We start from the raw sequence: 56372 nt of genomic DNA, 5'->3' as shown, positions 1-56372 counted from the left end.
TCAATGCCTTCAGCCTGTCTTCGGGCGCGGTGTACCAGCTCGACCCGATCTGGTCGCTGGCGGCCAACCTCAGCTACACCGAGCGCGCGCCGACCTTCTACGAGCTGTACGCCAATGGTGCCCATGTCGCCACCGGCGCATTCGAAGTCGGCGACGCGAGCCTGAACAAGGAAAAGGCCATTTCCAGCGATCTGGCCCTGCGCTTCGACAATGGCACCCACAAGGGCAGCGTCGGCGTGTTCTACAGTCACTTCCGTAACTACATCGGCCTGATCGGCACCGGCAACCTGCGTGAAGGCCATGACCATGACGAGGATGATCACGACCACGATCATGACCATGACGGGCTGCCCGAGTACCGTTACGAGGGTGTCCGTGCGCGCTTCTATGGCATCGAGGCACAGGATCGCTGGAAGTTGCTGGAGAACCGCTATGGCAGCTTCGCGCTGGAGTTGTCCGGCGACTACACCCGGGCCAAGAACCTCGACAGCGGCGAGCCATTGCCACGCATTGCCCCGCTGCGGCTGAACAGCGGGCTGGTCTGGGAACTGGACCGCTGGCAGGCACGGGTCGATGTGCAACATGCCGCATCACAGCATCGCAAGCCTGAGAACGAAACCAGCACCGATGGCTACACCACCCTCGGGGCCAGCGTCGGCTACCGCTTCGACATCGGCCAGAGCCAGTGGCTGGCCTTCGTGCGCGGTGAGAACCTGACCGACCAGACCGTGCGCTACGCGAGTTCGATCCTGCGGGCTATCGCACCAGCGCCGGGGCGTAGTGTGGAAGTCGGGTTGCGCACCACTTTCTGAAGTCGCTGGGGCTGCTTTGCAGCCCTTTCGCGACACAAGGCCGCTCCCACAAGTTATGCACCGCAGTTACCGGCAGCGCCGTCCCTGTGGGAGCGGCCTTGTGTCGCGAAAGGGGCGCAAAGCGCCCCCAGTTATTCCAAGACTGTTACTGGATCGGCAACAATCAAGTGCGACAATTTGTCTTTTTTTCTTACAACTTCCCCTATATCCTCCCGGCCGCAAGCTGAATCGCTTCATCCAGCATTCCCTATTGCCATATACATCGAAGAGCACGCTTTTCGGTGCGCTTGCCGTTTGCTCAATAATCAAAAAGACAGCGCTATCTCATGTTCCAACTGCCCAAAACCCGCTACACCGGCTTTGCCCTCATCGCTTTCACCGCCGCCCTGCCAGGCACGGCCAGCGCCAGCGAACCCTTCGCCAAGGACTCCCCGTGGATGTTCGGCGACTGGGGCGGCACCCGCAGCGAGCTGCTGGACAAAGGCTACGACTTCACCCTCGGCTACACCGGCGAGATGGGCAGCAACCTGCATGGCGGCTACAACCACGACCGCACGGCCCGCTACAGCGACCAGTTCACCTTTGGCAGCCACCTGGACCTGGAGAAAATCCTTGGCTGGAACGACACCGAGTTGCAACTGACCATCACCGAACGCCACGGCGACAACATCAGTAACGACCGCATCAACGACCCGCGGGTCGGCGGCTTCACCTCGGCTCAGGAGGTCTGGGGCCGCGGCGAAACCTGGCGGCTGACGCAGATGTGGATCAAGCAGAAATATTTCGACGGTGCCCTGGACGTGAAAGTCGGCCGTTTCGGCGAAGGCGAGGATTTCAACAGCTTCCCTTGCGACTTCCAGAACCTGGCTTTCTGCGGCTCGCAGGTGGGCAACTGGGTTGGCGGCATCTGGTACAACTGGCCGGTCAGCCAGTGGGCCATGCGCGTGCGCTACAACCTTTCCCCTGAGCTGTACGCCCAAGTCGGTGTGTACGAGCAGAACCCGTCCAACCTGGAATCGGGCAACGGCTTCAAGCTCAGCGGCAGTGGCACCCAGGGCGCGGTGATGCCGATTGAACTGGTGTGGAGCCCACGCTTCCAAGACCTTAAAGGGGAATATCGCGTCGGCTACTACTACAGTAATGCCAAGGCACAGGATGTTCTCAAGGACAGTAACGGCCAGCCAGCTGCCATCAGTGGCGCCGCCTACCGCAGCAGCTCAAGCAAGCACGGCTTGTGGCTGGGCGCCCAGCAGCAGGTCACCTCGCTGGCGTCCGACCAGTCGCGCGGCCTGAGCCTGTTCGCCAACGCCACGGTGCACGACAAGAAGACCAATGTCATCGACAACTATGTTCAGGCAGGACTGGTTTACAAAGGCCCCTTCGACGCCCGCGCCAAGGACGACATCGGCTTCGCCGTCGCCCGCGTGCACGCCAACCCGGCCTACCGCAAGAACGCCCGCCTGGCCAATCAGGTGGCCGGGCTCGACGACTATGACAACCCGGGCTACCTGCCGGTGCAAGACACCGAATACAGCGCCGAACTCTATTACGGCATTCACCTGGCCGACTGGCTCACGGTGCGCCCGAACCTGCAATACATCCGCCATCCGGGCGGGGTGTCGCAGGTCGACAGCGCGCTGATCGGCGGCCTGAAGATTCAAAGCACTTTCTGACCACCTTCCTACAACGGAGAACCTAAAATGAGCACTGACAGTGCCAACCAAGGAACCCGCTGGCTACCACGCCTGATGGGCGTGCTGCTGTTGCTGATGGGCCTGGCCCTGCTGGCCGGCGGCATCAAGCTGAGCCAGCTGGGCGGATCGCTGTACTACCTGATTGCCGGTATCGGCTTCGCCGTGTCGGGCGCCCTGCTGCTGGCCAAGCGCCGCCTCGCCCTGGGCCTTTATGGCCTGGTGCTGCTGGGCAGTACGGTATGGGCCATGCTTGAAGTGGGCCTGGACTGGTGGCAACTGGTACCGCGCCTGGCCATCTGGTTCGCCATCGGCGTAGTGCTGCTGCTGCCGTGGGCACGCCGTCCGCTGAGCGGCCCTGCGGCCAAGGCCAACACCGCGCTGCTGAGTGTCGCCGTGCTGGCTTCGGGCGCCTGTGCCCTGGGCAGCCAGTTCACTCACCCGGGTGAAGTGTTTGGCGAACTCGGCCGCGACAACAGCGAAATGGGCAGCGCCGCACCGGCCATGCCGGATGGCGACTGGCAGGCCTATGGCCGCACCGAGCACGGCGACCGCTATTCGCCGCTGCGCCAGATCACCCCGCAGAACGCCTACCGCCTGGAAGAAGCCTGGCGCATCCGCACCGGTGACCTGCCGACCGACAACGACCCGGTCGAACTGACCAACGAAAACACCCCGCTGAAAGCCAACGGCATGCTCTATGCATGCACCGCCCACAGCAAGGTGCTGGCCCTGGACCCGGACACCGGCGCCGAAATCTGGCGCTACGACCCACAGATCAAGACCCCGGTCGGCACTTTCAAAGGCTTCGCCCACATGACCTGCCGCGGCGTCTCGTACTATGACGAGAACAGCTACGTCAGCCGCGACGGCAGCCCGGCACCCAAGGTGTCCGACGCCGGCCAGGCCGTGGCTCAGGCCTGCCCACGCCGCCTCTACCTGCCGACCGCCGACGCCCGCCTGATTGCCATCAACGCCGACAACGGCAAGGTCTGCGAAGGCTTCGCCAACCAGGGTGCGATCGATCTGACCACCGGTATCGGCCCGTTCACCGCAGGCGGCTACTACTCCACCTCGCCCGTGGCGATCACCCGCAGCCTGGTGATCATCGGTGGCCATGTGACCGACAACGAGTCGACCAACGAACCGTCCGGCGTGATCCGCGCCTACGACGTGCACGATGGCCGCCTGGTATGGAACTGGGACAGCAACAACCCGGACGACACCAAGCCACTGGCGCCCGGCAAGATGTACAGCCGCAACTCGGCCAACATGTGGTCGCTGGCCAGTGTCGACGAGGACCTGGGCATGGTCTACCTGCCGCTGGGCAACCAGACCCCTGACCAGTGGGGCGCTGACCGCACCCCAGGCGCCGAGAAGTACAGTGCCGGCGTGGTTGCCCTGGACCTTGCCACCGGCAAGGCACGCTGGAACTACCAGTTCACCCACCACGACCTGTGGGACATGGACGTCGGCAGCCAGCCGACCCTGGTGCACCTCAAGACCAAGGACGAGATCAAGCCAGCGATCATCGTGCCGACCAAGCAGGGCAGCCTGTATGTGCTCGACCGCCGCGACGGCACGCCGATCGTGCCGATTCGCGAGATCCCGGTTCCGCAAGGCGCGGTCAAGGGTGACCACACCGCACCGACCCAGGCCCGCTCTGACCTCAACCTGCTTGGCCCTGAGCTGACCGAGCAGGCCATGTGGGGCGCCACCCCGTTCGACCAGATGCTGTGCCGCATCCAGTTCCGCGAGCTGCGCTACGAGGGCCAGTACACCCCGCCGTCCGAACAGGGCAGCCTGGTCTACCCAGGCAACGTCGGCGTATTCAACTGGGGCAGCGTGTCGGTCGACCCGGTACGCCAGCTGCTGTTCACCTCGCCCAACTACATGGCCTTCGTGTCGAAGATGGTGCCGCGTGAGCAGGTGGCTGCCGGGAGCAAGCGCGAAAGCGAGACCAGCGGTGTGCAGCCGAATACCGGCGCGCCCTACGCAGTGACCATGCACCCGTTCATGTCGCCAATCGGCATCCCTTGCCAGGCGCCGGCCTGGGGCTACGTGGCGGCCATCGACCTGTTCACCAACAAGGTGGTATGGAAGCGCAAGAACGGTACTACCCGTGACAGCACCCCGGTGCCGATCGGCATGCCGGTGGGCGTACCCAGCATGGGCGGTTCGATTGTCACCGCAGGTGGCGTCGGCTTCCTCAGTGGCACCCTCGACCAGTACCTGCGCGCCTATGACGTGAACAACGGCAAGGAACTGTGGAAGGCGCGCCTGCCAGCAGGTGGCCAGGCCACACCAATGACCTATACCGGCAAGGACGGCAAGCAGTACGTACTGATTGTCGCCGGCGGCCATGGCTCGCTGGGCACCAAGATGGGCGATTACATCATCGCTTACAAATTGGCTGACTAAGCTTCAAGCGGCAGCTGCAAGCAACAAGAGAAAGCGGGGCCTGCACGGCCCCGCTTTTTTTTGCCGCCTGCCGCTTGAAGCTTCAAGCTTGAAACCCATTCCCCCCCGCCCCATCTAAGCACCATAGTCATTCACGCAGGTGCCCCATGAGCGACCAGCAGGATTTCCCGGAACAACCCGACGAACACAGCGCAATCGAACAGCCTGACACCAAGGCCGGTATCGGCCACGCCCTCGCCCTGCCCGGCCAGCAGTTGCCGGACAAGGTCTACGTGATCCCGATCCACAACCGCCCGTTCTTCCCCGCACAAGTGCTGCCGGTGATCGTCAATGAAGAACCCTGGGCCGAAACCCTCGACCTGGTGGCCAAGACCGAACACCATTCGCTGGCACTGTTCTTCATGGACACCCCGCCGGAAGACCACCGCCATTTCGACACCTCGGCCCTGCCGGAGTACGGCACCCTGGTCAAGGTTCATCACGCCAGCCGCGAAAACGGCAAGTTACAGTTCGTCGCCCAGGGGCTGACCCGGGTGCGCATCCGCACCTGGCTCAAGCATCATCGCCCGCCGTACCTGGTCGAGCTCGAATACCCGCGCCAGCCAGCCGAACCGACCGACGAGGTCAAGGCCTACGGCATGGCTCTGATCAACGCGATCAAGGAGCTGCTGCCGCTCAACCCGCTGTACAGCGAAGAGCTCAAGAACTACCTCAATCGCTTCAGCCCCAACGACCCGTCGCCACTCACCGACTTTGCCGCTGCACTCACCTCCGCCACTGGCAACCAGCTGCAGGAAGTGCTCGACTGCGTGCCCATGCTCAAGCGCATGGAAAAAGTCTTGCCGATGTTGCGCAAGGAAGTGGAAGTCGCGCGCCTGCAAAACGAGATTTCCGCCGAGGTCAACCGGCAGATCGGCGAGCACCAGCGTGAGTTCTTCCTCAAGGAACAGCTCAAGGTCATCCAGCAGGAGCTGGGCCTGACCAAGGACGATCGCAGCGCCGACCTCGAGCAGTTCGAGCAGCGGCTTGCCGGCAAGACCCTGCCCGAGCAGGCGAAAAAGCGCATCGATGAAGAAATGGGCAAGCTGGCCATCCTCGAGACCGGTTCGCCCGAATACGCGGTCACCCGCAATTATCTGGAATGGGCCACCGCCCTGCCCTGGGGGCTGTACGGCAAGGACAAACTCGACCTCAAGCATGCGCGCAAAGTGCTCGACCAGCACCATGCTGGCCTGGACGATATCAAGGAGCGCATCCTCGAATTCCTCGCCGTTGGCGCCTGGAAGGGCGAGATCAGCGGTTCGATCGTGCTGCTGGTGGGCCCGCCCGGGGTGGGCAAGACCAGCATCGGCAAGTCCATCGCCGAATCCCTCGGCCGGCCGTTCTACCGCTTCAGCGTCGGCGGCATGCGCGACGAGGCCGAGATCAAGGGCCATCGCCGCACCTACATCGGCGCCCAGCCGGGCAAGCTGGTGCAGGCGCTGAAGGAAGTCGAGGTGATGAATCCGGTGATCATGCTCGACGAGATCGACAAGATGGGCCAGAGCTACCAAGGCGACCCAGCCTCGGCGTTGCTGGAAACCCTCGACCCGGAGCAGAACGTCGATTTCCTCGACCATTACCTTGACCTGCGCCTGGACCTGTCCAAGGTGCTGTTCGTGTGCACCGCCAACACCCTCGACTCGATCCCCGGGCCACTGCTCGACCGCATGGAAGTGATCCGCCTGTCCGGCTACATCACCGAAGAGAAGATGGCCATTGCCAAGCGCCACCTGTGGCCCAAGCAGCTGGAAAAGGCCGGTGTGGCCAAGACCAGCCTGAGCATCAGCGACAGCGCCCTGCGCACGGTGATCGAGGGCTATGCCCGGGAAGCTGGCGTGCGCCAGCTGGAGAAACAGCTGGGCAAGCTGGTGCGCAAGGCCGTGGTCAAGCTGCTGGACGACCCGGACGCCAAGCTCAAGATTGGCAACAAGGACCTCGAGGCCGCCCTGGGCATGCCGGTGTTCCGCAGCGAGCAGGTATTGGCTGGCAAAGGTGTGATCACCGGCCTTGCCTGGACCAGCATGGGCGGTGCGACCCTGCCGATCGAGGCGACACGCATCCACACCCTGAACCGCGGCTTCAAGCTCACCGGCAAGCTGGGTGATGTGATGAAAGAATCCGCTGAAATCGCCTACAGCTATGTCAGTTCCAACCTTAAACAGTTTGGCGGTGACCCCGGCTTCTTCAACGAAGCGTTCATTCACCTGCATGTGCCCGAAGGTGCGACGCCCAAGGATGGCCCGAGCGCCGGCATCACCATGGCCAGCGCGCTGTTGTCGCTGGCCCGCGACCAGGCGCCGAAGAAAGGCGTGGCCATGACTGGCGAGCTCACCCTCACCGGCCAGGTGCTGCCGATCGGTGGCGTGCGCGAGAAGGTGATCGCGGCGCGGCGGCAGAAAATCTTCGAGCTGATCCTGCCGGAACCGAACCGCGGCGACTTCGAAGAACTGCCGGACTACCTGCGCGAAGGCCTGACCGTGCATTTCGCCAAGCGCTTCTCCGACGTGGCCAAAGTCCTGTTCTGACCTGCACCGGCCTGTTCGCGGGCAAGCCCGCTCCTACAGGTGCAGCACAGCTTTCAAGCCCTGTGCTGTACCTGCAGGAGCGGCTTTAGCCGCGAAGAGGTCGGCTCTGGCAACACAAAATCGCTCGATCATCAGGTATCCTCAGGCCATCGCCAGCCTCCGGAGCCACCATGACCGCCCCTCGTCTGCTCGTTCCCCTGAGCCTCGCCCTGCTCGCCGCCTGCGCCCAACAGCCGAAGCAAACCGTCGAACTGGACGCCGAAAGCGAATGCCCCAAGCGCCTGCAGGTCGGCCAGAACCTCACCCTGACGCTGCCCAGCAACCCCACCACCGGCTACCGCTGGCTGGTACAGAATCCGGCCTCCAACGTGCTGCACAGCCTGGGCCCCGAGGTCTACAGTGCCCCCGAGGACGCCGGTATCGTCGGCAGCTCGGGCATTTCGACCTGGCGTTACCAGGCCCGCGCCGCCGGTGAAGGCCACCTGGTGCTGGTCTACCAGCAGCCCTGGGCGCCAGAAGTGCGCCCGGTACAGACCTTCGATTGCGCCATCCGGGTCAACTAAACGCAAAGCGCTGGTCAGCCAACCATGCATCCACGTCGCGGTTTGGCTAGAATGCCGGCCCTGCATATCGCCAGCCGCCTGGATTCACCGTGAGCAAACAACCCGACCGCCTTTTCGCCCAACCCCTGGAGCAAGTCCCCGACTTCGTGTTCAACGAAGATGTGGTGCGTGTGTTCCCGGACATGATCAAGCGCTCGGTGCCCGGTTACCCGACCATCGTCGAAAACCTCGGCGTGCTGGCCGCGCGCTTCGCCCAGCCGAACACTGCACTGTACGATCTGGGCGCCTCGCTGGGTGCCGTCAGCCAGTCGCTGCGCCGCCATGTGCGCAGCGACGGTTGCCGGGTGATCGCGGTGGACAATTCCGCCGCCATGGTCGAACGTTGCCGCCAGTACCTCACCGCCCAGGACTCGATGTTCCAGGAACTGCTGCCGGTCGACGTGCTGGAAGCCGATATCCTCACCCTGCCCTTGGAACCTGCTTCGGTGGTGGCAATGAACTTCACCCTGCAGTTCATCGCCCCTGAACAACGCCTGGCGCTGCTCAGCCGGATCCGCCAGGCGCTGCTGCCCGGCGGTGCGCTGATCCTCTCGGAGAAATTGCGATTCGCCGATGACCAAGAGCAGACCCTGCTCAACGAACTGCACCTGGACTTCAAGCGGGCCAATGGCTACAGCGAACTGGAAATCGCCCAGAAGCGCAGCGCCATCGAGAACGTGATGAAGCCCGACACCCTGCAAGCGCATCAGGAACGCCTGCACGCGGCCGGTTTCACCAAGGTGGTGCCGTGGTTCCAATGCCTCAATTTTGCCTCGCTGATAGCCCTGCCATGATCGATCTGTCCCCCCTCGTCCGCCGCCTGGCGGGCACGCCCCTGGCTTCCTGGTCCCAGGGCCTGCAAGCACAATTGCAAGCCAAGCTGGAAAAAGGCCACGGCGACCTCGACCGCTGGCGCGGCGCGCTGGATGCGCTGCCGGCCCTGCAGCCCAGCGAAATCGACCTGGCTGATGGCCTGCGCCTGGATTGCGAGTGCGATGACGCCACCCGGGCGCAGATGCGCCAGGCACTGATGGGCCTGTCGCCTTGGCGCAAGGGGCCGTTCGACCTGTTCGGCGTGCATGTCGACACCGAGTGGCGCTCGGACTGGAAGTGGTCGCGGGTCGGCCCGCACCTCGACCTCAAGGGCAAGCGCGTGCTCGACGTTGGCTGCGGCAACGGCTATTACCAGTGGCGCATGCTCGGTGCTGGTGCCGACATGGTCATCGGCGTCGACCCCAACTGGCTGTTCTTCTGCCAGTTCCAGGCCGTGCAGCGATACCTGCCCGACCTGCCCGCCTGGCACCTGCCGTTCGCCCTGGAAGAGCTGCCGGCCAACCTCGAAGGCTTCGACACCGTGTTCTCCATGGGCGTGTTCTACCACCGCCGCTCGCCCATCGAGCACCTGCTGGCGCTCAAGGACTGCCTGGTCAAAGGCGGCGAACTGGTGCTGGAAACCCTGGTGATCGAGGGCGACGAGAACCAGGTACTGGTGCCCGAAGACCGTTATGCGCAGATGCGCAACGTCTGGTACCTGCCATCGGTACCGGCCCTGGCGCGCTGGTTGCGCCGCGCCGGATTCAGCGAGGTGCGCTGCGTGGACGTGAGCGTTACCAGCATCGAGGAGCAGCGCAGCACCGAATGGATGCGCTACCAGTCGCTGGGCGATTTCCTCGACCCCAACGACCTCAGCAAGACCATCGAAGGCCTGCCCGCCCCACGCCGCGCCACCCTGTTGGCGCGCAAATAAAAAAGGCGTCCATGTGGACGCCCGAATCACAGCCGTGCCGGAGAGCAGCGCCGGCGCAGCTGCCGTTGCCTCAGTCCTTGGCCACCTCGCGGGCCTTCTCCTGCGCCTTGCGCTCGCGCTCGGCGATGGTCTGTTGCGTGTCGCCGTGCAGGCGCTCCTGGTCCTGGCGGAACGCTTGCCAGAACTGCCTGGAACGTTCGCCGCCGCCTTCGGCGTAGGCGCTGGCAGCGCCCAGGGCGAGGGTCGCCAGCAACAGGTATCGGGTCAGGTTCATCATGCTTGCCTCGTTGATAAGCGATCAGACGGGGCCATCGTATCCTCGGGCAGCTAACGGCAAGGTGAGGCGCGCATTACAGTCTTGCAATGAGGCCTTGGCAGACAGGCAGATAACACCAGGATTACAAATCCGTTATCTACGCCGCTGGGCCATTTGCATGCCGTAACATCCAGCGGCTTGACCCTGAAGCCCCTACAGGCTTGAGAATCCTGCCCTTTCCAGCCATACCGAGCCCACCCATGCGCCTGCTGATCATCGAGGACGAACTGCGTACCGCCGACTACCTGCAACAAGGCCTGCGTGAAAACGGCTACGTGGTCGACTGCGCCCACACCGGCACCGACGGCCTGCACCTGGCGCGCCAGCAGCCTTACGAGCTGATCATCCTCGACGTCAACCTGCCCGAGCTCGATGGCTGGACGGTGCTGCAGCGTCTGCGCGCCGAATCGGCCACGCGGATCATGATGCTGACGGCCCATGGCCGCTTGTCCGACCGGGTCAAAGGCCTGGACCTGGGCGCAGATGACTACCTGCTCAAACCGTTCGAATTCCCCGAATTGCTGGCACGTATCCGCAGCCTGCTGCGGCGTAACGATCAACAACTGCAACCGAGCACACTGCGCGTCGCCGACCTTGAGCTCGACCCCGGCCGCCACCGCGCCTACCGCGCCGGCAAACGCATCGACCTGACCGCCAAGGAATTCGCCCTGCTCCACCTGCTGATGCGCCAGAGCGGCGAGGTGCTGTCGCGCACGCAGATCATCTCGCTGGTGTGGGACATGAATTTCGACTGCGATACCAATGTGGTCGAGGTTTCGATCCGCCGCCTGCGGGCGAAGATCGACGATCCGTTCGAAGACAAGCTGATCCACACCTTGCGCGGCGTCGGCTACGTACTGGAGGCCCGTGTGTGAAGTACGCCAGCCTGTCCCTGCGCCTGGGCCTGAGTGTGACCCTGATGGGCGCCGCGCTGGTACTGCTGCTCGCCTGCCTGGCGGTGTTCGCCCTCGACCACGAACTGGACAGCCGCGCCCGCAGGGACCTCGCGCGCAAGATGTTGCAGGTGGAACATAACCTGCGGGTCGACCTGCGCAGCGAAGACCTTGGCAGCCGCGCCCACCCGTTGCTCGACCTGGTGATGGGCCACGACAATCTCAGCCTCAGCATTCTGGCCCTTGAGGGGCGCCACCCGCACCTGCTCAGCCTCGGCCCGGCGCTTGAGTCCCGGGTGGGCGAATTGCATACCGATGCACGGCTGAACTACCACGAATGGCGTGACAGCAGCGGTAATCAGATCCTTACCGCCACCCGGGAGATGCGCCTGCGCGACGACACCCCGGTGCGGGTGATGATGTCGCTCAACCGCGCCGACGACCATGCCCTGCTGCAAGCCTACCTGCACTCGACGCTGCTGGCCCTGCCACTGCTGCTGCTGTTGATCGGCGCTGGCGCCTGGTGGCTCGTGCAACGCGGCTTGCAGCCGCTGCGCCACTTCCGTCGCATCGCCGGCAAGGTCTCCGCCCAAGACCTGCAACACCGCCTGCCCGCGACCGGCTTACCGCTGGAGCTGGCAGAGCTGGCGCGCAGCATCAACGTGATGCTCGATCGCCTGGACCAAGGTGTGCGCCAGCTTTCGCAGTTTTCCGATGACCTGGCCCACGAACTGCGCACCCCGCTGAGCAACCTGATGGGCAAGGCCCAGGTCACCCTGGCCCGTGAACGTGATGGCGAACACTACCGGGAAGTGCTGGAAGACAGTGTCGAAGAGCTGACCCGGCTCAACCGCATCATCAACGACATGCTGTTCCTCGCCCAGGTCAGCCAACCCCAGGCGCAGGTGGCGCTCAAGCCACTGGCGCTGGCGGACGAAGCGGCGCAGGTGAGCGAGCTGTTTGCCTTCAGTGCCGAACTGAAGAACATCGAGCTGCGCTTGCAGGGCTGGGGGACGGCGCTGGCGGACCGTCTGATGTTCCAGCGGGCGCTGTCGAACCTGTTGAGTAATGCCATTCGCCATGGGCCTGAAGGACAGGCGGTGAAACTGGGTATCGAGCGGCAAGGCAGTGAGGTACGGGTGTGGGTGGAGAACCAGGGGCCGGGGATTGCCGAAGAACATTGGCCGCAGTTGTTCGAGCGCTTTTACCGGGTGGGCTCGGGGCGTTCACGCCTGGAAGGCGGGACGGGGTTGGGGCTGGCGATCGTCAAGTCGATCATGCAGTTGCATGGGGGGCGGGTCGAAGTGAACAGCAAGCTACCCGGGCCGACCCGGTTTAGCCTGGTCTTTCAAGCGCTATAGCGGGTTACCTGTGCCGGCTTCTTCGCGGGTTTACCCACGAAGAGGCCGTTACAGGCAGCCGATGAATCAGCGCGAAGCCGCGACGATCAGCGCCTTCATCTCCGCCACAGCGGCCTTGAAGCCAACGAACAGTGCATGCGCCACCAGCGCGTGGCCGATGTTCAGCTCATTGATGCCCTTGATTGCCGCCACCGCCTCGACGTTATGGTAATGCAGGCCATGGCCGGCATTGACGATCAGCCCCTGGCCCACGCCAAACGCCACGCCATCGACGATGCGCTGCAGTTCCTCGGCCACTTCGGTCGGGGTCTGTGCATCGGCATAACGCCCGGTGTGCAACTCGATAGCCGGCGCACCGACACGGCGCGAAGCCTCGATCTGCCGCTCGTCGGCATCGATGAACAGCGACACTTCAGCACCGGTACGCGACAAGCGCTCAACCGCCGCCTTGATCCGCGCCTCCTGGCCGGCCACGTCCAGGCCACCTTCGGTGGTCAGCTCCTGACGGGTCTCTGGAACCAGGCAGATATGCGCCGGGCGGATCTTCTCGGCAAAGGCCATCATCTCTTCAGTGACGCCCATTTCGAAGTTCATGCGCGTCTGCAGCACGTCCTTGAGCAGCAGCACGTCGCGCTCCTGGATATGCCGACGGTCTTCGCGCAGGTGCACGGTAATGCCATCGGCGCCCGCTTCCTCGGCATCCAACGCAGCCTTGACCGGGTCCGGATAGCGGGTACCGCGGGCCTGGCGCAGGGTTGCCACGTGGTCGATGTTGACGCCGAGAAGCATGCGGTTGCTGTGAGTCACGAAAGGCTCTCCTGAGGATTGAGCCACACAGCATACGACGTGCTCAGCGCTTGCGAAACAGTTCCCGGCTGACCAACGGTTTTGCCCCCAGGTGTACTGCCAGGGCCTGACGCATCAGGCGCTTGGCCGCCAGCAGGGCGCCGGGGGCGTCCCAGTCGGCCTGGGCCAGGGCCAGCAGCTCGGTGCCGTTGAACAGGCCAGGCTGAACCAGGTACACCCGCTCCAGGCCGGCATCGACCCGCAGCCGGTACAGGCCGTCGGCTTCGATCAGGTCGTCGTTGACGTCGTGGTGGAGCGAAAAGGCGTAGCCCAAGTCCTCCAGCAGCCGCCACTCAAAGGCGCGCAGCAAGGGTTCCAGCGACCTTCCTGCCGCCAGCGCCTGAAGGGTCAGCGCGTAATGCTCGAACAGTTCGGGTTGCGGTGCCTCGGCAGGCAGCAGGCGCATCAGCAGTTCATTCAGGTAGAGGCCGCTGAACAGCGCGTCGCCGTGCAGCCACGCCGCTATATCGACCGTGTCCAGGCGACTGACGTTCTTCAGCTCACCTTTGCCGAACAGCTCCACCTCCAGCGGAACGAACGGCCGCACCAGGCTGCCACCTTTGCCGCGCGCCCGGCGCAGCACGGCGCGCACGCGGCCTTGCGGCGTGAAGAAGTCGACCAGTGCACTGGTTTCCTTGTAGGGGCGACTGTGCAGGACGTAGGCCGGCTGGCCGACAGGTTGATCCATGTGAGATCTCTACTGGTCACAAACAACTGTGGGAGCGGGTTCGACGCCTCGATAAACCCGCTCCCACAGAGCAACCTGAGCAGTCCGGTGGAATTACAGGTCGCCGTAGCCCAGCGAACGCAGGGCGCGTTCGTCATCGGACCAGCCGCCTTTGACCTTGACCCAGAGGTTGAGCATGACCTTGGAGTCGAACAGCACCTCCATGTCCTTGCGCGCCTCGGAGCCGATGCGCTTGATCCGCTCGCCCTTGTCACCAATGATGATCTTCTTCTGGCCATCACGCTCGACCAGGATCAGTGCATGGATGTGCAGCACGTGGCCCTGCTGCTTGAACTCTTCGATCTCCACGGTGATCTGGTACGGCAGTTCGGCGCCCAGCTGGCGCATGATCTTCTCACGCACCAGTTCGGCGGCGAGGAAACGGCTGCTGCGGTCGGTGATCTGGTCTTCCGGGAAGAAATGATCGTTTTCCGGCAGGTGCTTGGCGATCTGGGCTTCCAGCGCGTCCAGGTTGTGGCCCTGCTGCGCGGAAATCGGCATCACTTCGGCGTTCGGCAGTTGTTCCTGCAGCCACTGCAGGTGCGGGATCAATTCGGCCTTCTCTTCCATGCGGTCGGTCTTGTTGACAGCGATGATCAGCGGGCCGGTCACGTACTGCACGCGCTCAAGCACCAGTTGGTCCTCGTCGGTCCACTTGGTGCGGTCGACCACGAAGATCACCACGTCGACGTCCTTGAGGGCCGCCGAGGCGTTGCGGTTCATGTAGCGGTTCAAGGCCTTGTCGTTGGCCTTGTGCATGCCCGGGGTATCGACATAGATCGCCTGCACGTCACCCTCGGTCTTGATACCGAGCATGTTGTGGCGTGTGGTCTGCGGCTTGCGCGAGGTGATCGCCAGCTTCTGGCCGAGGATGTGGTTCAGCAAGGTCGACTTGCCCACGTTCGGGCGGCCGACGATGGCCACGTAACCGCAGCGGGTCGGATTGTTATCAGTCATTGCCATTCTCCACGCCCAGGGCGATCAGTGCAGCAGCGGCGGCGACCTGCTCGGCGATACGCCGGCTGACGCCCTGGCCACGGCTCTTGTTGTTCAGCAGCACCACTTCGCATTCGACGAAGAAGGTGCGGCAGTGCGGTTCGCCCTGGATGTCGACCACCTCGTAACGCGGCAGCTCGCAGCTGCGCGATTGCAGGAACTCCTGCAGGCGGGTTTTCGGGTCCTTGTTGGTGTCGACCAGGGTCAGGCCTTCGAACTCGTCGGTCAGCCAGGCAAGAACACGCTCGCGTGCGGTCTGCATGTCCGCGTCCAGGTAGATGGCGCCGATCAGCGCCTCCAGGGCATCAGCCAGGATCGACTCGCGGCGGAAGCCACCGCTCTTGAGCTCACCCGAGCCCAGGCGCAGGTAATCACCCAAATCGAAGCCACGGGCCAGGCGGGCCAGGGTCTCGCCCTTGACCAGGCGGGCGCGAAGACGCGACAACTGGCCTTCACGGGCCTGTGGAAAGCGCTCGAACAGCGCCTCGCCGGCGACGAAGTTGAGAATGGCGTCACCGAGAAATTCCAGGCGCTCGTTGTTGCGCCCGGCATAGCTGCGGTGAGTCAGGGCCAGCAGCATCTGCTCCTGGTTCTTGAAGGTGTAGCCGAGCTTGCGCTCGAGACGGGCAAGGGAAGCACTCATGCAGCCACCCGTTGGTTGTTCAACGCGTTGTTCAAATCAACATCCTGAAAGACTGTTTGGCTGTGGTCCGTCGCGGCGAGCGGCGAATCTCTCGTTCCTTGAGAACACAGCCTATGTCAGAAATGCATTCGGCGCTGTCTGCAGGACAGCGCCGAAGGGTATCAATGGATCAGGCCGACCCGCGACAGGTTGGGCAAGTGGCTGAGCTTGGGCTCTGGCCAGCTCATCCAGACCGCAAAGGCCTTGCCGACGATGTTCCGGTCCGGAACCATGCCGTGCAGCGCTTGAGGGATTTTCGGGTCGTCCCAGTAGCGGCTGTCGTTGGAGTTGTCGCGGTTGTCGCCCATCATGAAGTAATGGCCGGCCGGCACGGTCCATTGCTGGTCCGGCGGCATGCGATAACGGGTCATTTCCTTGCGGATCAGGTGCTCGGCTTCGCCCAGTTTTTCCTTGTACAGCTCGGCGCTGCCAAGGGTACCCGGCTCGGCACCGACCAGCTGCTCGGCGATCGGCTGGCCGTTGACGAACAGCCGCTTGTCGCTGGTGTAGCTGATCTTGTCGCCCGGCAGGCCGACCACACGCTTGATGTAGTTGACGTTCGGGTCGCTCGGGTAGCGGAACACCATCACATCGCCGCGTTGCGGGTCACCCACCTCGATGACCTTCTTGTCGATCACCGGCAGGCGGATGCCATAGGAGAACTTGTTCACCAGGATGAAATCGCCCACTTCCAGGGTCGGCTTCATCGACCCTGAAGGGATCTGGAACGGCTCGACCAGGAACGAGCGCAGCACCAGCACGATGAACAGCACCGGGAAGAACGACTTGCCGTATTCGACCAGCAGCGGCTCTTTGCTCAGGCGCTCGACCACCGCCATTTCTGGTTGGGTGACGCTGCCCTGGTAGTTGGCGATCGCTGCCCGCCGGCGCGGAGCCAGGAACAGCAGATCGATCAAGCCCAGCAGACCGCAGACAAAGACGGCGATGACTAGCAACAGCGGGAAATTTAGCGACATAGGACCTAGCTATCCAACCTGAGCACGGCGAGGAAGGCTTCCTGTGGAATCTCCACATTGCCCACCTGTTTCATGCGTTTCTTACCGGCCTTCTGCTTCTCCAGCAGTTTCTTCTTACGGCTGACGTCACCACCGTAGCACTTGGCCAGTACGTTCTTTCTGAGCGCCTTGACGGTCGTCCGCGCGATGATCTGGCCGCCAATGGCCGCCTGGATCGCTACGTCGAACATCTGCCGAGGGATCAGCTCCTTCATCTTCTCGGTCAACGCACGGCCCTTGTAGGCCGCGTTGTCGCGGTGCACGATCAATGCCAGGGCATCGACCTTGTCGCCGTTGATCAACACATCCAGCTTGACCAGGTTGGCCGACTGGTAGCGATCGAAATGATAGTCCAGCGAAGCATAGCCGCGGCTGGTCGACTTCAGGCGGTCGAAGAAGTCCAGTACCACTTCGTTCATCGGCATGTCGTACCGCACTTGCACCTGGCTGCCGAGGAACTGCATGTCGCGCTGCACGCCACGCTTCTCGATGCACAGGGTGATGACGTTGCCCAGGTGCTCCTGCGGCACCAGGATGGTCGCGGTGACGATCGGCTCGCGGAAATCGGCGACGGACGAGACATCCGGCAGCTTCGACGGGTTGTCGACGACGATGGTTTCGCCGGTCTTGAGTTCGAGCTCGTAGATCACGCTTGGCGCGGTGGTGATCAGGTCCAGGTCGTATTCGCGCTCCAGGCGCTCCTGGATGATCTCCATGTGCAGCATGCCGAGGAAGCCGCAACGGAAGCCGAAGCCCAGGGCGTCGGAGCTTTCCGGCATGTACTGCAGCGACGAGTCGTTGAGGGTCAGCTTCTGCAGGGCATCGCGGAAGTCCTCGAAATCGTCGGAGCTGACCGGGAACAGGCCGGCATACACCTGCGGCTGGATCTTCTTGAAGCCTGGCAGCACTTCGACCTCTGGGGTCGCGGACAGGGTGAGGGTGTCACCGACCGGCGCGCCGTGAATGTCCTTGATGCTGGCAATGATGAAGCCTACTTCACCGGCCTTCAGGTCGGCGGTCTGGGTGTGCTTCGGGGTGAACACACCGACGCTGTCGACCAGGTGCACCTTGCCGGTGGACTTGACCAGGATCTTGTCACCCTTCTTGACGCGGCCGTGGCGCACACGCACCAGCGAGACCACGCCCAGGTAGTTGTCGAACCAGGAGTCGATGATCAGCGCCTGGAGTGGCGCTTCAATATCACCTTCCGGCGCAGGGATGGTCTGTACCAGACGCTCCAGCACCTCGTCCACGCCCATGCCGCTCTTGGCGCTGCAGGCTACGGCGTCGGTGGCGTCGATGCCGATGATCTTCTCGATCTCGTCCTTGACGCGGTCCGGATCGGCCTGGGGCAGGTCCATCTTGTTCAGCACCGGCATGACTTCCAGGCCTTGCTCGATGGCGGTGTAGCAGTTGGCCACCGACTGGGCTTCGACGCCCTGACCGGCGTCGACCACCAGCAGCGCACCTTCACAGGCTGCCAGCGAACGCGAGACTTCATAGGTGAAGTCGACGTGGCCTGGGGTATCGATGAAGTTCAGCTGGTAGACCTTGCCGTCCTGCGCCTTGTAGTTGAGCGTGACGCTGTGGGCCTTGATGGTGATACCGCGCTCGCGCTCCAGGTCCATGGAATCCAGGACCTGGGCCTCCATTTCGCGCGCCGACAGGCCACCGCACATTTGAATGAAACGGTCGGCCAGCGTCGACTTGCCATGGTCGATGTGGGCGATGATGGAGAAATTGCGGATATGACTCAAATCACTCACGGGTCAACACTCGGAAAAGGCTGCGAGCCGGACGCCCGCCGAAAAATAGCCGGGAATTGTACCTTAAGCTGCTGGGATATGGGAGATTCCTCTATCGGACTGTACACAGCATTCGTGCCTGCAATTGTGAACTTTCATGAAAAAGGGCAGCCGAAGCTGCCCTTTCCTACGCCCGAGCCCGCTTATTCAGCGAGTTTGAAGGTGATAAAGCTGGCACGGCCCTGACGCAGCACGCGCATCGACACCGAACGGTTCTTCGGCAGGTCCTTGGCAATTTCAGTGAACTGCTTGGCCGACACCACCGCCTGGTTGTTCAGGTGGCTGATGACATCGCCCGGACGCAGACCGATCATCGCCGCCGGGCCGTCCTGAACTTCCTTGATGACCACGCCACCCTTGAGCTCAAGGGTCTTCTTCTGTTCGGCGGTGAGGTCCGACACGGACACGCCCAGGCGGTTGCTGTTGCGCTCGGCGCCGCCTTCAGGGCCGGTACCGGCGCCGATGTCGGCATCGTCATCCGGCATCGGGCCGACGGCGACGTCCAGGGTCTGGCGCTTGCCGTTGCGGATGATTTCGAGCTTGGCTTTCTCGCCATCCTTCAGGCTGCCGACCAGGTGTGGCAAATCGGCCGACATGACGATCGGCTGGCCGTTCATGCTGAGGATCACGTCACCCACCTGCAGGCCGCCCTTGGCTGCCGGGCCGTTTTCCAGCACCTGCGCCACCAGGGCGCCGGCCGGCTTGTCGAGGCCGAACGATTCAGCCAGGTCCTTGTTGACCTCCTGGATCACCACGCCCAGCCAGCCACGGCTGACCTTGCCGTCTTTCTTCAGCTGATTGGAGACATCGAGGGCCACGTCGATCGGGATGGCAAAGGACAAGCCCATGAAGCCACCGGAACGGGTGAAGATCTGCGAGTTGATACCGACCACCTCGCCCTTCATGTTGAACAGCGGGCCACCGGAGTTACCCGGGTTGATCGCCACGTCGGTCTGGATGAACGGCACATAGGTGTCGTTGGGCAGGGTCCGGCCCTTGGCGCTGACGATGCCTTTGGTCACCGAGTGGTCGAAGCCGAACGGCGAACCGATGGCCAGCACCCACTCACCGACCTTGAGCTTCTCGGAGTCACCCAGCTTGACGGTCGGCAGGTTCTTGCCCTCGACCTTGAGCAGGGCCACGTCGGTGCGCGGATCGGTGCCGATCAGCTTGGCTTGCAGCTCGCTGCGGTCAGACAGGCGGACGATGATCTCGTCGGCATCGGCGACCACATGGTTGTTGGTCAGTACATAACCATCGCTGGAGATGATGAAGCCCGAGCCCAGCGACATGGCCTCGCGCTGGCGGTCACCGCGCGGCGAACGTGGCTGCTGTGGCATGTTGCGTTCGAAGAACTCGCGGAACATCGGCGGCAGGCCTTCGAGGTCCGGCATTTGCCCGGAGGCGACACGGTCCGGCAGTTTCTGCTTGGTGCTGATGTTGACCACGGCCGGCGAGGCCTGCTCGACCAGGGTGGTGAAGTCCGGCAGGGCTTCATCGGCCTGGGCAGTGAGCACCTGGCCGAGCATCAGCACGGCGGCGAACATCGTTAGGTAGGATTTCAAACGTGGTATTGACATACGGCTCCCGTCACAACGAGCGGTAGTTGGAAATAGCCCTGCACAAAGCAGCAAAGGCCAGACTCCTAGAAGCCTGACCTATAAAAAATTTGCCGAAGGATTGCAAATGACAATGCTTTAATTTCATTTCAGCCGCGTGTCCGTTCGCCTTTGCATTGCCCTTGATCCGGCCCGCAAAAGCGCGCCGTCACTGGCGCGCCTGGGCATCCTGAGGCCGCATCGACAGCGCGATACGTTCCGCCGTACCCAGCGGTATTTCGCCCACCACGGTGACCTGAACCTTGCCCTTGGGCGTGTTCAGTCGCCGGGAAACGGCCGAAGTCGGGCCAAGCTGGGTGCGTACATCGGCACCGGCGTCATCCTTCACGGGTTCGAGGAACACCGAGAAACGGGCCAGGCCATCGTCATACATCAGGCTGCTGATCGAACTGTTGCGCTCCGGGTCGCGGCGTACCGTGCTGTTGATCAGTTCGAAGCCCGGCGGCAGCCAGTCGGAGCGCCAACCGCCAACCGCCTCGCGGGTGCTGCCGGCCACATGCTCGACAGGCTTGCACGCAGCGCTGGCTTGCAGCTCCTGGTCGGTAGGCAAGTCGTCGGTGTCCAGGCGGGTCATCTGGAAGCGCTCGAGCAACTGGCCTTTGTCATTGAGCATCAATGAGCGCAGTGGCAAGCCGGTACGGCGGTCCAGATGGAGTTCGAATGCGTAGCGGTGCTGGTCACGCGGTGTCAGTGTGACAATCACCGCGTCACGGTCAGCGACCCGAGACTTGCCCGCCACACTGAGGTCATACCAGCTCATCAGTTTCAAAGGATCGAGCGAGCGCTGCGCAGCATCGGGAGGGTTGCCCACCCCGCTTGCCAAGGCCCCACTGACGCACTGCACCCTACCGTCCACGCGCACGATTTCCTGGGCGGAGCCATCGAGCTGCAGAAGCCGCTCACTGACCTTGCCGTCCTGAACGCGATGCCAGATATCGTGGGAAGAGAAGCTGCCGTTACGTTCGTAGACGAAGGAGCCTTGGTAGCTCTGTTTTTGCTCGGCCTGTGCCAGCTTGTTCAACCATTCGCTCGCCTCGGGCGAGGAGTTGGCTGCCAACGCTGGCACCGTCATGCAGCTGCCTAACAGCAGCGACAGGAGAGGTAGCGCGCGCATGATCCTCCTTACTTAGCGGTTTTCCAGGCTGGCGGCGCGGGCGTACGGCAATGCGGTTTCAGTGCCCTTGAGCGCGGATTCCTGCGCATGCTGGCGCAGATAGCCTGGCAGACGCTGATCCCAGCCGGCCTGGTTCTGCAGCACGCCGTTGGCCATCGGCCCGGTCGGTTGCTCACTGCTTTCACTATAGCCTGCCAAAACAGCCGGGCCCTGACTTTGTGGCAGGCTCAGGCCTTGCTGCGCAGGCTGCTGGGCAGCCAGCTCGGCGCCGGTGATCTCGTCCTGGTTGTACATGCGCACACCCGCCAGCACCGCTACGGTGACCGAGGCAGCGACGGCCAGGCGGCCAAGGCTGCGCCACGGGCCCTGCTTGACCTTGGCCGGCACGGCTTCATCAGCCAGCGCGGCGGAGACCGCCGAGGCGATATCCAGCTTTGGCAGCAACAGCTCCTTGTGCATCGCTGCGCGGGCTATCTGGTAACGCGACCAGGTGGCACGGGTTTCGGAATCGTCGACGGCATTCAACACCCGACGTAATTCCAGTTCGTCCGCTTCGTTATCCATAACCGCGGACAGCGATTCCTGCAAAGCTTCACGACTCATGGCGGTTCCTCTCTTGGCTGTCGCCGCTGTCTCAGGTTTCCTGCAACAACGGCTGCAGGGCTTTGTCTATGGCCTCCCGAGCGCGGAAGATTCGAGAGCGCACGGTACCCACCGGACATTGCATGACGCTGGCAATGTCTTCGTAACTCAACCCGTCGAACTCACGCAGGGTCAATGCCGTGCGCAAATCTTCGGGCAGTTGCTGGATGGTGCGATGGACAGTGCCTTCGATTTCATCCCGCAACAACGAGCGCTCTGGGGACTCGAGATCCTTGAGACCATGATCGCCGTCGTAAAACTCCGCATCCTCGGAGCTCACATCGCTGTCTGGTGGCCGTCTTCCACGGGACACCAGGTAGTTCTTCGCCGTGTTGATGGCGATGCGGTACAGCCAGGTATAAAACGCACTGTCACCGCGGAAATTGCCAAGCGCACGGTAGGCCTTGATAAAGGCTTCCTGCGCCACATCCTGGGCCTCGTGGGTGTCGTGAACGAACCGCACGATCAACCCTAGAATCTTGTGCTGATACTTCAGCACCAACAGATCGAACGCTCGCCTGTCTCCGCGCTGCACGCGCTCGACAAGCTGCTGATCCTCTTCCTGGGTTAGCATGAACACTCCTCAGTGAACTCGAAGGAGCGTTGCCACAGCCTTTGTTCAGGCTTGCAACCATAGACTCGGGCTTTGCGCAAAAGTTCTCCCCTCCAAGCAAGTTTCCTGCGGCCCTTGGTCGGCTCGCACGGAAGACGCGGCACGGTCACGGCCCGCTGCGTCGATAATCAGGATTCGAATACGCAGGTGTCAGCCCGTATAGAGCTGCCGCCCCGCGTCGCCGCGGCAAATTATGGCGTGCGGGCAGCCTTCATAGGATTTCCGGCCGTATCGGAAAGTTCCCACAAAGATTGACACAACGCCCGTAGTGGCATGGAAATTGGCTACCGCAGGCTGCTATAAAGGCACCCCGGCCAGTATTCACGATAGTTTCACATTGCCATCTGCACGTGACTATTGTGCCGCGCCCTTTCCAAAGATTACTAGTGTCCCGACATGAGCCAACAATTCCAACATGATGTCCTGGTGATCGGCAGCGGCGCAGCCGGTCTCAGCCTGGCACTGAACCTCCCCGGCCATCTGCGCATTGCCGTGCTGAGCAAGGGCGACCTGGCCAACGGCTCGACCTTCTGGGCCCAGGGCGGGGTCGCCGCCGTACTCGACGACACCGACACCGTGCAGTCGCATGTCGAAGATACGCTCAATGCCGGTGGTGGCCTGTGCCACGAAGAGGCTGTGCGCTTTACCGTCGAGCACAGCCGTGAAGCCATCGAATGGCTGATCGAGCAAGGTGTACCGTTTACCCGGGACGAACACTACAGCGTCGATGATGGCGGTTTCGAATTCCACTTGACCCGTGAAGGCGGCCACAGCCACCGACGCATCATTCACGCTGCCGACGCCACCGGCGCGGCAATTTTCACCACGCTGCTGGAGCAAGCCCGCAAGCGCCCGAACATCGAGCTGCTGGAGCAGCGCGTGGCGGTCGACCTGATCACCGAGCGCCGCCTGGGCCTGGCGGGTGACCGATGCCTGGGGGCTTACGTCCTGAACCGCAGCAGCGGAGAAGTCGACACCTTCGGCGCGCGCTTCACCGTGCTTGCCACGGGAGGCGCAGCCAAGGTCTACCTTTATACCAGCAACCCTGACGGCGCCTGCGGCGATGGCATTGCCATGGCCTGGCGCGCCGGCTGTCGGGTGGCGAACCTGGAGTTCAACCAGTTCCACCCGACCTGCCTGTACCACCCCCAGGCCAAGAGTTTCCTGATCACCGAAGCCCTGCGTGGCGAAGGTGCGCTGTTGCGCCTGCCCAATGGCGAGCGTTTCATGCCGCGCTTCGATCCGCGTGAAGAGCTGGCACCGCGCGATATCGTCGCCCGCGCCATCGACCACGAAATGAAGCGGCTGGGCGTCGACTGTGTCTACCTGGACATCACCCACAAGCCGGCCGATTTCATCAAGGGCCACTTCCCCACCGTCTATGAGCGCTGCCTGGGCTTCGGCATCGACATCACCCGCCAGCCGATCCCGGTGGTGCCGGCGGCCCATTACACCTGTGGCGGGGTCATGGTCGATGAGCGTGGCCACACCGATGTCCCTGGCCTGTACGCCATCGGCGAAACCAGCTTCACCGGCCTGCATGGTGCCAACCGCATGGCCAGCAACTCGCTGCTGGAGTGCTTTGTCTATGGCCGTGCCGCAGCGGCGGACATCGAGGCGCATCTGGATCAGATCGCCATGCCCAGGGCCCTGCCCTGCTGGGATGCCAGCCAGGTCACCGACTCCGACGAGGACGTGATCATCGCGCACAACTGGGACGAGCTGCGGCGCTTCATGTGGGACTACGTGGGTATCGTGCGCACCAGCAAACGCCTGCAGCGCGCCGAGCACCGGGTTCGCCTGCTGCTCGACGAGATCGACGAGTTCTACAGCAACTACAAGGTCAGCCGCGACCTGATCGAACTGCGCAACCTGGCCCAGGTAGCCGAGCTGATGATTCGCTCGGCAATGCAGCGCAAGGAAAGCCGCGGGCTGCACTACACCCTGGATTACCCGGGGATGCTGCCCGAGGCCAAGGACACCATCCTCAGCCCGGCCTGAACAAGGCGTCGAACCTGCGCCGGCTGAACTTCAGCCTCACCCGCAAACGTCGGTGCAGGTCAGCATCCAAGGCATCCCGTGGCACGCACTGGCTCTCGCCAAGCCAGTGCCCGGCCCTGACGAACCGCAACACCACCAGCCCCGGCAGCGCCACGCTGTCCCGACACAAGGCCACCGGCTGCCAGCCCAGCGCCCGGCTGAACACCTGCCAGCCCGACGCATCGCGACGCAAACCGGTAACGGCACGGGGATCAGTCAGCAGAATGCGGCGGGGAATCACCCAGCAAGCGTGGGCGATACAAGTAGCAAGCATGCATAAGCCAAGCCACCAGGGCAGCGCGCTCAGCCACAAGACCAGCAGCGCCAGCACCTGGCAACCCAGGTAGGCCGCCAGCAACAGGCGCGAGCCTCGCCAGCGACACTGGAAACACTCACTTGGGCTGGACACGATCCAGAATGATACGGACCATGCGCTGCAGCTCAGGGTCTTCCGACTCGGTGCGCTCCATGAACCAGCCGAACATGTCCTGATCTTCACAGCTCAACAGGCGGACATAAAGTTCGCGGTCGGCTTCGCTCAGGGTCGGGTAGACCTCCTGGGTGAATGGCACCAGCAGTACGTCCAGTTCCAGCATGCCGCGGCGGCTGTGCCAGAAAAGCCGGTTGAGTTCAGTTTGTTCGACCATGGGGCCCTCCTCGAATGGTCGCGCAGTATACCGCGCACTGATCGAAGCGGCACAGGGCGTTGGTCTAGTCACCTACCTATTTTGTTACTGGCGTTCTATGATGGCCGCCAGTCTTTAGCCACCGCGATGACCCATGGCCGATTCCGCTTTCTTCAGCCCCCTGTCCCACGAGGGCATCCTCGCCGTCCGCGGCTCCGACGCCGGCAAGTTCCTGCAGGGCCAGCTGACCTGCAACATCAACTACCTCAGCCTCGAGCACGCCAGCCTTGGCGCGCGCTGCATGGTCAAGGGGCGCATGCAGTCCAGCTTCCGCATCCTGCCCGAGGGCAACGGTTACCTGCTGGCCATGGCCAGCGAGTTGCTCGAGCCACAACTGGCCGACCTGAAGAAGTACGCCGTCTTTTCCAAGGCCACGCTCACCGATGAGAGCGCAGCCTGGGCACGCTTCGGCCTGCAAGGGGGCAACGCTGCGCTGCAGGCACTGGGGCTGGACCTTCCGCCAGCGGCGGGTAGCACCGCTCGCCATGATGGCCTGATCGCAATTGCCGTCTCCGCCGACCGTGCCGAACTTTGGGTACCGGTAGCCCAGGCCGACAGCGTTCGCCAACAGCTGGCAGCCGCATTGCCGCAAGGCAGCCTCAACGACTGGCTGCTCGGGCAAGTGCGCGCCGGTATCGGCCAGGTCATGGGCCCGACCCGTGAGCTGTTCATCCCGCAAATGATCAACCTGCAGGCCGTTGATGGCGTGAGCTTCAAGAAGGGCTGCTATACCGGCCAGGAAATCGTCGCGCGCATGCAGTACCTGGGCAAGCTCAAGCGCCGCCAGTACCGGCTGGCACTCGAGCAGCAGGATGTTCCGGCCCCGGGTACGGAAATCTTCTCGCCGACCCATGGCTCGTCAGTTGGCGAGGTCGTGCTGGCCGCCAGCACCGGCCAGGGTTGCGAGTTGCTTGCGGTGCTCAGCGCCGAGTCGGTGGAGGACGACAACCTGCACCTGGGCAGCCTCGAAGGCCCTCGTCTGCAGGTGTTGAGCCTGCCGTACGAGCTGGACCGCGACCAGGAAATCCAGCGCTGAACAGTGCACCACCCTTGCCGTTGAGACGTTCATGAACAAGCTGGCCGAGATGGTTCAAGCGCAGTTGCTGGCTGCCATCGACAACGATGACCTGGTCCTGCCAACCCTGCCCGAGGTAGCCCTGAGCATTCGCGAGGCCGCCGAAGACAGCGAGATCAGCGTTGCCGCCCTGAGCAAGGTGATCGGCCGTGATGCCGCCCTGTCGGCGCGCCTGATCAAGGTGGTCAACAGCCCGCTGTTGCGTGCAGCGGTCGAAGTCACCGACTTGCACACGGCCATCACCCGCATGGGCATCAACTACAGCTGCAACCTGGCCATCGGCCTGGTGATCGAACAGATCTTCCATGCACGCTCGCCGGCGGTTGAACAGAAACTGCGCGACATCTGGTCAAATAGCCTTGAAGTTGCCGGCATCAGCTACGAAATTTGCCGCCGCTTCACCCAACTGAAGCCCGACCAGGCGACACTCGGTGGGCTGGTCAACCAGATCGGTGCACTACCGGTGCTGATCTACGCCGAAGAACATAACGAGCTGCTTTCCGACCCGGTCTGCCTGCATTATGTGATCGAGCAGATCCAGCCAGTACTGGGCGACAAGATCCTCTCTTCGTGGGAGTTTCCCGAGCAGCTGGTCAACCTGCCGAGCCAGGTCCAGGACCTGGACCGGCGCACCGACAAGGTGGACTACATCGACGTGGTGCAGATCGCCAAGTGCCTGAGCCAGCGCGCGCGCAGCCGGCCGTTGGCGGCGTTGCCTGCTTATCGCCATCTTGGGCTGCCGTTTGGCACCGAACTGGAGGTTGCCGAGTTGCTGGAAGCGCGGAGCATGTTGCGCTGACTTGTGCTGCCAGTACCGGCCTCTTCACGGCGGTTCGACGCGAAGAGGCCAGCACAGGCTACAGATCAGTCAGCGATGAAACTCACCCGCACCTTCAACCCGCCCTTCTCGCCATCATGCAGGCTGATCTGAGCCAGGTGCGCCCTGCAGATCTCACCGACAATGGCCAACCCCAGTCCACTGCCCTGCACGCCCCTTCGATAGAAGCGCTCGAACACCCGCTCCCGCTCTGCTTCGGGAATCCCCGGCCCATCATCCTCAACCTCCAGCACTGCCGGCGCCAGCACCCGCAGGATCACATTGCCGCCCGCCGGGGTATGCGCCAGCGCGTTGTCGACCAGGTTGCTGAGCAGCTCGTTGAGCAGCGTCGGCTCGCCCTTCAACCACACCGGCGCCTCGGCCTCCAGGGCCAAGGCGACGCCCCGGTTGTAGGCCAGTGGCGCCATGGCCATGCCCAGTTCACGGGCCAGCTGGCTCAAGTCCAGGCGCTGGGCACCGCCTTCGGCAATCGCCCGGGCACCGTTCTCGACCCGCGCCAGTGACAGCAACTGATTGGCCAGATGAGTCAGGCGATCAGTGCCTTGCGCAGCCGACTCCAGGGTCTGCCGCCATTCTTCGGGCTGTTGCGAACGCAACCCCAGCTCGACCCGCGCCTTCAGTGCCGCCAGCGGTGTACGCAGTTCGTGGGCAGCCTCGGCAATGAATTGTGCCTGGCGTTCGAACTGCCCGCGCAACCGCTCGGTGAAGTGGTTCAAGGCACGCACCAGTGGGCCCAGCTCACGCTGCACCTGGACCACCGGCAACGCCCGCAGGTCATCCGGCTGGCGCTCCTCTACCGCTGTACGCAGGCGCTCCAGCGGGCGAAGTGCCGCGCTGACCGCGAACCCCACCATGACCAGCGCGCCCAGCGCCAGCATACCCAGACGCAGCAGGGTGTCGGCCATCAACCCACGGGCCATGCGCACCCGCGCCTCTTCGGTCTCGGCCACGCGGATTTCCGCCATGCCGTTCATGTTCGGCTCGCTCACCGCCTTCAGCAGGCTGACCACTCGCACATCCTGGCCAAGGTAGGTGGCGTCGTAGAAGCGCGCCAGCGCCGGATAGTCGTCAGTGCGCGGCGTGCCGGGCGGCGGTGGCGGCAAGTGCTCGTAACCGGAAATCAGCTTCTGATTGATGTCCAGAACCTGATAGTAGATACGCCCGGCGCTGTCGTAGGCGAAGGTGTCCAGCGCCACGTAGGGCACATCGGCGCTCAGGCTGCCGTCACGCTGGGACAGCCCGGCAGCGATGGTCCGCGCCGAAGCCAGCAAGGTGCGGTCATACGCGGTATCGGCTGCTTCGCGACCGTTCCAGTAGGCGCTAAGGCCGCTGGCCAGCATCAGCACCACCAGCAGCAGTGCCAGGTTGCCCAGCAGCCGCCCGCGCAAGCTGCCGTTGTCACGCATCGCGGTGCTCGAGCAGGTAACCCAGGCCACGGAAGGTGACGATGGCGACCGAGTGGCCATCGAGTTTCTTGCGCAGGCGATGGATGTAGATTTCGATGGCATCAGGGCTTGCTTCTTCATCCAGGCCGAATACCTGGGCGGCCAGCTGTTCCTTGCTCATCACCCGGCCCGGGCGGGCGATCAAAGCCTCCAGCACGCTCTGTTCGCGCGAGGTCAGGGTCAGGTTGTCCTCGCCGAGGCTGAAGCGCCGGGTGTCCAGGTCATAGACCAGTGGCCCGCAGCGCTGCTGGCGCTCGCCCCCCAGCACACTGCGCCTGAGCAGCGCCTTCACCCGTGCTTCGAGTTCGGTCAGTTCAAAAGGCTTGGCCAGGTAATCATCGGCGCCAAGGTTCAGGCCATGCACACGGTCCTTCACGTCGCTGCGCGCGGTGAGCATCAGCACCGGCAAGGTCTTGCCACGACCGCGCAGGCGCGCCAGCACCTCGAAGCCGTCCATCCGCGGCAGGCCCACGTCGAGCACGGCAACGGCATATTCCTCGCTGGCCAAGGCCAGGTCGGCAGCCACGCCATCGTGCAATACATCCACGGTCAGGCCTTGGCTCTTCAGGGCCTGGGCCACGCTTTCGGCCAGTTGCAGATGGTCTTCGACCAACAGCACACGCATCGGATTCTCCCTGCTCGGGTGGGGCGGTGGCGCGGAGTGTACCGCTGTCGGCAAGCCTGTGAAGCCCCTTGGAACAAACCTTTCACGCTGAAAGGTTAGCGAAAGGTTCATTACCTAGCATCGCACCACGGTCGCCCCACGCGCCGAAAAAAGCACCAGCAAGGTGCAACGAATAAGAACAAAAAAACGGAGTCATCCCGATGCTGTCATCGCAGCCTCAGGCGTTCGCGCCTAGCCGTTCCCTGTCCGCACGTCCTTCTGCCATCGCCAGTGCCCTTGCACTTGCCGGTGTCGCCCCGTTGAGCCAGGCCGCCTTCTTCGAAGACAGCACGGCGACCTTCGAAACCCGCAACATGTACTTCAACCGCGACTTCCGCGATGGCACCAGCGCGCAACAATCCAAGCGCGACGAGTGGGCCCAGGGCTTCATGCTCAACTTCGAGTCCGGCTACACCGATGGCACCGTAGGCTTCGGCCTGGATGCGCTGGGCATGATGGGCATCAAGCTCGACTCCAGCCCCGACCGCACCGACACCGGCCTGCTGCCGACCCACGATGATGGCAAGGCCGCCGACGAGTACTCCAAGCTTGGCCTGACCGGCAAGGTGAAAGTGTCGAAGACCGAACTGAAGATCGGTACCCTGATCCCTGAACTGCCGACCCTGCAGCCCAATGATGGTCGCATCCTGCCGCAAACCTTCGAGGGTGGCCTGCTGACCTCCCAGGAGATCAAGGGCCTGACCTTCACCGGCGGGCGCCTGGACAAGGCCAAGGACCGCAACGACACCAACTGGGAAGACCTGGCCCTCAACAACAAGAATGGCCGTTTCGGCGGCACCTTCAGTGCCGACAACCTCGACCTGGCCGGCGTGGACTACAAATTTACCGACCGCATCACCGGCAGCTACCACTTCGCCCAGCTCGACGACATCTACCGTCAGCACTTCATCGGCATGCTGGCCACCCAGCCCTGGGGCCCGGGCACCTTCGGCGCCGACGTGCGCCTGGCGATCAGCGACGATGCTGGCGCGGCGAAGGCTGGGCGGATCGACAACACCACGTTCAACACCCTGCTCAGTTACAGCCTGGGCGGGCACAAGGTCAGCGCCGCCTGGCAGCAGCTGTCGGGTGACAGCGCCTTCCCCTACATCGATGGCGCCGACCCGTATCTGGTCAACTTCGTCCAGATCAACGACTTCGCCGGCGCCGACGAACGCTCGTGGCAAGCGCGCTACGACTACAACTTCGCCGCCCTCGGCGTCCCCGGCCTGACCTTCATGACCCGCTACATCAGCGGCGACAACGTCAGCCGTGCCGCCGGTGGCGAGGGCAAGGAGTGGGAGCGCAACACCGAACTGAAGTACGTGGTACAAAGCGGCCCGTTGAAGAACGTCGCCGTGCGCCTGCGCAACGCCACCTTCCGCTCCAACTTCGCTCGCGATGCGGACGAAGTGCGGCTGCTGGTGAGCTACAGCGTAGCGCTCTGGTAACCCATGCGGTAACCCAAAACAAAAACGCTCACGGAGACATTCGATGACCTTTTCACTGCGCCGCCTCGTCCTCGCCACCGGCTGCCTGCTGTTGGCCGGCAATGCCCTCGCCGCCGAACCGAAACGCCCTGAATGCATCGCCCCGGCCTCGCCCGGCGGTGGCTTCGACCTGACCTGCAAACTGGTGCAGAGCGCCCTGGTGGAGGAGAAGATCCTCAGCAAGCCGATGCGCGTGACCTACATGCCAGGCGGTGTCGGTGCAGTCGCCTACAACGCGGTGGTCGCCCAGCGCCCGGCCGACGCTGGCACCCTGGTGGCCTGGTCGAGTGGTTCGCTGCTGAACCTGGCCCAAGGCAAGTTCGGCCGTTTCGACGAGAACGCGGTGAAGTGGCTGGCCGCGGTCGGCACCAGCTACGGCGCGATCGCAGTGAAGAGTGATTCGCCGTACAAGACCCTCGATGACCTGGTCGCTGCACTGAAGGCGGACCCGAGCAAGGTGGTGATCGGCTCCGGCGGCACCGTCGGCAGCCAGGACTGGATGCAGACCGCGCTCATCGCCAAGGCCGCTGGCATCAACCCGCGCGACCTGCGCTACGTGGCCCTGGAAGGCGGCGGCGAAATCGCCACCGCGCTGCTGGGTGGGCATATCCAGGTTGGCTCTACCGACATCTCCGACTCCATGCCGCACATCCAGAGCGGCAACATGCGCATCCTCGCGGTGTTCTCGGAACATCGCCTGGACGAGCCGGAGATGAAAGATATCCCTACTGCCAAGGAACAGGGCTACGACATCGTCTGGCCGGTGGTACGCGGCTTCTACCTGGGGCCGAAGGTGAGCGACGAAGACTACGCCTGGTGGAAAGACTCGTTCGACAAGATGCTGGCATCGGAAGACTTCGCCAAGCTGCGTGACCAGCGCGAACTGTTCCCGTTCGCCATGACCGGCGCGGAGCTTGACGGTTACGTGAAGAAGCAGGTGACTGAGTACAAGGCACTGGCCAAGGAATTCGGCCTGATCCAGTAAGCCCCCGATCTTTCACCGAACCCCGTGGGAGCGGGCATGCCCGCTCCCACGGGGTCCGCGTCGTGCCGTAAACAACGAGGATTTGCCAATGATCCTGCAACGCATCTTCGCCCTGGCCCTGCTGGCGGTGTGCGCCGCCCTGGCCGTGATGGCCTGGCCCTACCAGGCCGCGTTTTCCTACGAACCGGTGGGGCCACGCGCCTACCCGTTGCTGATGCTCGGCCTGATGAGCCTGGGCTTGCTGTACCTGGCCATCCGCCCGACGCCTATCGTGCGCAAGGACGACGAGCCGGCGCTCGACCGCGAAACCCTGATCAAGATCACCGCCTGCGTCGGCCTGCTGATCATCTTCGCCGCCACCTTTGAGGTCCTGGGCTTCATCCTCAGCGCCATCCTGGTCGGCATCCCCATGGCGCGCCTGTATGGCGGCCGCTGGTTGAACAGCACCCTCGTGGTGGTGGGCATGAGCGTGTTCCTCTACTGGCTGTTCGATCGCGTCATGGACGTACCCCTGCCCCTCGGCCTGCTGAGCGTACTGGAGAACTGACACATGGATACCTTGAGCTACCTGGGCCAGGGCTTCGGCGTCGCCCTGTCCCCTTACAACCTGGTCACCGCCCTGTCGGGCACGCTGATTGGCACCGTGGTCGGCCTGCTGCCGGGCCTGGGCCCGATCAACGGCGTGGCCCTGCTGATCCCGATCGCCTTTGCCCTGGGCCTGCCACCGGAGTCGGCGCTGATCCTGCTGGCCGCGGTGTACCTGGGTTGCGAATACGGCGGCCGGATCAGCTCGATCCTGCTGAACATCCCGGGCGAAGCCTCGACCGTGATGACCACCCTCGATGGCTACCCGATGGCGCGCCAGGGCCTGGCTGGCGTGGCCTTGTCGCTGTCGGCATGGAGTTCGTTCATCGGTGCGCTCATCGCCACCTGCGGCATGGTGCTGTTCGCCCCGCTGCTGGCGAAATGGGCGATTGCCTTCGGCCCTGCGGAATACTTCGTGCTGATGGTATTCGCCATCGTCGCCCTCGGCGGCATGGCCGGTGACAAGCCACTGAAGACCTTTATCGCCGCCCTGATCGGCCTGTTCCTGTCAGCGGTCGGCATCGATGCCAACAGCGGCGTGTACCGCTTCACGGGTGACAGCGTACACCTGGCCGACGGTATCCAGTTCGTGGTGCTGGTGCTGGGCCTGTTCTCCATCAGCGAGATCCTCTTGCTGCTGGAGAAGACCCACCATGGCCACCAGGCGGTGAAAGCCACCGGGCGCATGCTGTTCAACTTCAAGGAAGCGGCCTCGGTGTTCGTGGTCAACATCCGTTGCGGTCTGTTGGGCTTCATCATGGGTGTGCTGCCGGGTGCCGGCGCGACCCTGGCCAGCGCCGTGGCCTACATGACCGAGAAACGCATCGCCGGAGAAAAGGGCACGTTCGGCAAAGGCGACGCCCGCGGCCTGGCTGCCCCGGAAACCGCCATCGGTGCATCCTGCTGCGGCGCCCTGGTGCCAATGCTGACCCTCGGCGTTCCCGGTTCGGGCACGACGGCGGTGATGATCGGCGCGCTGACCCTGTACAACATCACCCCGGGCCCGCTGCTGTTCGAACAGCAGCCAGACATCGTCTGGGGCCTGATCGCCTCGCTGTTCATCGCCAACATCATGCTGGTGATCCTGAACATCCCGATGATCCGTATCTTCACCCGCATCCTCGCCGTGCCGAACTGGGCGCTGGTGCCGGTGATCGCGATCATCACCGCGATCGGCGTGTACGCCGTGCATGCCACCACCTTCGACCTGTTCCTGATGGTCGGCATCGGCATCATGGGCTATATCCTGCGCAAGCTGGACTTCCCGCTGTCGCCGATCCTGCTCGGCTTCATCCTCGGCGGGCTGATGGAGCAGAACCTGCGCCGGGCACTGTCGATTTCCAACGGTGAACTGGGCATCCTCTGGTCGAGCCCGATCAGCATGTCGGTGTGGGTGCTGGTCTTCTGCATGCTGACGCTGCCGCTGCTGCGCATCTGGCGCAAGCGCAGCCTGCAGCGCCAGGCCATGGCGGATGCCTGATCGCTCACTGCCGCTGTTTGTCGCAACCGGGCTGGTCGGCCTTGCTGGCGGTTTTGCCGCCAGCAAGGTCGGCTGGCCTTTGCCGTGGATGGTCGGTGCGTTGCTGGCGATCATCCTGGTGCGCTGCCTGACGCCCTGGCAGCTGTCGGAAATCCCCAATGGCCGCAAGTGCGGGCAATGCATCATCGGTATCGGGATCGGCCTGCACTTCACCCCGGCGGTGATCGAGCAGGTCGCCAGCCACTTCGCGCTGATCTTCTTCGGCGCACTGTTTACCACGCTTTCCAGCGTGATCAGCGTTTGGCTGCTGCGGCGCACCGGTGAAGACCGCGCCACGGCGTTCTTTGCCAGCATGCCCGGTGGCTCGGGGGAAATGGTCAATCTTGGCGCTCGCAATGGCGCGGTACTCAGCCAGGTCGCGGCGGCGCAGAGCCTGCGCGTGCTGGCCGTGGTGCTGTGCGTGCCGGCGCTGTTCAAGTACCTGCTGGGTGACGGTGTGCCGCTGCATCACGCTGGCAGTGTCAGTTGGGGCTGGCTGGCGCTGATCGTGCCACTGGGCGTGGCGGTGGGCTTCGCCTGGCAGCGCCTGCGCCAGCCCAACCCGTGGCTGTTCGGGCCGTTGCTGGTCGCCGCGTCGGTAAGCCTGGCAGGCAACCTGCAAATCGGCTTGCCCAACGGTGCCAGCCAGGTCGGCCAGTGGCTGATCGGCAGCGGCCTGGCCTGCCATTTCAACCGTGCGTTCTTCCGCCGCGCCCCCTCCTTCCTCGCCCGAACACTGCTGGCCACCGCGCTGTGCATGGCGATTGCCGGCAGCGCAGCGTGGGGGTTGAGCGTGCTGACCGAACTGGACCTGCGTTCGCTGACCTTGGGAATGATGCCGGGCGGCATCGCCGAGATGAGCCTGACGGCCGAAACCCTGCAGCTGTCGGTGCCGCTGGTGACGGCGCTGCAGGTGGTGCGGTTGATTCTGGTGCTGTTCCTGGCGGAGCCGTTGTTCCGCTACTGGGTCAAAAGCCAGGGCCAGGGGCTGTAAGGCAGCCCGCCCTTCTTCAGAGTGGTGGCAACGCCCAGTTGATGGGCGCCATGCCACGCTGTTCGAGGAAGCTGTTGGTACGGCTGAAGTGCCCGCAGCCAAGGAACCCGCGATAGGCCGACAGCGGCGATGGGTGCACCGACTTGAGTACCAGGTGCCGGGTGCCATCAATCAGCTTCTGCTTGCTCTGAGCGTGTGCCCCCCACAGCAGGAACACCACGTTCGGGCACTGCTCGCTGACCACCTGGATGATCCGGTCGGTAAACGACTCCCAACCCTTCTTCGCATGCGAGGCAGCATTGGCGCGCTCTACGGTCATGGTCGTGTTGAGCAGCAGCACGCCCTGCTCGGCCCAGCTCTGCAGGTAGCCATGGCTGGCAATCGGGATGTTCAGGTCACGTTGCAGCTCTTTATAGATATTGACCAGCGACGGTGGCGCCGGCACCCCCGGCTGCACCGAGAAGCACAGACCATGGGCCTGGCCCGGGCCGTGATAGGGGTCCTGGCCGAGGATCACCACCTTGACCTGATCCAGCGGCGTGGAGTTGAGCGCATTGAAGATCAGCGGCCCCGGCGGATAGATTTCCTTGCCGGCAGCGTACTCCTGGCGCAGGAACTCCCGCAGCTGTTGCATGTAGGGCTGGTCGAACTCGGCGCGCAGTGCAGCCTTCCAGCTGGGTTCGAGTTTGATGCGATCGTCTTCAGTCATGGGGCCATCCGTAAACAATGGCGCGACACTAGGTAAGCCATTTGCCCTTGTCAATCGATCCGACCGACGACCGGCATGATCGGCCATGCGGGCCATACTTGGGGGATGACTTGTGCGAGGTAGTCCATGGCCATTCATTGCGAGGTACTCACCGGCGCCGATGGCGCCCGAATCGGCATCGCCACACTCGATGCCCCCAAGGCGCTCAATGCCCTCAACCTGCCGATGATCGAAGTGCTTGGCGAACAGCTGCACAGTTGGGCCAGCGACCCTGGGGTCGTCTGCGTGCTGTTGCGTGGCAAGGGTGCCAAGGCTTTTTGCGCCGGCGGCGATGTGCGGGCGCTGGCCCAGGCCTGCCTGGCCCGCCCCGGCAGCGTTCCTGCACTGGCTGCGTCCTTCTTTGCCGCTGAATACCACCTGGATTACCGCCTGCATACCTACCCGAAACCGCTGCTGTGCTGGGGCCACGGGCATGTGCTGGGCGGCGGCATGGGGCTGTTGCAGGGCGCCAGTGTACGCATCGTCACGCCAAGCAGCCGCCTGGCCATGCCGGAAATCAGCATCGGCCTTTACCCGGATGTGGGAGCCAGCTGGTTTCTCGCCCGCCTGCCCGGCAAGCTCGGCTTGTTCCTCGGGCTGACCGGCGCACCGATCAACGCCCGAGATGCGCTCGACCTGGGCCTGGCTGATCGGTTCTTCGGCGAGGAACAGCAAGAGGCCCTGCTCGAGGAGCTGCTGCAATTGAACTGGCAGGAGCAGACCGACCTGCAGCTGAACAGCCTGCTCAAGGCCGAACAGCATCGTGCCTGGGCCGAACTGCCAGCGGCACAATGGCTGCCGAGGCGCCAGGTGATCGACGAGCTGCTCGATGTGGCCGACCCGGCTGCCGCCTGGCGCGCCTTGGAAAGCCTCAAGCATCACCCTGATCCATTGCTGGCCGAGGCCGGTCAACGGCTGCATGAAGGCTGCCCGCTGACGGCGCACCTGGTCTGGGAACAGATACGACGTGCCCGGCACCTGTCACTGGCCCAAGTGTTCCAGATGGAATACAGCATGAGCCTCAACTGCTGCCGACACCCGGAATTCAGTGAAGGCGTGCGCGCGCGCCTGCTGGACAAGGACAACCAGCCACGCTGGCACTGGCCCGATGTGGCGCAGGTGCCAGCGGCGGTGGTCGAGGCGCATTTCGCCAAGGTGTGGGAAGGTCGGCATCCATTGGCCGACCTGGGGGCATGAGGCGGTCAGCGGCGCCAGTCATGGTCCCTTCCGCGCCCACGATCGGACTGACGGTCGTCGTCTCCGCGGTGGTTCGAATGCCAGCGATCATGTTGGTAGCGCTGGCTGCCATCGCGATAGTCATGACGGTCACGATCCCGGCCATAGTCGTAGCGCTGGCGATTGCCATAGTCGTAGCGTGGATTGCCATGCCACTGGTTCATCCCCGGCGTCGGGCCCGGCCGGTAATAGGGAGCCGGTGCGGGCCGATAGTAACGGGGCGCCGGCTGGTAGTAATAGCGCGGCTGCGGCGTCACATAGTAACGGTCATAGTGGTAATACCCCGGCGCGACATAACGATCGGTCGAATAGTATTCGGAACGGGAATAGCCACCGCCCTCATAGTAGGGCGCACAGGCGGACGTCATCAGACCCAGCAGGGCGATCAACAGAATTCGATAGGACATGGCGGCCTCCTGGACCGCTGGGGGTGCTCGAACAGCGGCGCTGGCGAGCGTCGACGCAAATGCGTTCATCGACAATGAATCAGACAACGGCGCCCGGGTGCAGTGCCATTTCAGCAACAAATTGATACAGGTCGAAATAACCCTTAAAAACATGCAGTCATTTACCTGTCATCCCAATAGAATGAGCGCCCCGGCACACAACATGGGAAGATCATGCCCGCACGCTCCGCCCTGTTTTCACAGCGCTCGCTGATCCTCGCCTTGCTGTCGTTGCTGACCTGCGGCTTTCTCGCCACATCGCTGATCAGCTATTTCGCCTCGCGCAGCACAATCCGCGACGGCATCATCAATACCGAGCTGCCGCTCACTTCCGATACCGTCTATTCGGAAATCCAGAAAGACTTGATCCGCCCGGTGCTGATCGCCTCGATGATGGCGCAGGATACCTTCCTGCGCGACTGGGTACTGGCCGGTGAGCAGGACACCCAGCGCATCACTCGCTTTCTTGGCGAGGTCATGGGCAAGCAGGCCACCTTCACCTCATTTTTCGTCTCCGACCGCACCCTCACCTACTACCAGGCCAAGGGCATACTCAAGCAGGTGGTACCGGACACCTGGCGCGACGCGTGGTACTTCCGCTTGCGCGAGCTGAACGCGCCGTACGAGATCAACGTCGACCTGGACATGGCCAACCAGGACAACCTGACGGTGTTCATCAACTATCGGGTGCTGGACTACCAGCAGCGCTTCATTGGCGCCACCGGGGTGGGCCTGAGTGTCAACGCGGTGGTCAAGCTGATCGACAAGTACCAGCGCCGCTACCAGCGCTCGGTGTTTTTCACCGACGCCACGGGCAAGGTCATCCTGACCGGCTCGGACGGTGGCCTCCATGGCCTGAAGATCGGGCAGCCCTTGACCGACAATGCCGACCTGAACGAATTGCTGGCGCAGCGCGCGACCCCCACCGAAGGCAGCCACGAGTACAAGGACAGCAAAGGCCACAGCCACTTCCTCAATGTGCGGCAATTGCCTGAACTGGGCTGGTACCTGCTGGTCGACAAGCGTGAGACCGGAGCCCTGGACCCCATTCGCCACTCGCTGTACCTGAACCTGGTGATCTGCGCGATGATCACCCTGGTCGTTCTGTTGCTGCTCAATGGCATGCTCAGGCGCCACCAGGCCAGTACCGAGGCGCTGGCGACCCTCGACAGCCTGACCGGGCTGCCCAACCGGCGCAGCTTCGACCTGCTGGCCGCCCAGGCCCTGCAGGAGGCCCAGCGCGATTGCGCGCCGCTGGCCGCCTTGCTGATCGATCTCGATCACTTCAAGGTGCTCAACGATACCCATGGCCACCTGGCCGGCGACGAAGTGCTGCGCCAGTTCGCCAACGTGCTGCAGGGCAGCCTGCGGCAGTCGGATATACTCTGCCGCTGGGGCGGCGAGGAATTCATCGTGCTGCTGCGGGAGGCCGAGGGCCGGCAGGCCACCGAGGTGGCAGAGAAGATCCGCCGTGGTACCGAGCAATTGACGTTCAGTTATGAAGGCCAACCTTTGCGCCTGACCACCAGTATCGGCCTGAGCGCCTTGCAGCCGGGTGATACCCTGCACGCCCTGCTGACCCGCGCCGATCGTGCGCTTTATCGTGCCAAGCAGGCCGGCCGCAACCGCGTCTGCAGTGAAACACCCGGAACCGGACATGAATGACAACCAGCACTGCCCCGCCTGCGGTGCCCTCAACCAGTGCAGCCTGGCCGACCCACGCAGCGCCACCCAGGCCTGTTGGTGCTACGGCGTGACCATCGACCCCGCCGTACTGCAGGGCCTGCCTGCCGAACTGCGCGACAAGGCCTGCCTGTGCCCACGCTGCGCCGCCGTGGAAGACCAGCTTGTGGGATCGGGCGCGCCCGCGAACAAGCCGACACCGCTCTAACGCGAAAAACGCTAAACTGCGCCCCCATTCACGTTGCCCGCCGCCATGCGCCTCGACCGCTTCCTCGCCAACCTGCCCTGCTACAACCGTCAGCAAGTGCGCCTGCTGCTGGTGCAGCGCCGCGTGCGCCTGGATCATGAAGTGGTCAGCGACCCCAAGGCAGAGGTCCGTGCCTTCAGCCGCGTGGAAGTGGACGGGCAACTGCTGCAGGCCGGCCGCCCCGCACGTTACCTGATGCTGCACAAGCCCACGGGCTGCGTCAGCGCCACGCAAGACCCGCAGCATCGCACCGTGCTCGACCTGCTGCCTGGCGAATTGCGTGAGGACCTGCACATTGCCGGGCGCCTGGACTTCAACACCACCGGCCTGATGATCCTGACCAACGACGGCCAGTGGTCGCGGCGCCTGACCCAACCGGCCACCAAGCTGCCCAAGCACTACCTGGTGGAAACCGAAGACGAGATCGGCGCGCACTACGTTGCCAAGTTCAGCGAAGGGTTCTATTTCGCCTTCGAAGACCTGACCACCCTGCCCGCCCGACTCGACATCCTCGGCCCGCGTCAGGCACGGCTGGCCATCGTCGAAGGACGCTACCACCAGATCAAGCGCATGTTCGGCCATTTCGACAACAAAGTGGTTGGCCTGCATCGCGAAAGCATGGGTACGATCCAGCTCGATCCAGGCCTGCAACCTGGCCAGTTCAGGGCTCTGACTGCGGACGAAATCGCTTCGGTCCGGATGCCGTAATACCGCCATACGACCGCTGAGCGGCCCGAGTCACAAATTTGCGCAAACGGCACTTGCGGGATCGCTGTGCCACTGCTTGACTCCTAGCTTGTCAGTCCGCGAGTGACCAGCCAGTCACGCCTGCCGTTCATGACACTTTTTGCCGGCCACCCGAAGCCCAGATGCCTTGGGGCACGGCAAATTGCCCGCCACAACAATATCGTCGACACATGTGCCAAGGATCGACACAGGGCCCCCCGATTTATTCAGGCGAATGCCTACCTGTCATAAAGAACGTGCACCCTAGGTGACGCGATTACCCTTTTTGCGCCAGGAGTCGATGACATGAGGCCAGAAATCGCTGTACTTGATATCCAAGGTCAGTATCGGGTTTACACGGAGTTCTATCGCGCGGATGCGGCCGAAAAGACGATCATCCTGATCAACGGGTCGCTGGCCACCACCGCCTCGTTCGCCCAGACGGTGCGCAACCTGCACCCGCATTTCAATGTGGTGCTGTACGACCAGCCATATGCCGGCAAGTCCAAGCCACACAACCGCCAGGAACGGCTGATCAGCAAGGAGGACGAAGCGCAGATCCTTCTCGAACTGATCGATCGCTTCCAGTGCGATCACGTCATGTCCTTCTCCTGGGGCGGGGCCTGCACGCTGCTGGCGCTGGCGCACCAGCCGCGGCGGGTGAAGAAGGCGGTGGTCAGCTCGTTCTCGCCGATCATCAACGAGCCGATGCGCGACTACCTTGAGCGTGGTTGCCAGTACCTGGCCGCCTGTGATCGCTACCAGGTCGGCAACCTGGTCAACGACACCATCGGCAAGTACCTGCCATCACTGTTCAAGCGCTTCAATTACCGGCATGTCAGCGGCCTGGACAGCCATGAGTACGCGCAGATGCACTTCCACATCAACGAAGTGCTGCAGCGTGACTTGCAACGGGCGTTGGACGGCGCGCGCAACATCGACATCCCGGTGCTGTTCATCAACGGCGAGCGCGACGAATACACCACGGTCGAAGATGCACGGGAATTCGGCAAGCATATAGGCAACAGCCAGTTCAGCGTGATCCGCGACGCTGGCCACTTCCTCGACATGGAACACAAGGCAGCCTGTGATGACACCCGTAACGCCATGCTCGGGTTCCTCAAGCCGACCGTGCGCGAGGCCCGTCAACGCAGTCAGCCTTACATCCAGCAGGGGCAGCATGCATTGGCCATCTGAGCGCATCGGCGCCGCGTACCCGACACCCGCAGGTCACGGGGCGCCGACAAGCTTTTTTATAACTTGGGCTTCTAATTCGCGGAGGGTTCTGGTAAAAAGTCCAGCGCAGACGCGGGTATAGTTTAGTGGCAAAACGAAAGCTTCCCAAGCTTTAGTTGAGGGTTCGATTCCCTCTACCCGCTCCACACATTGCATTCCCCGCATGGCGTTCAGCAACGTCATCGCTGTCAAAAGGAGCCCAAGGCTCCTTTTTTCGTTTCTGCCCTTTCATTGATATGGCCCATGGCCGCGTTCGATACCTTCCGCTTCAATTCGCTTGCAAGCGAAACGGCTTGAGGCGCATATGCTTCATGGAACCGTGAAACATTTCGAAAGGACGACGCATGTTTCTCTCCCGCTGGCTACCCGGCCTTGCCAACCTCCTGCACTACCGTCGTGAATGGCTCCAGCCCGACCTGCAGGCCGGGCTATCGGTGGCCGCGATCCAGATCCCCATCGCCATCGCCTATGCACAGATCGTCGGCCTGCCACCGCAATACGGCCTGTATGCCTGCGTGCTGCCAATGATGGTCTATGCCCTCATCGGCAGCTCGCGGCAATTGATGGTCGGCCCGGACGCCGCCACCTGCGCCATGATCGCGGGCGCCGTGGCACCACTGGCCATGGGCGACCCGCATCGCATCGCCGAACTGTCGGTGATCGTCACCGTGCTGGTTGGGGTGATGCTGATCGTCGCCGGCCTGGCGCGCGCCGGGTTCATCGCCAGCTTCTTCTCGCGGCCGATTCTGATCGGTTACCTCAACGGCATCGGCCTGAGCCTGATTGCCGGGCAACTGTCCAAGGTCGTAGGGTTCAAGATCGAGGGTGACGGCTTCATCCTCAGCGTGGTGAATTTCTTCCAGCGCCTGAACGAGATCCATTGGATGACCCTGGCCATCGGCCTGGCCGGGCTGGCGCTGCTGGTCTGGCTGCCGCGCCGCTACCCGCGCCTGCCGGCGGCCCTGGTGACCGTGGCAGTCTTTACCTTGCTGGTCGGGCTGCTCGGCCTGGACCGTTTCGGCGTCGCCATTCTCGGGCCCGTGCCGTCTGGCATCCCCACGCTCGCCTGGCCGCACAGCAACCTCGGTGAAACCAAGAGCCTGCTGCGCGATGCCCTGGGTATCGCCACCGTGAGCTTCTGCAGCGCGATGCTCACCGCGCGCAGCTTCGCCGCACGGCACGGCTATGCGATCAATGCCAACCATGAGTTCGTCGCCCTCGGCGTGAGCAACCTGGCCGCCGGTATCTCGCAGGGTTTCGCCATCAGCGGCGCCGACTCGCGCACGGCGGTCAATGACATGGTCGGCGGCAAGAGCCAGCTGGTCGGCATCATCGCCGCACTGGTCATCGCCCTGATCCTGCTGTTCTTCACCGCACCCATGGCGTGGATCCCGCAGGCGGTACTGGGCGCCGTGCTGCTGATGGCCGGCTGGGGCCTGATCGACATCAAGTCGCTGGGCAGCATCAGGCGCCTGAGCCGCTTCGAATTCTGGCTGTGCCTGCTGACCACGGTTGGCGTGCTCGGTCTGGGCGTGCTGCCGGGCATCGTGTTTGCCGTGACCCTGGCGATCCTGCGCCTGCTCTACACCATCTACCAGCCCACCGACGCCGTGCTCGGCTGGCTACCGGGCACCGAAGGCCAGGTCGACATCCGCAAGCACAAGGACGCCCGTACCGTGCCGGGCCTGGTGGTATACCGCTTCGACGACGCGATCCTGTTTTTCAACGCCGACTATTTCAAGATGCGCCTGCTCGAAGCGGTACAAAGCCAGGCCCAGCCCCAGGCAGTGCTGTTCGATGCGGAAGCGGTGAGCAGCATCGACGTCAGCGGCATCGCCGCCCTGCGCGAAGTGCGCGACACCCTGACGGCGCAAGGCATCCACTTCGCCATCGCCCGCGCGCGCGGCACCTTCCTGCGCATGCTGGTGCGTTCGGGACTCGCGCGGGAAATGGAAGACAAGCTGCTGTTCGGCTCAGTGCGGGCGGGGATACGGGCGTATCGGGTTTGGCGTAACAGGAGTCGCAAGGAGCTAGTGGTTAAATAAGGAATCGGACTACAGCGGAGTCGGAAGAGGACGATCTGCCAGCCAGTGCACCATCCGCTAGCCTCGTCATCCCAAGCAGAATAAACGTTGGGACTTCTTCCTTCCCGTAGCGTCGGGCGACCAGCGACTACGCCATTGGCGCACACCCTGCTATGCTCTTCATTGAAACCCCCATTTTCACCAAGCGAGTGAAAGAACTCCTTGAGGACGACACCTACCGGCTCCTGCAGGTCAAGCTGATGAGTGCACCGGATGTAGGTGACTTGATCGAAGGTACCGGTGGCCTACGCAAGCTTCGCGTTGCTGCCAGTGGACATGGGAAGCGCGGTGGAGCCAGAGTCATCTATTACCACTTCACCTCAGGCTCACAGATTGCCATGCTCTACATCTTTCCGAAAAATGAGCAATCTGACTTGTCTGCCGAACAACGCAAGGTCCTGAAGAACATCATCGAGCACTGGAGGCGTACATGAGCAAATTTTTTGAAGAGCTGATGGAAAGCGTCCAGCAGATGGATGAAATCGTTCAAGGTAAGCGTGTGCCCTCACGAGTTGTCGAGATTGATGCACTGCAGGTCAGGAACATTCGCAAATCCACCGGTTTGTCCCAGGTGCGTTTCGCCGAGATGATCGATGTTCAAGTCGCCACACTAAGGAACTGGGAGCAAGGGCGCAGGGAGCCTACCGGGCCGGCCAAAGCGTTGCTACGTGCCATACGCAACGACCCTGACCATGTCCTGAGGGCACTTGCCCATTAATTCAGTATCCCAGATGCTTCAACAAAGCCCCTTCGTTCTCTGTGGGGCGCTGATAAGTGCGCAACAGCTCTCCCGCCCGGTTGGTGAAAATCCCGTCGACACCAGACTGCATGGCCTTGTCGAAATCGACTCTGTCATCGAGTGTGTAGACACAGTCCGCGCTCGTGATTGGCCTGGTTCATCCAAGGCTGGATCAGGTCGCCGTAGCTCTGCTCACCCAGATGAGTGCGCGTGGCTGAAGGGCCGGTGCCTATGGCGCCCTCCTGCTTTGCATCATCAAGCCAGCGCAGGAACTCCGCCTTGTCCTTGGGTTGCTGGCGCGCATGGAAAGCGGCCTTGTCCCGCTCCCCCGACTGGGCGAAATCCTGGCCGGATGCCGATGCGATGCCAGTGTTGCCTACCCAGAGCAGAAGGACCTTCGGCACCTGCGGCATCGCCTCGTGCAGCAACTTGAGGCTGTTGCGGTCGAAGGTCTGCAACACTACCCGCCCCGGCCGGTCGGTGTCGTGGATTCCGGGGCGTCGTAGGAAGCGCCGCGGTGGGCGATCACGGCCGGATACGGAATGCCTTGGGCGGTGGCCAGGGTCTTGCCGTCGGTGGCCGAGGCCAGTGAAGCCGAGAACAGCGTGCTCAGGGCCAGGGTGCGGAGCAGCGGGTTGCGCATGGAGAAGTCCTCTTTCATCCAGCAGTACAGGCACAATGCGAACACCAACCCTCGCACACCTTGCATGACATGCTAAAGTCCCCGCCGTTTCCCGCGCCACCGAACGGACCGCCCATGCCAGCTCTCGACGCCCGCCTCGCCTCTTGGCCAGACCTCAACCAGCGCCACCCGTGCACAGCTCTGCTGCTGGGCAATGGCGCCAGTCGTGCGCTGTGGAAACCGTTCGGCTACTTCTCGCTGTATGAGGAAGCCCAGCGCGCAGGGCGCAAGAAAGGCCTGGCGATCAGCGACCAGGCCCTGTTCAAGTCGCTGGGCACCGAGCTGTTCGAGCCGGTGCTGACCACCCTCAACCACACCGTGCGCGCCAACGCCGCCCTGGCCATCAACTCCACCGCGCCGCTGAACCGCTATTACTCGATCAAGGAAGGCCTGATCCACGCCATTCGCACCCTGCATCTGCCCTGGCCGCTGATGCCCGCTAGCACCTTGGCGTCGATCAACCAGGCCTTGCGCGAGTACCGCAGCGTCTACACCAGCAACTACGACCTGATCCTGCCCTGGGCCCTGCAGCACAACCCACAGGGCTTTGCCGCGCTGTTCGACGATCAGGGGTTCTTCGACGTACGCCGCACCCGCAGCCAAGGCACCCGGGTGCTGCACCTGCACGGTGGCCTGCACCTGCTCAAGCTGCCCGACGGCAGCACCCGCCAGCGCAGCGCCGACAGCGCCGAGCTGCTCGACGGTTTTGCGGTGAACATTCCGGGTGAAGTACCGTTGTTCGTCAACGAAGACCGCAGCGACGAGAAACTGCGCGCCATTCGCAACTCGGATTACCTGGCCTGGGGCTTGGGTCAACTGGCACAGGAAAGCCAGGGTTTATGCCTGTTCGGGCAGCACCTGGACAGTACTGACCAGCACCTGGTCGAAGCCATTCGCCAGGCGCGGCCAGCCCACCTGTCGATTGCCATACGGCCGTTGAGCGAGGCGTCGGTGATCAACCAGAAGCAGCACTTCGTCGAACGGTTCGGGGATATGACCGGGACGGCGCTGCACTTCTTCGATGCAAGCACGCATCCGTTGGGGTTCGAAGAACTCGCTATCGAAGTACCGGCAGCTCGGCGCTGAATATCCCAAGCTGCAATCAGATCAGCTGATCCGCCCGCAACAACGTCTCCAGGCAATGCTCCTGCACCCCATAAAACGCCTTGAGCCGTTCGATCTTCTCCAGCAGGGCCGCGTTATCCCCCGCCTGCCGGCGCTTCACCGCAAGAATCATCTTGTTCTTGTTGGTGTGTTCCAGTGAGATGAACTCGAACACCTTGGTCTCGTAACCACAGGCTTCCAGATACAACGCACGCAAGCTGTCGGTGAGCATCTCGGCCTGCTGCCCCAGGTGCAGGCCGTATTGCAGCATTGGCTGCAGCAAGCCCGGGCTGTGCAGTTGTGGGCGGATCTGTTTGTGGCAGCATGGCGAACACATGATGATCGCGGCGTTGCAGCGGATGCCCGTGTGGATGGCGTAGTCAGTGGCGATATCGCAGGCGTGCAGGGCGATCATCACTTCGATGGCCTCGGGCACCACAGTGCGCACGTCGCCGCACTGGAATTCCAGGCCCGGGTGCTCCAGGCGCTGCGCAGCGGCATTGCACAGGTCGACCATGTCCTGGCGCAATTCCACCCCGGTCACCTGCGCCTGGCGGGCCAGGGTATTGCGCAGGTAGTCATGCATGGCGAAGGTCAGGTAGCCCTTGCCCGACCCGAAATCAGCTACCCGCAGCGCCTGATCAGTCGCTAGCGGGGCGTTGGCCAGGGCATGGTCGAAGACTTCGATGAACTTGTTGATCTGTTTCCACTTGCGCGACATCGACGGGATCAGTGCACCTTGGGCATCGGTCACGCCCAGGTCACGCAGGAACGGCCGCGTCAGCTTCAGGTAGCGTTTTTTCTCGCGGTCATGGCCGCTATTGGCAACCGCTTCACGGGGGGCCTGCGCGCCGTGGCGCTGAAGCATCGGCTTGCCCTTCTTGCTGAAGGTCAGCTGCACTTCGCCGTCGGCATCGAACAGGTGGGCGTTGCGGAAGCTCGCCGGCAGCAACTCGGCGACCAGCGCCTGGGCCTGGTCCAGCGGCAGGTTGCGGGTGATGTCGCGGGTCTGGTGCCGGTAGACCAAGGACAGCTGGGCCTGGCCCTTCACCTGCAGCGGCTTGGCGATGATGCGCTGCAAGCTCTGATCGGCACCAACATGGCGCGCCAGCACCAGCTTGACCAGGGTGCTGCCGTGCAGCGTGGCACTCAGCAGGTCGAGGAACTGGGCGCGCGCATCCGGCGCAGGGGAAGCGGAAATACTGGCGGACATGGAAAACGGGTGCCTCGGATAGCAGGGGGCGCGTTGCGCGTTGCCGCGCATTCTACACCCTGCAGCCGCCGCTTCAGTCGAGAATCACCAGACGGTTGGGCAGTTCGTTGCGTGCATGGGTGCGAGGCACCTGTTGGCACAGCAGTTCGCCGCAGGCATCGATGCATTCGATAAAACCCTGCAAGGTACGCCCTTGGCGCACCTGTTCGGCCAGACGCGCAACCATCGCCGCCCGGACCTGCGCATCGAGATGGCGATCAATCCCCTGGTCGACGAGGATTTCCACATGCCGCTCGGCCTCGGCGACAAAGATCAGTACCCCCGTGGCACCCTCCGTGCGCTCCAGGTTCTGCTCTCGAAATTGCTGGCGTGCCAGGCTCGAAGCGCGCCAGCGGCGCAAGGTGGCCGGAATCAGCCACGCAGCCACACGAGGGCGACGCAGCAACAGGCAAAGGCCGATGAACAACAGCACATTGGCTACCAGCAGCCCACGCACGCCCGGCCAGCCCAGCAGCCAGTGCAGCAGGCCAGGCACGGCCAGCGCCAGCACCGCAGCCCAGAACAGCGGCAGGTAGGCATAATCATCGGCCCGTCGCGCCAAGACGGTTACCAGTTGCGCGTCGGTGCGCCGCTCGACGCGGGCAATGGCTTCGGCCACCTGGCGGCGTTCGTATTCGTTGAGGGGCGTCATGCCTTCGGTCTCTCAAGCGTTCTTATAGTTGTTTTCCCGGCATTCGGGGCTTCCTCCGCAGCCGACATATTCAGGCATAATCCGCTGCTGGATGAATTACCGGCGAATCGTACAACAATAGCCGCCTGAAAACTTCGGCCATGCACGTATCCGTTGGATACGGCAAAGCCTCGACAATGGAATTGATAATGAAACTGTCTTTGCTGGGCCTGGCCATGGGCCTTGCCAGCCAGGCGGCCCTTGCCGCCCCATCCGCCCCGCCCCTGCAGGACAAGCAGGCGTTCATCGATCATCTGATCAGCCAGATGACCGAAGCCGAAAAGATCGGCCAACTGCGCCTGATCAGCATCGGCCCGGACATGCCCCGCGACAAGATCCGCGAAGAAATCGCCGCCGGGCGCATCGGCGGTACCTTCAACTCGCGTACCGCCCCCGAGAACCGGCCGATGCAGGACGCCGCCATGCGCAGCCGCCTGAAGATCCCGATGTTCTTCGCCTACGACACCATCCATGGCGAGCGCACCATCTTCCCGATCGGCCTGGGCCTGGCCGCCAGCTGGGACATGGATGCCATCGCCAAGGTCGGCCGCACCTCGGCCATCGAAGCGTCGGCCGACGCCCTGGACATGACCTTCGCGCCAATGGTCGACATCGCCCGCGACCCGCGCTGGGGCCGTACCAGTGAAGGCTTCGGCGAAGATACCTACCTGACCTCGAAGATCGGCCAGGTAATGGTCCGCTCGTTCCAGGGCAGCAGCCCGGCCAACGCCGACAGCATCATGGCCATCGTCAAGCATTTCGCCCTGTATGGCGCGGTGGAAGGCGGGCGCGACTACAACACGGTGGATATGAGCCTGCCGAAGATGTACAACGACTACCTGCCGCCCTACCGCGCCGCGCTCGACGCTGGTGCTGGAGGGGTGATGGTAGCGCTCAACTCGATCAACGGCGTGCCAGCCACTTCCAATACCTGGCTGATGAACGACCTGCTGCGCAAGCAGTGGGGCTTCAAGGGCGTGACCATCAGCGACCACGGCGCCATCCAGGAGCTGATCCGCCACGGTGTCGCCCGCGACGGCCGCGAAGCTGCCAAGCTGGCGATCAAGGCCGGCATCGACATGAGCATGAACGACACCCTGTATGGCGAGGAACTGCCAGGGCTGCTGAAGTCCGGCGAAGTGACCCAGCAGGAGTTGAACCAGGCCGTGCGCGAGGTGCTCGGCGCCAAGTACGACATGGGCCTGTTCAAGGACCCGTACGTGCGCATCGGCAAGGCCGAAAGCGACCTGAAGGACTACTACGCCGAAGACCGTCTGCACCGCGACGTCGCCCGCGACGTGGCACGCCGCAGCCTGGTGCTGCTGGAAAACCGCAACCAGACGCTGCCGCTGAAAAAGGCCGGCACCATTGCATTGGTCGGCCCGCTGGCCGATGCGCCGATCGACATGATGGGCAGCTGGGCTGCCGACGGCAAGCCGATGCACTCGGTCACCGTGCGCGAAGGCCTGCGCCGCGCTGTCGAGGGCAAGGCCAAGCTTGTGTATGCCAAAGGCTCCAACGTCACTGGCGACAAGGCCATCCTCGACTACCTGAACTTCCTCAACTTCGATGCCCCGGAAATCGTCGATGACCCACGCCCTGCGGCCGTGCTGATCGATGAAGCGGTCAAGGCTGCCAGGCAGTCCGATGTGGTCGTGGCCGTGGTCGGTGAGTCCCGTGGCATGTCCCACGAGTCGTCGAGCCGAACCACCCTGGAAATCCCCGCCAGCCAGCGCGAGCTGATCAAGGCCCTGAAAGCCACCGGCAAGCCGCTGGTACTGGTGCTGATGAACGGCCGCCCGCTGTCGATCAGCTGGGAGCGTGAACAGGCCGACGCCATCCTCGAAACCTGGTTCTCCGGCACCGAAGGCGGCAACGCCATCGCTGACGTGCTGTTCGGCGATTACAACCCGTCGGGCAAGCTGGCAATCACCTTCCCGCGCTCGGTCGGGCAAATCCCGATGTACTACAACCACACCCGCATCGGCCGCCCATACACCCCCGGCAAGCCAGGCAACTACACCTCGCAGTATTTCGAAGAACCCAACGGCCCGCTGTACCCGTTCGGCTACGGCCTGAGCTACAGCAGCTTCGAGCTGTCGGGCCTGGCCCTGTCGAGCAAGGACCTCAAGCGTGGCGACACCCTGGAGGCCAAGGTGACGGTGAAGAACACCGGCAAGCTTGAAGGCGAGACGGTGGTGCAGCTGTACCTGCAGGACGTCTCGGCGTCGATGAGCCGCCCGGTCAAGGAGCTGAAGAACTTCCAGAAACTGATGCTCAAGCCTGGCGAATCGCGGACCTTGTCCTTCCGCATCAGTGAGGAAGACCTGAAGTTCTACAATGGCCAACTGCAGCGGGTGGCCGAGCCTGGCGAGTTCAATGTGCAGGTCGGGCTGGATTCCGAGGCCGTGCAGCAGCAGAGCTTCGAACTGCTGTAATTGAAAGCTTGCCTGTACCGGCCTCTGTGGCAGCGGGTTCATCGAGCCGTCGAACCGCCGCGAAGAGGCCGGTACTGATATCCCCATCACCCGGATCCGCCCCATGCCCTTTTCCTTTCGCGCCCTGCGTCTGGGGCTGATCACCCTGCTCATCGTACTCGGCACTGTGTTAAGCGCCGGCTGGGCCATGCACCAGGCCAAGCGCCAGGCCATGGAAGACGACGCCCGCCGCGCCAGCCAGCAACTGGTGCTGTACGCCAATGCCCTGCACACCCTGATCGATCGCTACCGCGCCCTGCCCGCCGTGCTGGCACTGGACCCGGAACTGATCGAGGCCTTGCGCGGCCCGGTCAGAGAGCAAACGCAACACGCGCTCAACCTCAAGCTCGAACGCATCAACGGCGCCGCCAACTCTTCGACCCTGGAGCTGCTCGACCGTACCGGGCTGGCCGTCGCCGCGAGCAACTGGCGCCTGCCGACCACCTACGTTGGCTCCAACTATGGCTTTCGCCCCTACTTCAAGCAGACCCGCAGCCAGGGCAGTGGCCGCTTCTATGCGGTTGGCGTGACCAGCGGTGTGCCGGGCTACTTCCTGGCCAGCGCGGTCAGCGATGAACAGGGGCGCTTCCTCGGCGCCATGGTGGTCAAGCTGGAGTTCCCTGAGCTCGAACGCGAATGGCGCCAGGGCAGTGACATCCTGCTGGTCAGTGACGCCCGCGGCATCACCTTCATCGCCAACCAGGAAGGCTGGCGCTACCGCGAACTCAAGCCACTCACAGGCGCCGACCGCGCCGAGCTGGCCGAAACCCGCCAGTACGACAAGCAGCCGCTGGTGCCGCTTCAGCATCAGGTGCTGACTCGCTTTGCCAGCAACAGTCATCTGAGCCGCGTGCAGGGCCCTGATGGCAGCGCCGAGTTCCTTTGGGAGAGCCTGCCGCTGGAAGGCGAAGACTGGACCTTGCACCTGCTGCGCAGACCCCAGGTCGAAGCTGCCGGCCGCAACGCTGCACTGGGTGCTGCAGCGGTGTGGCTGAGCCTGGTGTTCGCCGCGCTGTTCGTCAGCCAGCGTCTGCGCCTGGCGCGCCTGCGCCAGCGCAGCCGCGAAGAGCTCAAGCGCCAGGTCGAGGAACGTACGCGTGAGCTGCGCACCGCCCAGGAAGGCTTGGTGCAATCGGCCAAACTGGCTGCCCTGGGGCAGATGTCGGCGGCCATGGCTCACGAGATCAACCAGCCGCTGACGACCCAACGCATGCAACTGGAAACCCTGCGTCTGTTGCTTGACCACGGCCGTTACGACGACGCGCGCAAGGCCCTCGAGCCGCTGGAGCAGATGCTCACGCGCATGGCTGCCCTGACCAGCCATCTGAAGACCTTCGCCCGCAACAGCCCGGTCGGCCTGCGTGAACGCCTCGACCTGGCTACCGTGGTCGACCAGGCCCTGCACTTGATGGACACCCGCATACGCAGTGAGGAAGTCGAAGTGGCCCTGTACCTGGCACGCCCGGCCTGGGTCCGGGGCGATGCTATCCGCCTCGAACAGGTATTGATCAACCTGCTGCGCAACGCCCTCGATGCCATGGCCGACAAACGCTACAGGCGCCTGGAGGTCCGCATCGAACCGGATCATGGGCAGTGGCGCCTCAGCGTGCTGGACTCCGGCGGCGGCATTGCCGAAGCTGACCTGGCCAAGGTCTTCGACCCGTTCTTCACCACCAAGCCGGTAGGCGAAGGCCTGGGCCTGGGCCTGGCGATTTCCTATGGCATCATCGTCGAAGCTGGCGGCCAGTTACACGCCGAGAACCTGCCGGGCGGCGCCCGGTTGAGCATGACCCTGCCCCGTGACCTGGAGCCTGTATGTTGAATTCAGTGATCGTCGTCGATGATGAAGCCAGTATCCGCACGGCGGTCGAGCAGTGGCTAAGCCTATCGGGCTTCAGCGTGCAGCTGTTCGCCCGTGCCGAAGACTGCCTGGCCCAGCTGCCCGCGCATTTTGCCGGGGTGATCATCAGCGACGTGCGCATGCCGGGCATGGGTGGCCTGCAGCTGCTCGAACGCCTGCAGGGGGATGATCCGGACCTGCCGGTGATCCTGCTGACCGGCCATGGAGATGTGCCGATGGCGGTCGAGGCGATGCGCAACGGCGCCTATGACTTCCTGGAAAAGCCGTTTACACCGCAACATTTGCTTGGCAGCCTGCGCCGCGCACTGGAGAAACGCCAGCTGGTCCTGGAGAACCGACGGCTGCACGAGCAGGCCGACCTCAAGTCACGCCTGGAAACGACCCTGCTGGGCATGTCCCAGGGCTTGCAGCAGTTGCGCCGACAGGTGCTGGACCTGGCCGGCCTGCCGGTCAATGTGCTGATCCGCGGCGAGACCGGTAGCGGCAAGGAGCGCGTAGCGCGTTGCCTGCACGACTTCGGCCCGCGTGCCGAAAAACCGTTTGTCGCGCTCAACTGCGCGGCCATCCCTGAAGCGCTGTTCGAAGCCGAACTGTTCGGCCACGAAAGCGGCGCCTTCACCGGCGCCCAGGGCAAACGCATCGGCAAGCTGGAATACGCCAACGGCGGGACGGTATTCCTCGACGAGATCGAGAGCATGCCGCTGGCCCAGCAGGTCAAGCTGTTGCGGGTGATCCAGGAGCAGAAGCTGGAGCGGCTGGGGGCTAACCAGAGCATCAGCGTCGACTTGCGGATCATTGCCGCTACCAAGCCCGATTTGCTTGAAGAAGCCCGTGCCGGGCGTTTCCGCGAGGATCTGGCCTATCGCCTGAACGTGGCGGAACTGCGCCTGGCGCCGCTGCGTGAACGGCGTGAGGACATCCCGCTGCTGTTCGAGCATTTCGCCCGCGCAGCAGCCGGAAAGCTGGGGCGCTCGGCGCCCCCCCTGAGCGGTGCGCAACTGGCGCAGCTGCTGTCGCATGACTGGCCGGGCAATGTGCGTGAGCTGGCCAATGCCGCAGAGCGACATGCCCTGGGGTTAGGCTCGCCGAACATCGAGGTGACACCTGCAGGCCAATCGCTGGGCGATCAGATGGAAGCGTTCGAAGCACAGTGCCTGCGAGCAGCATTGCGTCAGCACGGGGGCGAGATCAAGGCAGTGATGGAAGCGCTGCAACTGCCTCGGCGCACGCTGAACGAGAAGATGCAGCGGCACGGGTTGGTGCGCGAGGACTTTCTTCAATAAGCGGTTTATTGCCTATCAGCCACATCAGATAAGCGGAAACCCGCTTATCCAACCCTGGATGGACAAGGGGGCCGTTCCGCAGCCATTAGCTATGATCCAGCGCCAGCGGGCCCTACGCCCCCATTTGGATCGCTACGCACCCATTTGGCACACCTTCTGCAATTGCCCAGGCAAGCTGCGCTTCGGCGCGCTCCACAAAAACAACGAGAAGGTATCCCTGATGGATAACGCCACCTCCCTGCCAGCCGGGGCGGCCGTCACGCCCGCCGCTGAAAAAACCACCGCCAGCCGCCTGAAGTCGATCTTCAGTGGTTCCATCGGCAATATGGTCGAATGGTACGACTGGTACGTCTACGCCGCGTTCTCGCTGTACTTCGCCAAGGCCTTCTTCCCCGCCGGCGACTCCACCGCCCAGTTGCTCAACACCGCTGCGATCTTCGCCGTGGGCTTCCTGATGCGCCCGATCGGTGGCTGGCTGATGGGCCTGTACGCCGACCGCAAGGGGCGCAAGGCTGCACTGATGGCCTCGGTGCTGCTGATGTGTGCCGGCTCCCTGGTGATCGCCCTGACCCCCGGCTATGAAACCATCGGCGTCGCCGCGCCGATCCTGCTGGTCATCGCACGCCTGATGCAGGGCCTGTCGGTGGGCGGCGAATACGGGACCTCGGCCACCTACCTCAGCGAGATGGCCAGCAAGGAGCGCCGTGGCTTCTTCTCCAGCTTCCAGTACGTGACGCTGATTTCCGGCCAGCTCATCGCCTTGGCGGTACTGATCATCCTGCAACAGACCCTGACCACCGAGCAGCTGTATGCCTGGGGCTGGCGCGTACCCTTCGTGATCGGTGCCCTGTGCGCAGTGGTTGCCCTGTACCTGCGCCGCGGCATGGAAGAAACCGCTTCTTTCACCAAGAAGGAAAAGGCCAAGGAAAGCCTGATGCGCACCCTCATGCGCCACCCCAAGGAGCTGCTGACCGTGGTCGGCCTGACCATGGGCGGCACGCTGGCCTTCTACACCTACACCACCTACATGCAGAAGTACCTGGTCAACACCGTGGGCATGAGCATCAGCGATTCGACCACCATCTCGGCGGCCACGCTGTTCCTGTTCATGTGCCTGCAGCCGGTGATCGGTGGCCTGTCCGACAAGATCGGCCGTCGCCCGATCCTGATCGCTTTCGGCGTGCTCGGCACCCTGTTCACCGTGCCGATCCTCAGCACCTTGCACACCATCCAGACCTGGTGGGGCGCGTTCTTCCTGATCATGGCAGCGCTGATCATCGTCAGCGGCTACACCTCGATCAACGCAGTGGTGAAGGCCGAGCTGTTCCCTACCGAAATCCGCGCCCTCGGTGTTGGCCTGCCGTACGCCCTGACCGTGTCGATCTTTGGCGGCACCGCCGAGTACGTGGCGCTGTGGTTCAAGAGCGCCGGTATGGAAAGCGGTTTCTACTGGTACGTCACGGCGTGCATCGCTTGCTCGCTGCTGGTGTATGCGACCATGAAGGACACCAAGCAGCATTCGCGGATTACTGCTGACTGAATGTGATTCCGTAACGAAAAAGGGCGCCCTCTAGAGGGCGCCCTTTTGGTTTGTCATGAAGACACCCGTGATCAGGACATTTCCAGCACCTGACGCGGTTCACGCTTCTGGTACCAGGTCGCCATCAGCACCAGCACCAGCAGCACACCGCCCAACACTGCGGAAGAACCGATGGTGCCGAAATCCAGCCCGCCCTTCTCATGCGGCTTGGTCAGGACGTCGCCGAGGGTTGCGCCGAATGGGCGGGTCAGCACGAAAGCCACCCAGAACAGCACCACACCCGGGATGCGTGTCCAGTAACGGGCCAGTACCACCAGGGCGATGGCGCTGCCGACCAGCAGTGCGCCACCGGCAAAGCCCAGACCCGAGTCGTCCGCCAGGTAGTCACCCAGCGCGGTCCCCAGGGTGTTGGAGAACAGGATGGCGATCCAGTAATAGATTTCACCGGTGCGGTTCTTGATGCGGGTGACGTCAAGTGAATTGCCGCTCAGGCGCCAGACCAGGAAAGTCAGCAGCAGGATGCCGATCAGGATTGCCGAACCCGCGGCATAACCCAGGCCCAGGGTGCGGTCCATGAAATCGGACATGGTGGTGCCGGCCGTGCTGGTGGAGAGGATCACCAACCAGTACAGCATCGGGTGATAGCGGCGCGAAAACAGCTGGCCGAACAAGGTCACCAGGAACACGCTGATCAGCACCATCGAGCTGACGGCATAACCAACGTTGAGGGTCATCGACAGCAGATCACCGGCAGTTTCGCCAAGGGTGGTGGCGCAGATCTTCATGACCCAGAAGGCCAGGGTGATTTGCGGAAGTTTGTTCATTGTTCACCGCTCCGGAATGAGGTGCGGCGATGGTGCTGAGCAGAGCCTGAAAAATCGGTTGGCGATATATGAAAAAAGCGTCATACGCTGTTACAAATTAAGATTTTTCGTTCTTAACCGCCGATTAATCCCACTCCATCAATCTGCAATGGCTGGCGAAGCATTGCGCTCGCCTTGGGTTTGAAGCACCTCACGCAGAGGCATCGGCACCCGCTGATTTGCATAGCGTGCGGCCACATATATCTGATAATTCGATTTTTAATCGCAATTTTTTGCGCTTTTTAATCAAATTAATCGGCGTAGCATTAAACCCATGGAAACAAACAACCTCTCGCACCCAAAGGAGCAACGACCATGAAAAGCAAACTGATCCTCACCCTGGCCCTCTCGGTATTCGCTGCTGGCGCCTTCGCCGAAGATGGCTTCGACCGCACCAACGCCCACACCTTTGCCGCCGCCCAGACTCAATCGGCCAGCTACGCAGAAGACGGCTTCGACCACACTGGCGCACAACGCTTCGCCGAAGATGGTTTCGATCACACCGGTGCTCAGCGCTTCGCCGAAGACGGCTTCGATCACACCAACGCCCAGCGCTTCGCCGAAGACGGCTTCGATCACACCAACGCCCAGCGCTTCGCCGAAGACGGCTTCGACCGCACCAACGCCCACCGCATCAGCTGACCCTGTTGTGCGCTACCAGCCCGGCCTCGGCCGGGCTTGAT

52 protein-coding genes, 1 tRNA gene and 1 pseudogene (1 of these 54 cut by a window edge) are annotated in these 56372 nt (G+C 63.2%); 32 read left to right on the top strand and 22 right to left on the bottom strand.

Annotated features, from left to right (window positions below; genetic code table 11):
- The 7 genes from HU738_RS14825 to cmoB all read left to right on the top strand — a co-directional run.
- On the top strand, positions 1 to 812 hold the 3' portion of the coding sequence (locus HU738_RS14825) for a TonB-dependent receptor (RefSeq protein WP_186601342.1). Its footprint begins 1228 nt before the window's first position; only the last 812 of its 2040 coding nucleotides appear in the window; its start codon lies beyond the left edge, outside the window; it ends in the stop codon at positions 810 to 812.
- Positions 813 to 1138: 326 nt separating this feature from the next.
- Positions 1139 to 2485 carry a carbohydrate porin gene (locus HU738_RS14820; protein ID WP_186601341.1) on the top strand — a complete coding sequence of 449 codons (1347 nt, stop codon included), beginning with the start codon at positions 1139 to 1141 and terminating at the stop codon, positions 2483 to 2485.
- Between the two features lie 27 nt (positions 2486 to 2512).
- Positions 2513 to 4924, top strand: coding sequence for a glucose/quinate/shikimate family membrane-bound PQQ-dependent dehydrogenase (locus HU738_RS14815; protein ID WP_186601340.1), 2412 nt, complete (start codon positions 2513 to 2515; stop codon positions 4922 to 4924).
- 146 nt (positions 4925 to 5070) lie between these two features.
- Positions 5071 to 7491 carry an endopeptidase La gene (gene lon / locus HU738_RS14810; RefSeq protein WP_186601339.1) on the top strand — a complete coding sequence of 807 codons (2421 nt, stop codon included), beginning with the start codon at positions 5071 to 5073 and terminating at the stop codon, positions 7489 to 7491.
- 170 nt (positions 7492 to 7661) lie between these two features.
- Positions 7662 to 8054 carry a protease inhibitor I42 family protein gene (locus HU738_RS14805; RefSeq protein WP_099815623.1) on the top strand — a complete coding sequence of 131 codons (393 nt, stop codon included), beginning with the start codon at positions 7662 to 7664 and terminating at the stop codon, positions 8052 to 8054.
- Positions 8055 to 8143: 89 nt separating this feature from the next.
- On the top strand, positions 8144 to 8887 hold the full coding sequence (gene cmoA / locus HU738_RS14800) for a carboxy-S-adenosyl-L-methionine synthase CmoA (protein ID WP_186601338.1): 744 nt from the start codon (positions 8144 to 8146) through the stop codon (positions 8885 to 8887).
- Positions 8884 to 9840, top strand: coding sequence for a tRNA 5-methoxyuridine(34)/uridine 5-oxyacetic acid(34) synthase CmoB (gene cmoB, locus HU738_RS14795; protein ID WP_186601337.1), 957 nt, complete (start codon positions 8884 to 8886; stop codon positions 9838 to 9840). The genes cmoA and cmoB overlap by 4 nt, the downstream gene beginning before the upstream one ends.
- A gap of 70 nt (positions 9841 to 9910) precedes the next feature.
- On the opposite strand, the gene HU738_RS14790 is transcribed toward cmoB, so the two are convergent.
- Positions 9911 to 10114, bottom strand: a complete 204-nt coding sequence (locus tag HU738_RS14790; RefSeq protein ID WP_176506046.1) for a hypothetical protein — start codon at positions 10112 to 10114, stop codon at positions 9911 to 9913.
- Positions 10115 to 10356: 242 nt separating this feature from the next.
- On the opposite strand from HU738_RS14790, the gene HU738_RS14785 reads away from it, so the two are divergent.
- Positions 10357 to 11031 carry a heavy metal response regulator transcription factor gene (locus HU738_RS14785; protein WP_054884998.1) on the top strand — a complete coding sequence of 225 codons (675 nt, stop codon included), beginning with the start codon at positions 10357 to 10359 and terminating at the stop codon, positions 11029 to 11031.
- A complete protein-coding gene (locus HU738_RS14780; protein ID WP_186601336.1) occupies positions 11028 to 12410 on the top strand; it encodes a heavy metal sensor histidine kinase in 1383 nt (460 codons plus the stop codon). Before HU738_RS14785 ends, HU738_RS14780 begins: the two co-directional genes overlap by 4 nt.
- Positions 12411 to 12476: 66 nt before the next feature.
- Here the strand turns inward: HU738_RS14780 and pdxJ are convergent, their stop codons facing one another.
- The 10 genes from pdxJ to rpoE form a co-directional block, all read right to left on the bottom strand.
- Positions 12477 to 13199, bottom strand: coding sequence for a pyridoxine 5'-phosphate synthase (gene pdxJ / locus HU738_RS14775; RefSeq protein WP_189660492.1), 723 nt, complete (start codon positions 13197 to 13199; stop codon positions 12477 to 12479).
- Positions 13200 to 13260: 61 nt separating this feature from the next.
- Entirely contained in the window at positions 13261 to 13944 is a 684-nt protein-coding gene (recO, locus tag HU738_RS14770; protein ID WP_186601335.1) for a DNA repair protein RecO, read from the bottom strand.
- A 93-nt stretch (positions 13945 to 14037) separates the two neighbouring features.
- Positions 14038 to 14940, bottom strand: coding sequence for a GTPase Era (gene era, locus HU738_RS14765; protein WP_012273926.1), 903 nt, complete (start codon positions 14938 to 14940; stop codon positions 14038 to 14040).
- Positions 14933 to 15622 carry a ribonuclease III gene (gene rnc, locus HU738_RS14760; RefSeq protein ID WP_027917873.1) on the bottom strand — a complete coding sequence of 230 codons (690 nt, stop codon included), beginning with the start codon at positions 15620 to 15622 and terminating at the stop codon, positions 14933 to 14935. The genes era and rnc overlap by 8 nt, the downstream gene beginning before the upstream one ends.
- Before the next feature lie 161 nt (positions 15623 to 15783).
- Complete coding sequence (gene lepB / locus HU738_RS14755) at positions 15784 to 16638, bottom strand: signal peptidase I (protein ID WP_152954572.1); 855 nt, start codon at positions 16636 to 16638, stop codon at positions 15784 to 15786.
- 5 nt (positions 16639 to 16643) lie between these two features.
- Positions 16644 to 18443, bottom strand: coding sequence for a translation elongation factor 4 (gene lepA / locus HU738_RS14750; protein WP_176505995.1), 1800 nt, complete (start codon positions 18441 to 18443; stop codon positions 16644 to 16646).
- A 182-nt stretch (positions 18444 to 18625) separates the two neighbouring features.
- Entirely contained in the window at positions 18626 to 20029 is a 1404-nt protein-coding gene (locus HU738_RS14745) for a DegQ family serine endoprotease (RefSeq protein WP_437182030.1), read from the bottom strand.
- Positions 20030 to 20249: 220 nt separating this feature from the next.
- Positions 20250 to 21215: a MucB/RseB C-terminal domain-containing protein gene (locus HU738_RS14740; RefSeq protein ID WP_186601333.1), complete on the bottom strand. Its 966-nt coding sequence runs from the start codon at positions 21213 to 21215 to the stop codon at positions 20250 to 20252.
- Between the two features lie 12 nt (positions 21216 to 21227).
- Complete coding sequence (locus HU738_RS14735) at positions 21228 to 21818, bottom strand: sigma-E factor negative regulatory protein (protein ID WP_186601332.1); 591 nt, start codon at positions 21816 to 21818, stop codon at positions 21228 to 21230.
- Positions 21819 to 21849: 31 nt separating this feature from the next.
- The gene (rpoE, locus tag HU738_RS14730; RefSeq protein ID WP_003252049.1) at positions 21850 to 22431 is read right to left on the bottom strand and encodes an RNA polymerase sigma factor RpoE/AlgU; all 582 of its coding nucleotides are present in this window, start codon (positions 22429 to 22431) and stop codon (positions 21850 to 21852) included.
- A gap of 435 nt (positions 22432 to 22866) precedes the next feature.
- Between rpoE and nadB the strand changes: the two genes are divergently transcribed.
- Positions 22867 to 24471 (top strand): L-aspartate oxidase, encoded by a 1605-nt coding sequence (gene nadB / locus HU738_RS14725; protein ID WP_186601331.1) that lies wholly within the window; start codon positions 22867 to 22869, stop codon positions 24469 to 24471.
- On the opposite strand, the gene HU738_RS14720 is transcribed toward nadB, so the two are convergent.
- Positions 24458 to 24919: a protein YgfX gene (locus HU738_RS14720; protein WP_186601330.1), complete on the bottom strand. Its 462-nt coding sequence runs from the start codon at positions 24917 to 24919 to the stop codon at positions 24458 to 24460. The two genes, nadB and HU738_RS14720, sit on opposite strands and share 14 nt — an antisense overlap.
- Complete coding sequence (locus HU738_RS14715; protein WP_008094993.1) at positions 24903 to 25157, bottom strand: FAD assembly factor SdhE; 255 nt, start codon at positions 25155 to 25157, stop codon at positions 24903 to 24905. The genes HU738_RS14720 and HU738_RS14715 overlap by 17 nt, the downstream gene beginning before the upstream one ends.
- 133 nt (positions 25158 to 25290) lie before the next feature.
- Between HU738_RS14715 and ygfZ the strand changes: the two genes are divergently transcribed.
- Together ygfZ and HU738_RS14705 are read left to right on the top strand one after the other, a co-directional pair.
- Entirely contained in the window at positions 25291 to 26232 is a 942-nt protein-coding gene (gene ygfZ, locus HU738_RS14710) for a CAF17-like 4Fe-4S cluster assembly/insertion protein YgfZ (protein WP_186601329.1), read from the top strand.
- 31 nt (positions 26233 to 26263) lie between these two features.
- Positions 26264 to 27070: an HDOD domain-containing protein gene (locus HU738_RS14705; RefSeq protein ID WP_054885011.1), complete on the top strand. Its 807-nt coding sequence runs from the start codon at positions 26264 to 26266 to the stop codon at positions 27068 to 27070.
- Positions 27071 to 27135: 65 nt separating this feature from the next.
- Here the strand turns inward: HU738_RS14705 and HU738_RS14700 are convergent, their stop codons facing one another.
- Together HU738_RS14700 and HU738_RS14695 are read right to left on the bottom strand one after the other, a co-directional pair.
- On the bottom strand, positions 27136 to 28515 hold the full coding sequence (locus HU738_RS14700) for a sensor histidine kinase (protein ID WP_176505988.1): 1380 nt from the start codon (positions 28513 to 28515) through the stop codon (positions 27136 to 27138).
- Positions 28508 to 29179: a response regulator gene (locus tag HU738_RS14695; protein WP_054885013.1), complete on the bottom strand. Its 672-nt coding sequence runs from the start codon at positions 29177 to 29179 to the stop codon at positions 28508 to 28510. The genes HU738_RS14700 and HU738_RS14695 overlap by 8 nt, the downstream gene beginning before the upstream one ends.
- Before the next feature lie 200 nt (positions 29180 to 29379).
- Here HU738_RS14695 and HU738_RS14690 point away from each other — a divergent pair, with 200 nt between their 5' ends.
- The 5 genes from HU738_RS14690 to HU738_RS14670 all read left to right on the top strand — a co-directional run bounded on the left by HU738_RS14690 (position 29380) and on the right by HU738_RS14670 (position 34791).
- On the top strand, positions 29380 to 30669 hold the full coding sequence (locus HU738_RS14690) for an OprD family porin (protein ID WP_186601328.1): 1290 nt from the start codon (positions 29380 to 29382) through the stop codon (positions 30667 to 30669).
- Between the two features lie 43 nt (positions 30670 to 30712).
- The gene (locus HU738_RS14685; protein ID WP_176505986.1) at positions 30713 to 31693 is read left to right on the top strand and encodes a Bug family tripartite tricarboxylate transporter substrate binding protein; all 981 of its coding nucleotides are present in this window, start codon (positions 30713 to 30715) and stop codon (positions 31691 to 31693) included.
- An 88-nt stretch (positions 31694 to 31781) separates the two neighbouring features.
- Entirely contained in the window at positions 31782 to 32240 is a 459-nt protein-coding gene (locus tag HU738_RS14680) for a tripartite tricarboxylate transporter TctB family protein (RefSeq protein ID WP_186601327.1), read from the top strand.
- A gap of 3 nt (positions 32241 to 32243) precedes the next feature.
- Positions 32244 to 33758, top strand: coding sequence for a tripartite tricarboxylate transporter permease (locus tag HU738_RS14675; RefSeq protein ID WP_176505984.1), 1515 nt, complete (start codon positions 32244 to 32246; stop codon positions 33756 to 33758).
- Positions 33751 to 34791, top strand: a complete 1041-nt coding sequence (locus HU738_RS14670; RefSeq protein ID WP_186601326.1) for an AbrB family transcriptional regulator — start codon at positions 33751 to 33753, stop codon at positions 34789 to 34791. The genes HU738_RS14675 and HU738_RS14670 overlap by 8 nt, the downstream gene beginning before the upstream one ends.
- Positions 34792 to 34807: 16 nt before the next feature.
- On the opposite strand, the gene ung is transcribed toward HU738_RS14670, so the two are convergent.
- Positions 34808 to 35500, bottom strand: a complete 693-nt coding sequence (gene ung, locus HU738_RS14665) for a uracil-DNA glycosylase (protein WP_186601325.1) — start codon at positions 35498 to 35500, stop codon at positions 34808 to 34810.
- A 126-nt stretch (positions 35501 to 35626) separates the two neighbouring features.
- Between ung and dspII the strand changes: the two genes are divergently transcribed.
- Positions 35627 to 36736, top strand: a complete 1110-nt coding sequence (gene dspII, locus HU738_RS14660) for an enoyl-CoA hydratase/isomerase DspII (RefSeq protein WP_186601324.1) — start codon at positions 35627 to 35629, stop codon at positions 36734 to 36736.
- 5 nt (positions 36737 to 36741) lie between these two features.
- Here the strand turns inward: dspII and HU738_RS14655 are convergent, their stop codons facing one another.
- The gene (locus HU738_RS14655) at positions 36742 to 37182 is read right to left on the bottom strand and encodes a hypothetical protein (protein WP_186601323.1); all 441 of its coding nucleotides are present in this window, start codon (positions 37180 to 37182) and stop codon (positions 36742 to 36744) included.
- A gap of 213 nt (positions 37183 to 37395) precedes the next feature.
- On the opposite strand from HU738_RS14655, the gene HU738_RS14650 reads away from it, so the two are divergent.
- The 8 genes from HU738_RS14650 to nadS all read left to right on the top strand — a co-directional run bounded on the left by HU738_RS14650 (position 37396) and on the right by nadS (position 43915).
- Entirely contained in the window at positions 37396 to 38886 is a 1491-nt protein-coding gene (locus tag HU738_RS14650) for a sensor domain-containing diguanylate cyclase (RefSeq protein ID WP_186601322.1), read from the top strand.
- Positions 38879 to 39112, top strand: coding sequence for a cysteine-rich CWC family protein (locus tag HU738_RS14645; protein ID WP_186601321.1), 234 nt, complete (start codon positions 38879 to 38881; stop codon positions 39110 to 39112). The genes HU738_RS14650 and HU738_RS14645 overlap by 8 nt, the downstream gene beginning before the upstream one ends.
- 45 nt (positions 39113 to 39157) lie before the next feature.
- Entirely contained in the window at positions 39158 to 39859 is a 702-nt protein-coding gene (locus HU738_RS14640) for a pseudouridine synthase (RefSeq protein ID WP_186601320.1), read from the top strand.
- Positions 39860 to 40183: 324 nt separating this feature from the next.
- Positions 40184 to 41074: an alpha/beta fold hydrolase gene (locus HU738_RS14635; RefSeq protein ID WP_176505977.1), complete on the top strand. Its 891-nt coding sequence runs from the start codon at positions 40184 to 40186 to the stop codon at positions 41072 to 41074.
- A gap of 111 nt (positions 41075 to 41185) precedes the next feature.
- A tRNA-Gly gene (locus tag HU738_RS14630) sits at positions 41186 to 41259 on the top strand.
- A gap of 198 nt (positions 41260 to 41457) precedes the next feature.
- Positions 41458 to 43158, top strand: coding sequence for a SulP family inorganic anion transporter (locus tag HU738_RS14625; RefSeq protein ID WP_186601319.1), 1701 nt, complete (start codon positions 41458 to 41460; stop codon positions 43156 to 43158).
- Positions 43159 to 43310: 152 nt separating this feature from the next.
- Complete coding sequence (locus HU738_RS14620; RefSeq protein ID WP_186601318.1) at positions 43311 to 43631, top strand: type II toxin-antitoxin system RelE/ParE family toxin; 321 nt, start codon at positions 43311 to 43313, stop codon at positions 43629 to 43631.
- Positions 43628 to 43915: a NadS family protein gene (gene nadS, locus HU738_RS14615; RefSeq protein WP_176505974.1), complete on the top strand. Its 288-nt coding sequence runs from the start codon at positions 43628 to 43630 to the stop codon at positions 43913 to 43915. The genes HU738_RS14620 and nadS overlap by 4 nt, the downstream gene beginning before the upstream one ends.
- A 1-nt stretch (position 43916) precedes the next feature.
- On the opposite strand, the pseudogene HU738_RS26010 reads toward nadS, so the two are convergent.
- A pseudogene (locus tag HU738_RS26010) lies at positions 43917 to 44406 on the bottom strand (PI-PLC domain-containing protein); the annotation flags it as partial.
- On the bottom strand, positions 44397 to 44645 hold the full coding sequence (locus HU738_RS26005; RefSeq protein WP_225923466.1) for a hypothetical protein: 249 nt from the start codon (positions 44643 to 44645) through the stop codon (positions 44397 to 44399). The gene HU738_RS26005 and the pseudogene HU738_RS26010, both read right to left, overlap by 10 nt.
- A gap of 48 nt (positions 44646 to 44693) precedes the next feature.
- On the opposite strand from HU738_RS26005, the gene HU738_RS14605 reads away from it, so the two are divergent.
- Positions 44694 to 45704, top strand: coding sequence for a DUF4917 family protein (locus tag HU738_RS14605; protein WP_186601317.1), 1011 nt, complete (start codon positions 44694 to 44696; stop codon positions 45702 to 45704).
- A gap of 16 nt (positions 45705 to 45720) precedes the next feature.
- Here the strand turns inward: HU738_RS14605 and HU738_RS14600 are convergent, their stop codons facing one another.
- Both HU738_RS14600 and HU738_RS14595 read right to left on the bottom strand, forming a co-directional pair.
- Positions 45721 to 46935, bottom strand: a complete 1215-nt coding sequence (locus HU738_RS14600) for a class I SAM-dependent methyltransferase (RefSeq protein WP_186601316.1) — start codon at positions 46933 to 46935, stop codon at positions 45721 to 45723.
- A 73-nt stretch (positions 46936 to 47008) separates the two neighbouring features.
- Positions 47009 to 47626, bottom strand: coding sequence for a TPM domain-containing protein (locus HU738_RS14595; protein ID WP_186601315.1), 618 nt, complete (start codon positions 47624 to 47626; stop codon positions 47009 to 47011).
- 185 nt (positions 47627 to 47811) lie between these two features.
- On the opposite strand from HU738_RS14595, the gene bglX reads away from it, so the two are divergent.
- From bglX to HU738_RS14575, 4 genes are all read left to right on the top strand, one after another.
- A complete protein-coding gene (gene bglX, locus HU738_RS14590; RefSeq protein WP_186601396.1) occupies positions 47812 to 50103 on the top strand; it encodes a beta-glucosidase BglX in 2292 nt (763 codons plus the stop codon).
- Positions 50104 to 50206: 103 nt separating this feature from the next.
- Entirely contained in the window at positions 50207 to 51964 is a 1758-nt protein-coding gene (locus HU738_RS14585; protein ID WP_186601314.1) for a sensor histidine kinase, read from the top strand.
- On the top strand, positions 51958 to 53286 hold the full coding sequence (locus HU738_RS14580; RefSeq protein ID WP_186601313.1) for a sigma-54-dependent transcriptional regulator: 1329 nt from the start codon (positions 51958 to 51960) through the stop codon (positions 53284 to 53286). Before HU738_RS14585 ends, HU738_RS14580 begins: the two co-directional genes overlap by 7 nt.
- Positions 53287 to 53506: 220 nt before the next feature.
- Positions 53507 to 54826, top strand: coding sequence for an MFS transporter (locus tag HU738_RS14575; RefSeq protein WP_176505968.1), 1320 nt, complete (start codon positions 53507 to 53509; stop codon positions 54824 to 54826).
- 71 nt (positions 54827 to 54897) lie between these two features.
- On the opposite strand, the gene HU738_RS14570 is transcribed toward HU738_RS14575, so the two are convergent.
- Entirely contained in the window at positions 54898 to 55650 is a 753-nt protein-coding gene (locus HU738_RS14570) for a COG4705 family protein (RefSeq protein ID WP_186601312.1), read from the bottom strand.
- Positions 55651 to 56004: 354 nt separating this feature from the next.
- Here HU738_RS14570 and HU738_RS14565 point away from each other — a divergent pair, with 354 nt between their 5' ends.
- Entirely contained in the window at positions 56005 to 56331 is a 327-nt protein-coding gene (locus HU738_RS14565) for a hypothetical protein (protein WP_186601311.1), read from the top strand.
- The last annotated feature ends 41 nt before the right edge of the window (positions 56332 to 56372 follow it).

This window comes from Pseudomonas vlassakiae (assembly GCF_014269035.2).
Classification (GTDB): domain Bacteria; phylum Pseudomonadota; class Gammaproteobacteria; order Pseudomonadales; family Pseudomonadaceae; genus Aquipseudomonas; species Aquipseudomonas vlassakiae.
The sequence above is the reverse complement of the archived record's forward strand: the minus strand, read 5'-3'. Positions and strand labels throughout refer to the sequence as shown.

What these genes read in the sequence shown, in the direction of transcription:
- HU738_RS14820 (WP_186601341.1), top strand. Translation starts at nt 1,139, where the DNA reads ATGTTCCAACTGCCCAAAACCCGCTACACCGGCTTTGCCCTCATCGCT.
- HU738_RS14815 (WP_186601340.1), top strand. Translation starts at nt 2,513, where the DNA reads ATGAGCACTGACAGTGCCAACCAAGGAACCCGCTGGCTACCACGCCTG.
- lon (WP_186601339.1), top strand. Translation starts at nt 5,071, where the DNA reads ATGAGCGACCAGCAGGATTTCCCGGAACAACCCGACGAACACAGCGCA.
- HU738_RS14805 (WP_099815623.1), top strand. Translation starts at nt 7,662, where the DNA reads ATGACCGCCCCTCGTCTGCTCGTTCCCCTGAGCCTCGCCCTGCTCGCC.
- cmoB (WP_186601337.1), top strand. Translation starts at nt 8,884, where the DNA reads ATGATCGATCTGTCCCCCCTCGTCCGCCGCCTGGCGGGCACGCCCCTG.
- HU738_RS14790 (WP_176506046.1), bottom strand. Translation starts at nt 10,114, where the DNA reads ATGAACCTGACCCGATACCTGTTGCTGGCGACCCTCGCCCTGGGCGCT.
- HU738_RS14785 (WP_054884998.1), top strand. Translation starts at nt 10,357, where the DNA reads ATGCGCCTGCTGATCATCGAGGACGAACTGCGTACCGCCGACTACCTG.
- pdxJ (WP_189660492.1), bottom strand. Translation starts at nt 13,199, where the DNA reads ATGCTTCTCGGCGTCAACATCGACCACGTGGCAACCCTGCGCCAGGCC.
- recO (WP_186601335.1), bottom strand. Translation starts at nt 13,944, where the DNA reads ATGGATCAACCTGTCGGCCAGCCGGCCTACGTCCTGCACAGTCGCCCC.
- era (WP_012273926.1), bottom strand. Translation starts at nt 14,940, where the DNA reads ATGACTGATAACAATCCGACCCGCTGCGGTTACGTGGCCATCGTCGGC.
- rnc (WP_027917873.1), bottom strand. Translation starts at nt 15,622, where the DNA reads ATGAGTGCTTCCCTTGCCCGTCTCGAGCGCAAGCTCGGCTACACCTTC.
- lepB (WP_152954572.1), bottom strand. Translation starts at nt 16,638, where the DNA reads ATGTCGCTAAATTTCCCGCTGTTGCTAGTCATCGCCGTCTTTGTCTGC.
- HU738_RS14745 (WP_437182030.1), bottom strand. Translation starts at nt 20,029, where the DNA reads ATGTTCGCCGCCGTGCTGATGCTCGGCCAGGTGCTCACTGCCCAGGCC.
- HU738_RS14740 (WP_186601333.1), bottom strand. Translation starts at nt 21,215, where the DNA reads ATGCGCGCGCTACCTCTCCTGTCGCTGCTGTTAGGCAGCTGCATGACG.
- HU738_RS14735 (WP_186601332.1), bottom strand. Translation starts at nt 21,818, where the DNA reads ATGAGTCGTGAAGCTTTGCAGGAATCGCTGTCCGCGGTTATGGATAAC.
- rpoE (WP_003252049.1), bottom strand. Translation starts at nt 22,431, where the DNA reads ATGCTAACCCAGGAAGAGGATCAGCAGCTTGTCGAGCGCGTGCAGCGC.
- nadB (WP_186601331.1), top strand. Translation starts at nt 22,867, where the DNA reads ATGAGCCAACAATTCCAACATGATGTCCTGGTGATCGGCAGCGGCGCA.
- HU738_RS14715 (WP_008094993.1), bottom strand. Translation starts at nt 25,157, where the DNA reads ATGGTCGAACAAACTGAACTCAACCGGCTTTTCTGGCACAGCCGCCGC.
- ygfZ (WP_186601329.1), top strand. Translation starts at nt 25,291, where the DNA reads ATGGCCGATTCCGCTTTCTTCAGCCCCCTGTCCCACGAGGGCATCCTC.
- HU738_RS14705 (WP_054885011.1), top strand. Translation starts at nt 26,264, where the DNA reads ATGAACAAGCTGGCCGAGATGGTTCAAGCGCAGTTGCTGGCTGCCATC.
- HU738_RS14700 (WP_176505988.1), bottom strand. Translation starts at nt 28,515, where the DNA reads ATGCGTGACAACGGCAGCTTGCGCGGGCGGCTGCTGGGCAACCTGGCA.
- HU738_RS14695 (WP_054885013.1), bottom strand. Translation starts at nt 29,179, where the DNA reads ATGCGTGTGCTGTTGGTCGAAGACCATCTGCAACTGGCCGAAAGCGTG.
- HU738_RS14690 (WP_186601328.1), top strand. Translation starts at nt 29,380, where the DNA reads ATGCTGTCATCGCAGCCTCAGGCGTTCGCGCCTAGCCGTTCCCTGTCC.
- HU738_RS14685 (WP_176505986.1), top strand. Translation starts at nt 30,713, where the DNA reads ATGACCTTTTCACTGCGCCGCCTCGTCCTCGCCACCGGCTGCCTGCTG.
- HU738_RS14680 (WP_186601327.1), top strand. Translation starts at nt 31,782, where the DNA reads ATGATCCTGCAACGCATCTTCGCCCTGGCCCTGCTGGCGGTGTGCGCC.
- HU738_RS14675 (WP_176505984.1), top strand. Translation starts at nt 32,244, where the DNA reads ATGGATACCTTGAGCTACCTGGGCCAGGGCTTCGGCGTCGCCCTGTCC.
- HU738_RS14670 (WP_186601326.1), top strand. Translation starts at nt 33,751, where the DNA reads ATGCCTGATCGCTCACTGCCGCTGTTTGTCGCAACCGGGCTGGTCGGC.
- ung (WP_186601325.1), bottom strand. Translation starts at nt 35,500, where the DNA reads ATGACTGAAGACGATCGCATCAAACTCGAACCCAGCTGGAAGGCTGCA.
- dspII (WP_186601324.1), top strand. Translation starts at nt 35,627, where the DNA reads ATGGCCATTCATTGCGAGGTACTCACCGGCGCCGATGGCGCCCGAATC.
- HU738_RS14655 (WP_186601323.1), bottom strand. Translation starts at nt 37,182, where the DNA reads ATGTCCTATCGAATTCTGTTGATCGCCCTGCTGGGTCTGATGACGTCC.
- HU738_RS14650 (WP_186601322.1), top strand. Translation starts at nt 37,396, where the DNA reads ATGCCCGCACGCTCCGCCCTGTTTTCACAGCGCTCGCTGATCCTCGCC.
- HU738_RS14645 (WP_186601321.1), top strand. Translation starts at nt 38,879, where the DNA reads ATGAATGACAACCAGCACTGCCCCGCCTGCGGTGCCCTCAACCAGTGC.
- HU738_RS14640 (WP_186601320.1), top strand. Translation starts at nt 39,158, where the DNA reads ATGCGCCTCGACCGCTTCCTCGCCAACCTGCCCTGCTACAACCGTCAG.
- HU738_RS14635 (WP_176505977.1), top strand. Translation starts at nt 40,184, where the DNA reads ATGAGGCCAGAAATCGCTGTACTTGATATCCAAGGTCAGTATCGGGTT.
- HU738_RS14625 (WP_186601319.1), top strand. Translation starts at nt 41,458, where the DNA reads ATGTTTCTCTCCCGCTGGCTACCCGGCCTTGCCAACCTCCTGCACTAC.
- HU738_RS14620 (WP_186601318.1), top strand. Translation starts at nt 43,311, where the DNA reads ATGCTCTTCATTGAAACCCCCATTTTCACCAAGCGAGTGAAAGAACTC.
- nadS (WP_176505974.1), top strand. Translation starts at nt 43,628, where the DNA reads ATGAGCAAATTTTTTGAAGAGCTGATGGAAAGCGTCCAGCAGATGGAT.
- HU738_RS26005 (WP_225923466.1), bottom strand. Translation starts at nt 44,645, where the DNA reads ATGCAAGGTGTGCGAGGGTTGGTGTTCGCATTGTGCCTGTACTGCTGG.
- HU738_RS14605 (WP_186601317.1), top strand. Translation starts at nt 44,694, where the DNA reads ATGCCAGCTCTCGACGCCCGCCTCGCCTCTTGGCCAGACCTCAACCAG.
- HU738_RS14600 (WP_186601316.1), bottom strand. Translation starts at nt 46,935, where the DNA reads ATGTCCGCCAGTATTTCCGCTTCCCCTGCGCCGGATGCGCGCGCCCAG.
- HU738_RS14595 (WP_186601315.1), bottom strand. Translation starts at nt 47,626, where the DNA reads ATGACGCCCCTCAACGAATACGAACGCCGCCAGGTGGCCGAAGCCATT.
- HU738_RS14585 (WP_186601314.1), top strand. Translation starts at nt 50,207, where the DNA reads ATGCCCTTTTCCTTTCGCGCCCTGCGTCTGGGGCTGATCACCCTGCTC.
- HU738_RS14580 (WP_186601313.1), top strand. Translation starts at nt 51,958, where the DNA reads ATGTTGAATTCAGTGATCGTCGTCGATGATGAAGCCAGTATCCGCACG.
- HU738_RS14575 (WP_176505968.1), top strand. Translation starts at nt 53,507, where the DNA reads ATGGATAACGCCACCTCCCTGCCAGCCGGGGCGGCCGTCACGCCCGCC.
- HU738_RS14570 (WP_186601312.1), bottom strand. Translation starts at nt 55,650, where the DNA reads ATGAACAAACTTCCGCAAATCACCCTGGCCTTCTGGGTCATGAAGATC.
- HU738_RS14565 (WP_186601311.1), top strand. Translation starts at nt 56,005, where the DNA reads ATGAAAAGCAAACTGATCCTCACCCTGGCCCTCTCGGTATTCGCTGCT.